The 57,671-nt window shown below is 41.3% G+C and carries 52 protein-coding genes, 1 tRNA gene and 1 pseudogene (2 of these 54 running past the window's edge); 29 read left to right on the forward strand and 25 right to left on the reverse strand.

What is annotated here, in order from left to right:
• The 12 genes and pseudogenes from GGR21_RS02465 to GGR21_RS02520 all read right to left on the reverse strand — a co-directional run.
• Nucleotides 1-1,581, reverse strand: the 5' portion of a protein-coding gene (locus GGR21_RS02465; RefSeq protein WP_183305592.1) for a RelA/SpoT family protein. Its footprint begins 660 nt before the window's first position; 1,581 of the gene's 2,241 nt are visible here — the first part of the coding sequence; the start codon lies at nt 1,579-1,581; its stop codon lies beyond the left edge, outside the window.
• Nucleotides 1,582-2,371: 790 nt separating this feature from the next.
• Nucleotides 2,372-3,625, reverse strand: a pseudogene (locus GGR21_RS21100) (transglycosylase SLT domain-containing protein); the annotation flags it as partial.
• A 71-nt stretch (nt 3,626-3,696) separates the two neighbouring features.
• Nucleotides 3,697-4,398: a DUF5683 domain-containing protein gene (locus tag GGR21_RS02475; RefSeq protein ID WP_183305594.1), complete on the reverse strand. Its 702-nt coding sequence runs from the start codon at nt 4,396-4,398 to the stop codon at nt 3,697-3,699.
• A gap of 28 nt (nt 4,399-4,426) precedes the next feature.
• Complete coding sequence (locus GGR21_RS02480) at nt 4,427-5,335, reverse strand: ParB/RepB/Spo0J family partition protein (protein ID WP_183305595.1); 909 nt, start codon at nt 5,333-5,335, stop codon at nt 4,427-4,429.
• A gap of 35 nt (nt 5,336-5,370) precedes the next feature.
• Complete coding sequence (locus GGR21_RS02485) at nt 5,371-6,135, reverse strand: ParA family protein (RefSeq protein ID WP_183305596.1); 765 nt, start codon at nt 6,133-6,135, stop codon at nt 5,371-5,373.
• Nucleotides 6,136-6,252: 117 nt separating this feature from the next.
• Nucleotides 6,253-7,413, reverse strand: a complete 1,161-nt coding sequence (locus GGR21_RS02490; protein ID WP_183305597.1) for a glycosyltransferase — start codon at nt 7,411-7,413, stop codon at nt 6,253-6,255.
• 21 nt (nt 7,414-7,434) lie between these two features.
• Nucleotides 7,435-8,394 carry a ferrochelatase gene (gene hemH / locus GGR21_RS02495; protein ID WP_183305598.1) on the reverse strand — a complete coding sequence of 320 codons (960 nt, stop codon included), beginning with the start codon at nt 8,392-8,394 and terminating at the stop codon, nt 7,435-7,437.
• A gap of 109 nt (nt 8,395-8,503) precedes the next feature.
• Nucleotides 8,504-9,478, reverse strand: coding sequence for a type I phosphomannose isomerase catalytic subunit (locus GGR21_RS02500; protein WP_183305599.1), 975 nt, complete (start codon nt 9,476-9,478; stop codon nt 8,504-8,506).
• A gap of 124 nt (nt 9,479-9,602) precedes the next feature.
• Complete coding sequence (locus GGR21_RS02505; protein WP_183305600.1) at nt 9,603-11,609, reverse strand: alpha amylase C-terminal domain-containing protein; 2,007 nt, start codon at nt 11,607-11,609, stop codon at nt 9,603-9,605.
• 52 nt (nt 11,610-11,661) lie between these two features.
• Nucleotides 11,662-12,123 (reverse strand): YhcH/YjgK/YiaL family protein, encoded by a 462-nt coding sequence (locus GGR21_RS02510; protein WP_183305601.1) that lies wholly within the window; start codon nt 12,121-12,123, stop codon nt 11,662-11,664.
• 14 nt (nt 12,124-12,137) lie between these two features.
• Nucleotides 12,138-12,542, reverse strand: a complete 405-nt coding sequence (locus GGR21_RS02515; RefSeq protein ID WP_183305602.1) for a hypothetical protein — start codon at nt 12,540-12,542, stop codon at nt 12,138-12,140.
• A gap of 61 nt (nt 12,543-12,603) precedes the next feature.
• Nucleotides 12,604-12,972 carry a DUF805 domain-containing protein gene (locus GGR21_RS02520; protein WP_183305603.1) on the reverse strand — a complete coding sequence of 123 codons (369 nt, stop codon included), beginning with the start codon at nt 12,970-12,972 and terminating at the stop codon, nt 12,604-12,606.
• A gap of 212 nt (nt 12,973-13,184) precedes the next feature.
• On the opposite strand from GGR21_RS02520, the gene GGR21_RS02525 reads away from it, so the two are divergent.
• From GGR21_RS02525 to GGR21_RS02545, 5 genes are all read left to right on the forward strand, one after another.
• Nucleotides 13,185-15,326, forward strand: a complete 2,142-nt coding sequence (locus tag GGR21_RS02525) for a M3 family metallopeptidase (protein ID WP_183305604.1) — start codon at nt 13,185-13,187, stop codon at nt 15,324-15,326.
• Between the two features lie 149 nt (nt 15,327-15,475).
• Nucleotides 15,476-16,042 carry an elongation factor P gene (gene efp / locus GGR21_RS02530; RefSeq protein WP_183305605.1) on the forward strand — a complete coding sequence of 189 codons (567 nt, stop codon included), beginning with the start codon at nt 15,476-15,478 and terminating at the stop codon, nt 16,040-16,042.
• A 57-nt stretch (nt 16,043-16,099) separates the two neighbouring features.
• On the forward strand, nt 16,100-16,798 hold the full coding sequence (gene radC / locus GGR21_RS02535; protein WP_183305606.1) for a RadC family protein: 699 nt from the start codon (nt 16,100-16,102) through the stop codon (nt 16,796-16,798).
• A 246-nt stretch (nt 16,799-17,044) separates the two neighbouring features.
• Nucleotides 17,045-17,359, forward strand: coding sequence for a metal-sulfur cluster assembly factor (locus tag GGR21_RS02540; protein ID WP_183305607.1), 315 nt, complete (start codon nt 17,045-17,047; stop codon nt 17,357-17,359).
• An 11-nt stretch (nt 17,360-17,370) separates the two neighbouring features.
• On the forward strand, nt 17,371-18,183 hold the full coding sequence (locus tag GGR21_RS02545; RefSeq protein WP_183305608.1) for a UDP-2,3-diacylglucosamine diphosphatase: 813 nt from the start codon (nt 17,371-17,373) through the stop codon (nt 18,181-18,183).
• A 178-nt stretch (nt 18,184-18,361) separates the two neighbouring features.
• Here GGR21_RS02545 and GGR21_RS02550 read toward each other — a convergent pair whose 3' ends face one another.
• The gene (locus tag GGR21_RS02550) at nt 18,362-18,835 is read right to left on the reverse strand and encodes a porin family protein (protein WP_183305609.1); all 474 of its coding nucleotides are present in this window, start codon (nt 18,833-18,835) and stop codon (nt 18,362-18,364) included.
• 418 nt (nt 18,836-19,253) lie between these two features.
• Between GGR21_RS02550 and GGR21_RS02555 the strand changes: the two genes are divergently transcribed.
• Nucleotides 19,254-19,604 carry a CidA/LrgA family protein gene (locus tag GGR21_RS02555; RefSeq protein ID WP_394353465.1) on the forward strand — a complete coding sequence of 117 codons (351 nt, stop codon included), beginning with the start codon at nt 19,254-19,256 and terminating at the stop codon, nt 19,602-19,604.
• Nucleotides 19,601-20,293: an LrgB family protein gene (locus GGR21_RS02560; RefSeq protein WP_183305610.1), complete on the forward strand. Its 693-nt coding sequence runs from the start codon at nt 19,601-19,603 to the stop codon at nt 20,291-20,293. The genes GGR21_RS02555 and GGR21_RS02560 overlap by 4 nt, the downstream gene beginning before the upstream one ends.
• Here GGR21_RS02560 and GGR21_RS02565 read toward each other — a convergent pair.
• From GGR21_RS02565 to GGR21_RS02580, 4 genes are all read right to left on the reverse strand, one after another.
• A complete protein-coding gene (locus tag GGR21_RS02565; protein WP_183305611.1) occupies nt 20,290-21,105 on the reverse strand; it encodes a hypothetical protein in 816 nt (271 codons plus the stop codon). The two genes, GGR21_RS02560 and GGR21_RS02565, sit on opposite strands and share 4 nt — an antisense overlap.
• 283 nt (nt 21,106-21,388) lie before the next feature.
• Nucleotides 21,389-23,830, reverse strand: a complete 2,442-nt coding sequence (gene priA / locus GGR21_RS02570) for a replication restart helicase PriA (protein ID WP_183305612.1) — start codon at nt 23,828-23,830, stop codon at nt 21,389-21,391.
• Between the two features lie 3 nt (nt 23,831-23,833).
• Nucleotides 23,834-24,445, reverse strand: a complete 612-nt coding sequence (locus GGR21_RS02575; protein WP_183305613.1) for a porin family protein — start codon at nt 24,443-24,445, stop codon at nt 23,834-23,836.
• Nucleotides 24,446-24,541: 96 nt separating this feature from the next.
• Nucleotides 24,542-24,613, reverse strand: a tRNA-Arg gene (locus tag GGR21_RS02580).
• 200 nt (nt 24,614-24,813) lie between these two features.
• On the opposite strand from GGR21_RS02580, the gene GGR21_RS02585 reads away from it, so the two are divergent.
• From GGR21_RS02585 to GGR21_RS02605, 5 genes are read left to right on the forward strand one after another with little or no spacing between them, the layout of a single operon-like run.
• Nucleotides 24,814-25,401 (forward strand): DUF3109 family protein, encoded by a 588-nt coding sequence (locus GGR21_RS02585; protein WP_183305614.1) that lies wholly within the window; start codon nt 24,814-24,816, stop codon nt 25,399-25,401.
• A gap of 16 nt (nt 25,402-25,417) precedes the next feature.
• Entirely contained in the window at nt 25,418-25,939 is a 522-nt protein-coding gene (locus tag GGR21_RS02590; protein ID WP_183305615.1) for an NUDIX hydrolase, read from the forward strand.
• Complete coding sequence (locus GGR21_RS02595; RefSeq protein ID WP_183305616.1) at nt 25,936-28,932, forward strand: tetratricopeptide repeat protein; 2,997 nt, start codon at nt 25,936-25,938, stop codon at nt 28,930-28,932. Before GGR21_RS02590 ends, GGR21_RS02595 begins: the two co-directional genes overlap by 4 nt.
• Before the next feature lie 37 nt (nt 28,933-28,969).
• Nucleotides 28,970-30,778 (forward strand): TonB-dependent receptor, encoded by a 1,809-nt coding sequence (locus tag GGR21_RS02600; protein ID WP_183305617.1) that lies wholly within the window; start codon nt 28,970-28,972, stop codon nt 30,776-30,778.
• A 3-nt stretch (nt 30,779-30,781) separates the two neighbouring features.
• The gene (locus GGR21_RS02605) at nt 30,782-31,762 is read left to right on the forward strand and encodes a Gfo/Idh/MocA family protein (RefSeq protein ID WP_183305618.1); all 981 of its coding nucleotides are present in this window, start codon (nt 30,782-30,784) and stop codon (nt 31,760-31,762) included.
• A 1-nt stretch (nt 31,763) separates the two neighbouring features.
• Here GGR21_RS02605 and GGR21_RS02610 read toward each other — a convergent pair whose 3' ends face one another.
• From GGR21_RS02610 to GGR21_RS02630, 5 genes are all read right to left on the reverse strand, one after another.
• Nucleotides 31,764-32,939: an MFS transporter gene (locus GGR21_RS02610; RefSeq protein WP_183305619.1), complete on the reverse strand. Its 1,176-nt coding sequence runs from the start codon at nt 32,937-32,939 to the stop codon at nt 31,764-31,766.
• A 102-nt stretch (nt 32,940-33,041) separates the two neighbouring features.
• Complete coding sequence (locus GGR21_RS02615; RefSeq protein ID WP_183305620.1) at nt 33,042-33,197, reverse strand: hypothetical protein; 156 nt, start codon at nt 33,195-33,197, stop codon at nt 33,042-33,044.
• A 292-nt stretch (nt 33,198-33,489) separates the two neighbouring features.
• Nucleotides 33,490-34,038, reverse strand: a complete 549-nt coding sequence (locus tag GGR21_RS02620; RefSeq protein ID WP_183305621.1) for a GYF domain-containing protein — start codon at nt 34,036-34,038, stop codon at nt 33,490-33,492.
• A gap of 21 nt (nt 34,039-34,059) precedes the next feature.
• Nucleotides 34,060-36,435, reverse strand: coding sequence for a transglycosylase domain-containing protein (locus GGR21_RS02625; RefSeq protein WP_183305622.1), 2,376 nt, complete (start codon nt 36,433-36,435; stop codon nt 34,060-34,062).
• A 119-nt stretch (nt 36,436-36,554) separates the two neighbouring features.
• Entirely contained in the window at nt 36,555-37,961 is a 1,407-nt protein-coding gene (locus GGR21_RS02630; protein ID WP_183305623.1) for a carboxypeptidase-like regulatory domain-containing protein, read from the reverse strand.
• Nucleotides 37,962-38,077: 116 nt separating this feature from the next.
• On the opposite strand from GGR21_RS02630, the gene GGR21_RS02635 reads away from it, so the two are divergent.
• The 5 genes from GGR21_RS02635 to GGR21_RS02655 all read left to right on the forward strand — a co-directional run bounded on the left by GGR21_RS02635 (nt 38,078) and on the right by GGR21_RS02655 (nt 42,463).
• The gene (locus GGR21_RS02635) at nt 38,078-38,632 is read left to right on the forward strand and encodes a bacteriophage terminase small subunit (protein WP_183305624.1); all 555 of its coding nucleotides are present in this window, start codon (nt 38,078-38,080) and stop codon (nt 38,630-38,632) included.
• Nucleotides 38,633-38,927: 295 nt separating this feature from the next.
• Entirely contained in the window at nt 38,928-40,805 is a 1,878-nt protein-coding gene (locus tag GGR21_RS02640; RefSeq protein WP_183305625.1) for an ABC-F family ATP-binding cassette domain-containing protein, read from the forward strand.
• A gap of 5 nt (nt 40,806-40,810) precedes the next feature.
• The gene (locus GGR21_RS02645) at nt 40,811-41,653 is read left to right on the forward strand and encodes a hypothetical protein (RefSeq protein WP_183305626.1); all 843 of its coding nucleotides are present in this window, start codon (nt 40,811-40,813) and stop codon (nt 41,651-41,653) included.
• Nucleotides 41,654-41,765: 112 nt separating this feature from the next.
• Nucleotides 41,766-41,975 (forward strand): hypothetical protein, encoded by a 210-nt coding sequence (locus GGR21_RS20775; RefSeq protein WP_221232885.1) that lies wholly within the window; start codon nt 41,766-41,768, stop codon nt 41,973-41,975.
• A 158-nt stretch (nt 41,976-42,133) separates the two neighbouring features.
• Nucleotides 42,134-42,463, forward strand: coding sequence for a DUF2752 domain-containing protein (locus GGR21_RS02655; protein ID WP_183305628.1), 330 nt, complete (start codon nt 42,134-42,136; stop codon nt 42,461-42,463).
• Between the two features lie 57 nt (nt 42,464-42,520).
• Here the strand turns inward: GGR21_RS02655 and GGR21_RS02660 are convergent, their stop codons facing one another.
• From GGR21_RS02660 to GGR21_RS02670, 3 genes are read right to left on the reverse strand one after another with little or no spacing between them, the layout of a single operon-like run.
• Complete coding sequence (locus GGR21_RS02660; RefSeq protein WP_246347974.1) at nt 42,521-43,444, reverse strand: TraB/GumN family protein; 924 nt, start codon at nt 43,442-43,444, stop codon at nt 42,521-42,523.
• Nucleotides 43,445-43,463: 19 nt separating this feature from the next.
• Nucleotides 43,464-44,027 carry a hypothetical protein gene (locus GGR21_RS02665; RefSeq protein ID WP_183305630.1) on the reverse strand — a complete coding sequence of 188 codons (564 nt, stop codon included), beginning with the start codon at nt 44,025-44,027 and terminating at the stop codon, nt 43,464-43,466.
• 10 nt (nt 44,028-44,037) lie between these two features.
• Entirely contained in the window at nt 44,038-44,520 is a 483-nt protein-coding gene (locus tag GGR21_RS02670; protein ID WP_183305631.1) for an RNA polymerase sigma factor, read from the reverse strand.
• 170 nt (nt 44,521-44,690) lie between these two features.
• On the opposite strand from GGR21_RS02670, the gene GGR21_RS02675 reads away from it, so the two are divergent.
• The 12 genes from GGR21_RS02675 to thrS all read left to right on the forward strand — a co-directional run.
• Entirely contained in the window at nt 44,691-45,167 is a 477-nt protein-coding gene (locus GGR21_RS02675; RefSeq protein WP_183305632.1) for a PaaI family thioesterase, read from the forward strand.
• Between the two features lie 56 nt (nt 45,168-45,223).
• On the forward strand, nt 45,224-45,949 hold the full coding sequence (locus GGR21_RS02680; protein WP_183305633.1) for a DUF1349 domain-containing protein: 726 nt from the start codon (nt 45,224-45,226) through the stop codon (nt 45,947-45,949).
• A gap of 189 nt (nt 45,950-46,138) precedes the next feature.
• Nucleotides 46,139-46,681: a peptide deformylase gene (locus GGR21_RS02685; protein WP_183305634.1), complete on the forward strand. Its 543-nt coding sequence runs from the start codon at nt 46,139-46,141 to the stop codon at nt 46,679-46,681.
• A gap of 173 nt (nt 46,682-46,854) precedes the next feature.
• Nucleotides 46,855-47,895: a branched-chain amino acid aminotransferase gene (locus tag GGR21_RS02690; RefSeq protein WP_317169858.1), complete on the forward strand. Its 1,041-nt coding sequence runs from the start codon at nt 46,855-46,857 to the stop codon at nt 47,893-47,895.
• A gap of 65 nt (nt 47,896-47,960) precedes the next feature.
• Nucleotides 47,961-48,797, forward strand: coding sequence for an LPS export ABC transporter ATP-binding protein (lptB, locus tag GGR21_RS02695; protein WP_183305636.1), 837 nt, complete (start codon nt 47,961-47,963; stop codon nt 48,795-48,797).
• A gap of 368 nt (nt 48,798-49,165) precedes the next feature.
• Complete coding sequence (ruvX, locus tag GGR21_RS02700; protein WP_183305637.1) at nt 49,166-49,591, forward strand: Holliday junction resolvase RuvX; 426 nt, start codon at nt 49,166-49,168, stop codon at nt 49,589-49,591.
• A gap of 4 nt (nt 49,592-49,595) precedes the next feature.
• Nucleotides 49,596-50,159, forward strand: a complete 564-nt coding sequence (gene def, locus GGR21_RS02705) for a peptide deformylase (protein WP_183305638.1) — start codon at nt 49,596-49,598, stop codon at nt 50,157-50,159.
• Nucleotides 50,160-50,183: 24 nt separating this feature from the next.
• Nucleotides 50,184-50,996, forward strand: a complete 813-nt coding sequence (locus GGR21_RS02710; protein ID WP_183305639.1) for a polysaccharide biosynthesis/export family protein — start codon at nt 50,184-50,186, stop codon at nt 50,994-50,996.
• Between the two features lies 1 nt (nt 50,997).
• The gene (locus GGR21_RS02715; protein WP_183305640.1) at nt 50,998-51,750 is read left to right on the forward strand and encodes a polysaccharide biosynthesis/export family protein; all 753 of its coding nucleotides are present in this window, start codon (nt 50,998-51,000) and stop codon (nt 51,748-51,750) included.
• Nucleotides 51,751-51,781: 31 nt separating this feature from the next.
• The gene (locus tag GGR21_RS02720) at nt 51,782-54,196 is read left to right on the forward strand and encodes an exopolysaccharide transport family protein (RefSeq protein ID WP_183305641.1); all 2,415 of its coding nucleotides are present in this window, start codon (nt 51,782-51,784) and stop codon (nt 54,194-54,196) included.
• 132 nt (nt 54,197-54,328) lie between these two features.
• On the forward strand, nt 54,329-56,377 hold the full coding sequence (locus GGR21_RS02725) for a tetratricopeptide repeat protein (RefSeq protein ID WP_183305642.1): 2,049 nt from the start codon (nt 54,329-54,331) through the stop codon (nt 56,375-56,377).
• Nucleotides 56,378-56,651: 274 nt separating this feature from the next.
• Nucleotides 56,652-57,671, forward strand: partial view of a threonine--tRNA ligase gene (gene thrS, locus GGR21_RS02730; protein ID WP_183305643.1) — the 5' portion only. Its footprint extends 933 nt past the window's final position; the window shows 1,020 of its 1,953 coding nt (coding positions 1-1,020); the start codon lies at nt 56,652-56,654; the stop codon falls past the right edge of the window.

Below are 57,671 nucleotides of genomic sequence, written 5' to 3' on the forward strand. Positions count from 1 at the left end.
CATCCGGTCAAGGATCGCCGGAGTAAGTTCCATTTCAGCTTCCTTAAAGCCTTTATTTAAAATCTCCTCGCCTTTTTTAGCCACATCGCGCCTGATCCGTCGCAGGGCATATTCTATTTTTGTCCGGGCTTTTGCCGTAGTAACCAGCCCGAGCCATTCGGCTTTAGGTTGTTGCGTTTTCGATGTAAGAATCTCAACCTGATCGCCACTGTTAAGCTTTTCACTGAAAGGCACTAACTTATGATTAACCTTTGCTCCTATACAATGGTCACCAATATCGGAATGAAGATCATATGCAAAATCAAGTGCTGTAGCACCTTGCGCCAGAGTGCGGATTTCCCCTTTAGGGGTGAAGACGAATATTTCCTGAGAAAAGAGATTGAGTTTTATGGTATCGAGAAAGTCCATGGCATTGGGACTAGGGCTTTCAAGGATTTCTTTGATAGTTTTGAGCCATTTGTCGAGCTCGGTATCCTCTTCTATTTTTCCTTCTTTGTATTTCCAATGAGCAGCGAAACCTTTTTCTGCGATGTCGTCCATTCGCCGGCTTCTGATTTGAATTTCTATCCATTGCCCGTCGGGCCCCATAACGGTGAGATGCAATGCCTGATATCCGTTCGACTTGGGTCTGCTTACCCAATCTCTGATTCTGTCGGGGCGCAGTTTGTATATGTCAGTAATAACGGAATAGATATCCCAACATCGCTTCTTTTCATCGATACCCGGTTCGTTCTCAAAAATAATGCGGACTGCGAAAATATCATATATTTCTTCGAAAGGGACTCCTTTTGCCTGCATCTTATTCCAGATGGAATAAATGGATTTCTCACGCGCCCTTATTTCGTATTTAAAACCCAGTTCGTTAAGTTTTTCTATAACAGGACCGGCAAAATGCTCATACACATTAGTCCTCAGCTTGTGTGTGGCTTGTAACTTATATTCTATTTCTTTATATACTTCCTGATTCTCCCACTTGAAACTGAGTTCTTCTAATTCTGTTTTAATAGCAAACAGACCAAGCCGGTGTGCCAGAGGGGCATAAATATACATAGTTTCGCCGGCTATTTTATATTGTTTGGCCGGGGTCATTGCGCCTAACGTACGCATATTGTGCAACCGGTCGGCTATCTTGACCAGAATAACACGAATGTCGTCAGACATGGTAAGTAACAGTTTGCGGAAATTCTCAGCCTGAGCCGAAACGTTTTCACCAAACATACCACTGGATATTTTTGTCAGGCCATCCACTATCTGAGCGATCTTCTCTCCGAAAAGGACTTTTACATCGTCTACGGTGTACTCCGTATCTTCCACCACATCATGAAGCAGGGCGGCGCAGATAGACGTGGAACCGAGGCCTATTTCGCCGCAGACAATACGGGCTACCGAAATAGGATGTAATATATAAGGTTCACCCGAACGCCGGCGCGCACCTTTATGAGCCTCTTTTGCAAAGAGGAAAGCTTTTGTGATGATATCAACTTTTCGTCTATGGTTAGTCTTCAGGTAATCATCAATAAGCGCATTGAACTCTTGCTCAACCAACAAATCATCTTGAGTATATGTGCTCTCTTTTGCCATAAGTTTTGAGTAAGGAAACAAAAATAATAAAATCAATCCTAATAGAGTGAAGTATCTCTATTAAAATTGATTTTAAATATTAAATTCTATTCTTTCTTTAATTACTGGAAGATAATATCGCCCTGTGTGCTGTAGCTTCCCTACTGCTTACAACATTACTTTCGTCAGACTGATCGGGTAATATAATAAGCAGCCGCTGACCTACTTTTGCCATACTGGAGGAAAGCTTGTTCCAGGTAACTATATCTTTTTTTGACACATTATACCGGGAAGCTATCTGAGTTATGGTCTCTCCTATTTTTACTTTATGATAAATAATTTTGGAGTCGTCACTTGATGAGCGCCGATCTTCATCATCCCCGTCTGTGGCTGCAATCCTTACTATAGGCAGGGTAGATTCGTCACGTACGATTTTTTTCATATATCCGTCAATCAGACTGGCTGTATATGTAGAATCAATCAATACAACAGGAAGCTCAGGTTCAGGCAGTTCCACCTTTTCTTCTATCTGAACATATTCTATTTTTTGAATTTTCAGGCTTTTACCTGCAATAAGGCTATTATTCTTTATTCCGTTCCATTTTTTTATATCATTTATGGAAGCTCCGTTTTTACGTGCAACCCCTGCCCATGTATCACCCTTACGTACTTTATAGTAGGAAGTTACAGTTTTGGGAACAGACACTGTTTTTGTCAATCCAGATACAGCTACAACAGTAGTTTCTTCGGTGGTACTAACATTATTCGAAGCCAGTTGTGTAGATGTATCTTCTTCTTTGGCCTGAACCGGACGATATATTTTCAATCTCCTCCCTACGGATAATTTATTTGAGGATAATCCGTTCCACTGTTTGATCTGAGCAGTGGTTACTCCATACGTGCCTGCGATTTTCGACATCGTATCTCCTCTTTTTACCCGATAAGTCACAGCATTTCCTGAAGAAGAACTTCCTCCGCCGACAACGTCTAATCCTGCCATCTTGCGGTGAGTCAGCAACTCATTCGATCGATAAGCATAAATAGCATCTTTGTTGTCGATAAACGCAGAAAGTTTATTCATAGGCAAACTCAGGGAATAAGCTTTATAATCCCCCGGAATAATATCATTCTTAAACTGAGGGTTATATGCACGAATATCGTCTATCGATACATTAATCACATCTGCAATTTGCTGAAAATGGATATTTTTATTAACCATCAGGGAATCGACTGATGCCGGAATCTTGCATTCGGCCGGACAAATATTATGTTCGTTATAATAATTCATGATATATGTGGCCGCTATGAATATGGGCACATATCCTCTCGTCTCTTTAGGCAGATAAGGATAAATAGCCCAGTAATCAGTTTGTCCACCACTGCGGCGTATCGCCTTATTCACATTGCCGGGCCCACAATTATATGCCGCTATCACCAGATTCCAGTCTCCATATATAGCGTACATATCTTTCAGGTATCTGACTGCCGCATTAGTTGATTTATGAGGATCTCTACGCTCATCAACCAAACTGTTTATTTCAAGATCATACATTTTTCCGGTAGTGGCCATAAACTGCCACAAACCTGTAGCACCTACACGGGAGCGGGCAATAGGATTCAACGCCGATTCTATCACCGGAAGATATTTGAGCTCTAACGGCAAGCCTTCTTTATCGAGTTCTTCTTCAAACATCGGAAAATAATATTTCCCCAGGCCCAACATATAGCTCACCTGATCTTTTCTACGACCGGCATACATCTCGATATAGCTCTTCACTAATGGATTAAAAACCAACTCCATCTGTGTAGGCAAAGCATATAACCGCTGCATGTAAACAGAGTCGTTGAATGTAATAGCCCCATCATCATTAGAACGGCAGTTATCGGAGAATTTGACATCTCTGCTCCAATCAGATAATAACTGATCGTAATTGCGCTCCATATCCACAGGATAAGTAATGTCCTTATCGGTAATGGTTTCTTTTAAGCTTTTGTGGTCGGACTGTCCCAGTGCGAAAAGCACATTACCGAACAAGAGTCCTGTAAAAAATATTTTTTTCAGCATAAGTGTCTTTTTATGGTATCACAGAAATTTCACGGAATATGAAAAGACTGCCTTGCTTATTTACTTTTAAATTAAAAAACTATACTACACTGCAACCCTACTGCCATTTTCGATGTAGGAGACGGGCCCCATACAACGGGGTAAATATTCATCGAAAGATCGGGCGACATATTAAAATCATACAATTGAGCATCGACATACGCATCAATCATGCATAAGGCATATACACCTACAGCTACGATTATCGCTAAGTCCCTGTTGCGGCGAAAACTATCTTTTCCCCGTTTCAGGAACTGCCTGAACCCTTCACGTCCACCACTCCAGTCTTCGGGAGAGGTCATTCCATAGCGCAGAAAATTCTGATACCGTCCATCCGGAACATCATTTACCAGATCGCTATATGCATTCTTATAATCACCATACGTCGTACCATTCCAGGTAATAGCGTATGTCAAACCGATGGCACCTCCGTATACAAGCGGAAGTTTCCAGTATTTACGGTTATATATTTGTCCCAACCCCGGAAGAATAGCCGAAAATATGACTGCTTTTTTTGAATCCGGTTTAAATTCTTCTTTAGGTAAAGTTATTTTCAAAGAATCGTTCAATACTATTTTTTTTTCTCCGATTATCGGCGAAATCGCATCAGGTGGAATACTATCCTGTTTTTCCTCGGCATTTACTATATCTTGGGTCTCAGAATTCTGCGCATGTAAAGGAATAGTTGCCATCCCCACTACACACAATAAATAAATAATCAACCCCTTTCTCATATATAATTACTACGGATAATTAACCTTTTTATTTTTTCAACTGGTCGAATATTGCCATAATTCTTTCCAGTTCTTCTTCCGATTTAAACGGAATACTGATTTTTCCTTTTCCCTGTTCGTTACAGGTAAGTTGCACTTTCGTAGAGAAAAATTTGGACAGATGAGTTTTCAACAACTCGAATTCTTCGGGAGTTGCTTTTTTCACCCCTGTTCTTTTTACTGCTTCAACGGCTTTCTCCTCTTTAAGAAGGTCTTCCAGCTTTTCGCCTTTGGCAATCGCCCTCACGTATTCCTCCACCTTACGAACCGACAAACCTTCTTCAAGGATCAGTTCATAAACCTCGAGTTGTGCTGCCGCGTCTTCCAGGGTAACCAGGGTACGGGCATGAGCCATATCCACTTTTTTATCGCGGATACCCATCTGAATTTCGGCAGGTAGTTTCAGCAAACGCAGGTAATTGGCTATTGTTGTCCTTTTCTTCCCTACACGATCACTGAGTTGCTCCTGCGTAAGGCTGTATGTTTCTATCAGTTTCTGATAGGCTAAAGCTATTTCTATGGAATTGAGGTCTTCACGCTGAATATTTTCGATCAGGGCCATTTCCATCACAGCCTCATCTTCGGCTGTTTTTATATATGCAGGTATAGTCGTCAATCCTGCGATCTGCGATGCCCTGTAACGGCGTTCACCCGCAATGATCTGGTATGAATCGTCGTCGGTCTTTCTTAACGTAATAGGCTGGATAACTCCTATCTGGCGTATAGAAGCGGCCAATTCCTGCAATGCCTCTTCATCGAAAATATGACGGGGCTGACCGGGATTAGCCTGTATTTTCGACAGTTCTATCTCGTTTATAGAGGATGAACCCTCGGTTTTTACTTCATCAATGGTGATAAGAGCATCGAGCCCCCTTCCTAATACCATCTTTTTAGCCATATCAATTCTTTATCGGTTTAGTATAGAATGCAAAGTTACGAATTTTTATCGATAAGTTCTTTAGCCAGTTGCATGTGATTGACCGCACCCTTGGATGCTGCATCGTAAACGAGCACCGGCTGGGCAAAACTCTGAGACTCGCTCAGCTTGACATTACGCTGGATAACAGTAGTGAATACCAGATCCTGAAAGTGGTTCTTCACTTCTTCATATATCTGATTAGCCAGACGCAAGCGCGCATCGTACATAGTCAGCAGGAATCCTTCTATTTCGAGTGAAGGGTTCAATTTATTCTTAATAATTTTTATTGTATTCAGTAGTTTACTGATTCCTTCCAATGCGAAATACTCACACTGGACCGGTATAATAATAGAATCGGCTGCCGTAAGGGCATTCACTGTTATCAGTCCCAATGAAGGGGAACAGTCTATCAGAATAAAATCGTAATCGGATTTCAAAGGAGTAAGTACCTCTGCCAGTTGTTTTTCCCGGTTATCGATATTCAGCATTTCCAACTCTGCTCCTACCAGATTTATGTGAGAGGGAATCACCTCCAAACGCTCTATTTCTGTTTTCACGATGGCGTCTTTGGGAGATGCGGCACCGATAAGACATTCATAAATAGTCTTATTTACCTTCTTTATGTCAATACCCAAGCCGGACGAAGCGTTTGCCTGAGGATCAGCATCTACCACCAAAACTGTTTTTTCCAATGCCGCCAGTGAAGCCGCCAGATTTATTGTAGTTGTTGTTTTTCCTACGCCACCCTTCTGATTGGCCAGTGCAATTATTTTACCCATACAAAAAATTCTAATTTTCTTTTAGATGACAAATTAAAGAATAAAAACTATGATTTTAGTGTTAAATTTGTGTAAGAATGTTTTTCTTGTTGAAAAATCGGCCTTATTGTTAATAAACTAACAAAGCTCCAGCAGGTCGTACACTTTATTCAACCACCCGTTGTAATTGAATCTGGAAACAGCTTCATCTAGATCAGAGCTGTATTTTACAGAAAGAACCGGATCATCCAGGACAGCTTTCATCCCCTGATAAACCCCTTCTGTACTATTGTCGACTAACAGTCCGTATTTTCCTCCATCGACAATATCGCGGGGTCCTCCGCAATCGGTAGTTATTACAGGTGTTTTAAGCGCCATGGATTCCAGCAGGACAAGCGAGAAGCTCTCTCTCTCGGACACACACAGGCTCCATTTACATTGCAATACATAAGGAAAAGGGTTATCTACGCGCCCCTTTAATGTTATATTTTCAAGCAAATCTCTTTTTGAAAGCATATCTTTCATTCCTGGGCTATCCATGCCATCTCCAAAGATATAGATATGAAAATTGTAGTTGTCATCCTTCAACCGGGCGGCAGCATTGATCAACCGGTCGACACGTTTTTCCGGTGAGGTGCGGGTTATCAGTATAAAATTTGTCCGGTCTTGCGGAATATCCAGGATCGGCTCTTTCGACTTTTCGACTACCTGCGTCAGATCAATCGCATTATACAATACCCCAATATCCTGTTTAGGCATCATTCCTTCATGCAGGACGTCTATATAAGCATTCTTTGCTGCATCGGACACACAGATTACTTTATCGAAAGAATCATATGATCTTTGAACTTTACTTAATTGTATTATATTCAGCCAGACCGACAGTCTTTCCCTGAACGAATTTATTTCATATTTTCTCCTATATATAATATTGTGAATCCACAATATTTTCCGGACTTTCATTTTTGAGAAAATGCGGGCGAAGAAAGTTTCTTTGAAACAAACTATCTCGTCATAATCAGCCTCGTCTATCCCTTTTATACGGGCATATAGCCGTGGTAAGAAGATCATCATGCTCTCGCTAAGCTTTCGCCTGAAATGGGATAATTTGTCGGGATATAGATATTTTACCGATATTTTAGGCGATACCTTATTCAGCAATACATCCTTATCCGAAATTTCGGGCAGCAGGAGTGTCAACTCGCATTCTTTTGCCGCCAGATGATTTAAAAGATCTACCAGAAGAACTTCCGTACCTCCCATAACAAGGCTATCGTTAAAAAAAAGTATCCGTTTCATTCTCTCTGCCTGTTTTTCCGGTTAAGTAATTATCTTAATCACACTCTCTACCCAATAATCTTCGTGATTGAGGCACGGAACAAAGGAAAAATCCGTCCCACCTTCTTTCTGAAACAGTTCACGGGCTTTTATATTTATATCGTACAGGGTTTCCAGGTTGTCGGCTGCAAAACCCGGTGCAACAACAATGACTTTATTTGTTCCTGCTCCGGCCAGTTCTTTTATTGTGTCATCCAGATCGGGCTTCAGCCATTTACTGCCCATTGCCGAATGATAAACCAGCCTTGTTTTGCGGGGATCGATGGCTAATGCTTTGATAAGTAACCTTATTGTTTCTTTTGTCTGGTACACATAATCAAAATCCTTGCCTTTATTCCACCCTTCTTCCACATGGCTGAGAGGGAGACTATGGAATGTAAACACCAGCTTATCAAAACCTTCTCCGATATATGGTTTTATTCTTTCTGCCAAAGATGAAATATATGCAGGATGATCAAAATAGGGTTCGACAAATTTAAGACGGAAAGGATACGGCCGTTTATAAAAAACCTGACCTACATGATCCACCACCGTTTTATACGAAGATTCGGCATATTGCGGAAATAACGGCAGGACAATAACTTCATGCAACCTGCTTTCTTTAGCCAGAAGGCGCTCAAAGGCAGCCTGAACCGAAGGTTCGCCATAACGCATGGCAACCTCGACGGGTATTTCGGTTTGCTGTTCCAGTTTTTCCGCTAATTTTTTCGCATGATGCAATAAAGGAGAGTCATCACAGCTCATATCCCAGATCATTTCATAATGCCTTGTTGAAGGAAACTGGCGAAAAGGAAGAATAATACCATTAACCAGAACAGGACGGAACCAATCGGCAACAGTCATTACATAAGGGTCGGAGAGCATGGCACGGATAAAGAATTTTACATCTTCCCGTTTACATGTCTTCGGACTTCCGGTATTGACTAATAATATTCCTATCATAAGATTGGGTTTCAAGATTTCAGGTTTCAAGATTTCATTATATAAACAGAATTACTGATTTATCCAATTTTGAAATCTTGAAACCTGAAATCTTGATATATTAAATTAATCACACATACGTTTCAAGAAGCAGAACACTTCCCTGCGGACTGATAAGCACACTCTTTGTATCGGCTGGAATAAGGATCGTCTCCCCTTGTTTTACATCCAATTCGTTTCCTTTATCGTCTTTTATCTGACAGGCGCCTCCCATACAAATATATGCAACGAACGAATCTGTCGCGCTATAATCACGGGTAACATCTTTTGTCAGCTCCAGCAGGTTTGTTGTAAAGTATTTACAAGATTCGAGCAGTACCGGCTGGTTTTCCTTTCTGGTATATGATGTTTTATAATCGTCATACAGCTTAAAGTCTATCGCATCTTTAGCCAGTTCGGTATGCAACTCACGTCCGTTACCGTTTGCGTCTTTGCGGTTATAATCGTAAATACGGTATGTAATATTGGATGTTTGCTGTATTTCAGCAATAAACGTCCCTGCGCCTATCGCATGCACGCGTCCGGCAGGGAGGAAAAACACATCACCTTTCTTCACATCGTGTTTTGCCAGAGAATCTACAAATGTATTGTCTTCGATACTCTTCACATACGAACCGGGAGTCATCTGTTTTTCAAATCCTGAATAAAGGAATGCACCCGGAGCAGCATTAATCACATACCACATTTCGGTTTTCCCAAATGAGTTGTGACGTTTCTTAGCCAGTTCATCATCGGGGTGAACCTGGATAGACAAATTGTCGCGGGCATCTATAAATTTGATCAGCAAAGGGAAAGTCGTTCCAAATGTTTCATAGTTCTTTTTTCCTACCAATTGCTCTTTGTATGTTGCTATTACTCCATCAAGGCTTTTGTTTTCCAGTTCTCCGTTGGCCACGACAGAAACATTGCCTTCAACACTGGAGATCTCCCAACTCTCGCCTATTCCTTCTTCCTCGGGAGTTACACCTTTAAATTTGCAGATTTCATTACCACCCCATATGATAGATTTGAGGATCGGTTTAAATTTTAGCGGATATAATTTCATCTTAAATATTTATATTTATTATAATTCATGATTCCTTTACACAAAGGTAGTCAAAGTTTTTGCTATTGTACAATACAGCTTTTCTATTATCGAAAAAGGCCTGACAACCAGACCTTTTTATATTTTAATCTATTTTCTTCAGAACAAATGCAGTGCGTGCTGGGATATACAGTTTCAGCCAGCCTTTACTGTCTTTTGCATACAATTCATCATGAACTGTAAAATGCTCCACCGATTCATCCATCAGGTCGTTTCCTCCATACAGATGTGAATCGCTGTTCAGTACAGCTTTGTACCTTCCTTCAGGCGCAAGGAATCCATAATCGAAGAATGATTTATTCGGATTGAAATTGAATACAAAAATGTAATCCTCTCTCATATATGCCAACACCTGGTCTTCGTCCTTATCCCAAAGCCGGATAACCGGAGTCTTTTCGAAATGTTTTACGGAAGAGATGAGTTCGAGCATCGCTTTATCAAAATCGCCCAGATAATGATATTTCAAATCTTTATTATCTGCCAGCCACCACTGACGACGGGCATATTTGTATGACCAGCCATTACCTTCACGGGGAAAATCCACCCATTCGGGATGACCGAATTCATTTCCCATAAAATTAAGGTAACCTCCGTTTATGGTAGATGCTGTAACAAGGCGTATCATTTTATGCAGGGCAATCCCCCGGTCAGTAGCATATGAACTACCATAATGCTTCGACATATACCAGTACATGTCTGAGTCTATCAGGCGGAATATGATCGTTTTGTCTCCCACCAACGCCTGATCATGGCTCTCGGCATACGATATTGTTTTTTCATCCTCACGTCTGTTAGTCAATTCCCAGAATATGCCGGTAGGATGCCATTCTTCGTCTTTTCTCTCTTTGATTATTTTGATCCAGTAGTCAGGGATATTCATAGCCATACGGTAATCGAAACCGTATCCGCCGTCTTTTATTTTGGTAGCCAATCCCGGCATCCCACTCACCTCTTCAGCTATTGTGATCGCTTTGGGGTTTACTTCATGTATCAACTTGTTGGCAAGGGTAAGGTAAGCGATCGCATCCTCATCTTCGTTGCCGTTATAATAATCCTGATAGCCACTGAAATTATCACCCAGTCCATGACTATAATAGAGCATCGATGTTACGCCGTCGAAACGGAAACCGTCGAATTTATATTCTTCGAGCCAGAATTTGCAATTGGACAAGAGAAAGTGAAGAACTTCATTCTTTCCATAGTCGAATACCAGTGAATCCCAGGCAGGATGCTCCCTGCGACTACCTTCATGGAAATATTGGCTGAAAGATCCATCGAAACGCCCCAAGCCTTCCACCTCATTCTTTACAGCATGAGAATGAACAATATCCATAATCACCGCCAGCCCCAATTGGTGGGCGTCGTCGATCAGATGCTTCAGCTCGTCGGGAGTACCAAAGCGGGAAGATGCAGCAAAGAAACTGGAAACATGATATCCGAACGAGCCATAATAAGGATGCTCCTGTATGGCCATTATCTGGATAGTATTATATCCGTCTTCTTTTATCCGCGGTAATATATTTGTCCTGAATTCTTCGTATGTCCCAACCTTTTCCTGCTCGGCAGCCATACCGATATGGCATTCATAGATCAGTAAAGGATCGGTTTTCGGCTTGAAAGCTTTCTTTTTGAACTCGTATGATTCTTTCGGAACCCAAACCTGCGCACTGAATATTTTTGTATTCTCATCCTGCACAACCCGTGTAGCCCAGGCAGGAATACGTTCTGCTTCGCCTCCATACCAGCATACGATAAGTTTGAACAGATCGCCGTGCTTTATCTTGTCCAGAGGAAGCTTCAACTCCCATTCACCATTATCTTTCCTGTTCAGTTTAAAATCGTCCTGTTTCTGCCAGCCGTTGAAATCGCCGACCATATAAATCGCCGTCGCATTGGGAGCCCATTCCCTGAAAATCCACATCCGGGCTTGTTTGTGCAGTCCGAAATACAGATGTCCCGAAGCAAAATCGGCCAATGATACTTTACCATTATTTGTTAAATCGGCTTCCCGCTTCAACACATAATTGTAACGTCCTTCTATGGCTTCTGCATATGGTTTTAACCATATATCGTTCTTTACTAGTTTCAACATGGGCTTATTATTTTAGGAATTATAGGTTATGAGTTTCAAGGCAATTCATAATTTATAACTCATAATTCATAACTATTTTAACTACTACTTTGCGAACTTTGCCTCCGCCACCGATACATGGCGCATGTCCATCCTGAGGAAAAAATATGGCAAAATCGCCGGGTACGGCTGTTACCAGCGTAGTACCTTTATCGTAAAAAAACTGAATATCTTTTTCTTCGTTAAATATATCCCTCTCATTTTCCAGTTCGCCGCGGGCTTTCCATCCATATGTTTCGGCAACGCTGACCGGAAGCTGTATATCAATATATTTATTGTGAACTTCCATTTTAGCTTCTTCTTCAGTCCTTAGGTCACTGTCGCTGACCACAACAAAAAGATCTTTTCCTTTCAGTTCGGTCTTACCTGTCTCAGCCTTCATGAAGTCAACAGACTTAAGATATTCAAAAGCTTCTTTAAACAGAGGATGTATCCCATAATACAACTCTGCGTTTTTCAAACTGTCTAAAATCATAGCGTATATTTTTATTAATTCTTATAATCTTCGGGAGTTATAACCAACGAAAATATGTATTTGCCCGACTGGTCGTTATACTGGTATTGCATGGTCACCCCGTTTTCTCTGAAAAATTTCATATCGGGGCTTGTCTTTATTACACTCACAACCTGAGGTTTCAGATTGGACTTGAAAAGAGTGGTATCGGATATTACAATATCGCTTACAGTATGAAAATGCCGTATATTTTTACCGGGCAATGCTTTGCAGCTATCGAGCCGCGTCCATTGATCCAAAAGCCTGGGAGTAGCTTTATTTGTATCTTCAACAATCTTTTTTAACTGATTATCAACGCTTCCCGAACAAAAAGGAAATATGATAATACCTATAGCAATAAATAAATAAAATAGTCCCTTTCTATTAATTATTCCTTTCATAACGATATTTCTAAACTTCTACAAGTTTAAGAAATTTAATCGGAATATCCACTAAATCTTTTTACATTTCCTCTTCTTCGGGTTCTCCTATACTATCTATCATATCCTCTACAGTAGTATTACCCAAACCCTTCGGATTAGGCCCGTAATCGTTTTCGCCATAATCTCCATCGGCAAACAACATCCAGAAACCATAAAAAGGAATTATCTGAAACCAGCCTGTATTATTCCGGTCATGGCACCTTTTAGCTCCCTGTGCCCAAATAAACCAATAAACAGGGATGAGAAAAATGTACAATACCTCTTCAGGCATACCAGAAAAGCCTATGATAAAACCTATCAGAGTAGCCGCAAGATACATAAAAATAATGCTTAGGCCGTACTCGAGCCTGCGAATACGACCTTTAAAAGAAAACGGGTTTTGAAACATAAAAGTCTTGTTGTATTAGATTATTAAAATGTGTGTTTTACAGAATTTCAGGTGTCTGTCTGTTAAACAAATGTATATATTATTTTATTGAATTACTCATACGAAAGATATTTTATCTTACAATTTGCTCAATATTTTATATTCGAAAGCAAATTTTACCTATTTTTGTTCTAATTTGTTCATTTAACATTAATTAAATCTATAGTCGTTGTATGAGAAAATTACTGTTTATTTTAAGTTTATCAATTATGATTTATTCTTGTAACTCTACAAGCAATAAGGGTACGGATAATCCGTTCTTTTCGGATTACAGCACACCTAACGGGGTTCCGCCTTTCGACCTGATAAAAGCAGAACATTTCATCCCTGCATTTGAAGAAGGAATGAAACGCCATAATGCTGAAATAGCCTCCATTGTGAATAACCCTGAACCTGCAACATTCGAAAACACAATAGTAGCCCTTGACGAGTCGGGCAGGATGCTTGATAAAGTAGGCGCTGCATTTTCGGTGATGACAGGTACAATGTCTGATTCTATATACCAAAGCCTGGAAAAGGAAATAACTCCGAAACGCACCGAGCATTATGATAATATCAATTTCAATACCGCATTATTCGATCGTATCAAGGCCGTACATGATGACACTACCAGTGTTGCAAAGCTGACTACAGAACAAAAAATGCTACTTGATAATACATACAAAAGCTTTGTACGTTCGGGGATTTTGTTAGACGGATCGAAACAAACCCGTCTGCGTGAGATCAATAAGGAACTAAGCTCGGCTTCCCTAGCCTTTAACCAAAACCTATTGAAAGAAACAGATAGTTATCAATTAGTTATTGAAAACAAAGAAGACCTTGCCGGACTACCGGAAGATGTGATCGCCGCTGCTGCAAAAACTGCAAAAGATAAGGGACTGGAAGGCAAATGGGTATTCGGACTGAGCAAACCCAGCTGGGAGCCATTCCTGCAATATGCTGAAAACCGTGACCTTCGTGAGAAATTATATAAAGCTATGTACATGCGTGCCGATAATGGCAACGAGTTCGACAATAAAGAGAATATCAAAAAAATTGTCAGTCTGAGACTGGAGAAAGCAAATATCCTCGGATATAATACCCATGCAGACTATGTACTGGAACGCACAATGGCAAAAACCCCGGATAATGTAATGGATTTGCTAAACAATATCTGGAAATACGCCCTCCCTCAGGCTAAAAAAGAATTAGCTGAATTGCAGGCAATTGCCGACAAAGAAGGGAAAAACATAAAAGTAGAATCATGGGATTGGTGGTATTATGCCGAAAAACTTCGTAAAGAAAAATACGCACTGGACGAAGAAGCGCTGAAACCATATTTCCAGGCTGATAATGTGCGTCAGGGAGTGTTTGCTGTGGCTAATAAACTATACGGGATCACTTTCAAACAACGAACAGATGTCCCTGTATACCAGCAAGACGTAAAAGCTTATGAAGTAAGTGACGTCGATGGTTCACTGATCGGACTGATCTATTTCGACGACTTTGCACGCCAGGGAAAACGTCCGGGAGCATGGATGAGCAGTTTCCGCAAACAGGAAGTATTCAAAGGAGACTTTGTTCATCCTTTGATTTACAATGTAGGTAATTACAATCCTCCGACAGAAGGAAAACCAGCTCTGCTTACTATAGACCAGGTAGAGACAATGTTCCACGAGTTCGGACACGGATTGCACGGATTATTATCGAAATGTACTTACAACGGAGTATCAGGTACTGCTGTTGCCCGTGATTTCGTAGAACTACCATCACAGATAATGGAGCATTGGGCATTCGAACCGGAAGTACTGAAAATGTATGCGAAACATTACGAAACAGGTGAAGTTATTCCTCAGGAATTGATTCAGAAAATACAGAACGCAGGATATTTTAATCAGGGATTCCGCACAACTGAGCTTGTTGCAGCTGCCATTCTCGACATGAACTGGTATACGATGACCAGCGACAGTAATGCTAAAGGCGGGGACGGATTGAAAAATCTGGATGTAAATAAATTCGAAGCCGATGCTATGAATAAAATAGGACTGATACCTGAAATTATCCCAAGATACAGAAGCACATACTTCCAGCATATTTTCAGTGGAGGTTATTCATCGGGATATTATAGTTATCTGTGGTCTGAAGTACTCGACTCTGATGCATTCAATGCGTTTGTAGAAAAAGGAAATATCTTCGATCAGGAAACAGCAAAATCGTTCCGAGAAAATGTATTGTCCAAGGGTGGCTCAGACGAACCGATGACCCTTTACAAGAAATTCAGGGGAGCAGAGCCAAACCCGGTATATTTATTGAAAAACAGAGGATTCGTTAAATAATTATGAGTTATGAATTATAAGTTATAAATGGAGAGTATAATAAGTTATTTGTTGAAAAACGTCAACTTATAATTCATAATTTATAACTCATAACTACATTTTATTATCTTTGCAACTCGAAAATTTTAATAATAACCAAATATAATTTAATGGCAACTACAGCAGATATAAGAAATGGTATGTGCATCGACATCGATGGACAATACTATGTTATTATCGAATTCTTACATGTTAAACCCGGAAAAGGCGCGGCTTTTGTACGCACTAAAATGAGAAGCGTAACCACAGGCCGTGTTTTGGAACGCACATTCAATGCGGGGGTAAAACTAGATGAAGTACGTATAGAAAGAAGACCTTATCAGTATCTCTATCAGGATGATATGGGTTACAACTTTATGAATACAGAGACTTTCGAGCAAGTATCTATCGCCGGAGATATGATCAGCGGCGTGGCTTTCCTCAAGGAAGGCGATATGGTAGAAGTACAGGTACATGCCGAAACTGAAACTATCCTGACAGCCGAAATGCCTCAGAATGTTATTCTTCAAGTAACATATACCGAACCCGGAATGAAAGGTGATACAGCAACCAACACATTGAAACCTGCCACTGTAGAAACAGGCGCAGAGGTACGTGTTCCATTGTTTATCAACGAAGGTGATAAGATAAAGATCAGTACTGCTGATGGTTCGTATGTAGAACGTGTAAAAGGTTAAAAACTTTTCGATATATCAGAAAAGAGGCATATCTTTGGGTATGTCTCTTTTTTATTTATGGAAAACAAAGTAAAACTTAACATCAAAGACTGGGCGGAAGAAGACCGCCCCCGCGAGAAGATGCTCCTGAAAGGAGTAGGCGCATTATCTGATGCAGAGTTACTCGGTATCCTTATTGGTTCGGGCAACAAAAATGAAACGGCGGTCGAACTGGCTCAACGCATTTTGCGCAGCGCAGAGAATAACCTTAACCTGTTGGGTAAACTGGAAATAAAAGACCTGATAAAGAACTTCAACGGGATAGGCGAAGCCAAAGCGATAACAATAGTCGCCGCCCTTGAACTGGGAAAACGGCGCAAGTTATCGGAAGTAATCACCCAGCCACAAATAACATCGAGTGAGGATGTCTATAATATATTCCACCCTGTGCTGGCAGACCTGAAACACGAGGAAGTATGGGTACTTTTATTGAACAGAGCAAATAAAGTGCTGAAAAAAATACAGGTAAGCAAAGGTGGTGTAACGGGTACTGTAGTCGATGTCAGAATGATAATGAAAGAAGCGATAGACAGCCTGGCTTCGGCGATGATACTATGCCACAATCATCCTTCAGGCAATTCCAATCCCAGTGGAGATGACGACAATATCACCCGGAAACTGAAAGAAGCCGGAAAAATTATGGAGATACAATTACTTGATCACATAATAGTTTGCGACCATTCATATTACAGTTATCTGGATAGAGGAAGGATATAACAGGAGTTAAAGGAATCAAGTAGTTACCAGTTGCTTAGCAACTTAGTAGTTAAGAAGAAAATAATGTTAACATTACTTATTCTTAACTCCCTGACTACTAATGACTGAAACAAGTGATTACTCCTTTGACCACCAATTCGCATATATCATCTTTTTTCACTATTTTTGCAGCACAAAATAGAATCGTTATAAACTATCGGCTTGTACTGGCTGTTTATAACTGATACATAATTAAAAGATATCATTATGAGCGATTTATTAGAAATGGAAGGAAAAATCGTAAACATGCTGAAAACAGTTTATGATCCCGAAATACCTGTCAACATATACGACCTCGGACTAATCTACGAAGTAGAAGTAGACGATGAAAAGAATGTTACTATCACAATGACATTAACAGCCCCGAACTGCCCGGCAGCAGATTTCATTCTGGAAGATGTACGTTACAAGGTAGAAACAATTCCCGGAGTGAATAATGTGATTGTCAACCTCACATTCGAGCCCCAATGGACAAAAGAAATGCTGAGTGAGGAAGCAAAGCTTGAATTAGGATTCCTTTAAATAAAGTGGCGGTGGCGAAAAAAGTTTACTTTTTATCGGATGTACATTTAGGATCGTTCCTTCATAACAAGAATAAAGATGAAGGTAAATTTCAGCAAATGACTTTGCCTGCGGTAAAGGCATATAATAGCAAAACTCCCCAACATGATATAGAACGGAAATTGTGCCGCTGGCTCGATATGGCAAAGCAAGACGCCGAAGCCATTTACCTGCTCGGAGATATTTTCGATTACTGGTTCGAATATAAGAATGTAGTTCCCCGTGGCTTTGTCCGGGTATTGGGCAAAATTGCCGAATTGACCGATGCAGGAATCGAAGTTCACTTCTTTATAGGAAACCATGATATCTGGGTAACCGATTACCTGCAAAAAGAATGTGGAATGATCGTACACCTCAATCCATTGGTACGTGATATACACGGAAAGAAATTCTTTCTCGCACACGGTGACGGACTGGGAGATAATTCTTTAACATTCAAAGTTTTGCGGGGAATATTCCACAGCAAGATTTGCCGTAAATTGTATGCATCTATCCACCCGCGATGGACAATGGGATTTGCCCAGTGGTGGTCGAACCATAACCGTACGGTACATGTTACGCCCGAATATTTCGGGGAAGACGAGGAACATCTTGTCCTTTTTGCGAAGAAACAATTACGACTAGCGCCTAATATCAACTTCTTTATTTTTGGGCACCGGCATATCATGCTCGACCTGATGTTATCGGCCAGTAGCAGGATCTCTATTTTGGGTGACTGGATCGAATACTTCTCATACGGAGTTTTTGATGGTGAAAGATTTTCACTGGAAATATTCGAAGAATAAAAAAGAGGCTGTCCCAAAAGTAAGATTACACTATCAAAGTGTTACTTTCTTTTGTCATTCTGAGTGTAACGAAGAATCTCAACTCTCAAAAGAAGATCCTTCACTCCGTTCAGGATGACAGAAAGAAATCAAAAATTACTTTTGGGACAGCCCCTTTTCTTTATCTGTTTATTTTTTCTTAGAACCTGACTCCGTAACCCAGAGTAAAATAGGCCGGATCTTTTCCTTCTCTGAACGTATATTTAAATTCAAAATTCAAATATCCGTTGCTTGTAAGTTCATATTGGGCTCCAGCACCAATATTAAATCCGAAATCTGTCCAGCTATCACTGTTTCCGTTATCAGACCAACGGTTATTCAACATCGCTCCTCCAACAAATGGGTAAAGAGAGAATCCACCCTCTATAGGAAACACATAATGAACGTTTACATCTACATCCAAGCCCGTTGTATTATTGTTAGGAAACAAGACCGATACGCCTGGTGCCAAACGGATATTTTCAGTTAATGAATAACGGCCTTCCACTCCTATCAGAAAACGTTCACCTTCTGTTTGATAACCCATTTTAGGCATAATAACTTTTTCTCCGGTTTGTGCATGTAACCCTAAAGACAGTGTAGCTAATACGATAGCTATAAATACTTTTTTCATCTTAAAATGTTTTTATGTAAATATTATTGTGGTTTCTGTTAGCGTCTTTTTATTCTAGAACAACAAAGATACTATAAAGTTCAATAAAAGTTAAAACCATCTTGAGATTCCATCAGTATATTTATGTCTATACAGGCCTATATCCGGGGTTTAAAGTTGCATTTTTTTCAGAGTTCTTTATCTATATGGAAAATTTAAAAATCGATGTTCAGAAATTTAAAAATTACACTTTGCGGCTTAGCGATTTTGTTGATTGAAAGTTGTAACCTTTGTCAGGTTTTAGTTAAAAAGCTAATAGCCATTGGCTAATAGCTAATAGCTAAAAATGCGTCAACTTTGTCAACTTTTGATCTTTTTGGCCTCGTTTGAAATTACTTATATCTATCTTTGCACCAGGTTAATTAGTAAGGTTATCGTTATGAAAATGGTAAAAGGTATCTTTATCATTCTTCTGTTTTATTTCTTAGGTGAAGCCATCAGCTACTTTATCAATGGGTTTGTGCCCGGAAATATCCTCGGAATGATATTATTGTTCCTCAGTCTTTATTTTAAAATTTTCGATGCTGACAGAGTAAAAGATGTTGCCAATGCATTCACCCGCAATATGGCTATATTTTTCATCCCTGCGGGAGCAGGCCTGTTGGGCTCATACGGAATCATCAGCAAATTCTGGATGTCGATACTTATCATCTGTTCGGTCAGCACGGTTCTTGTTATTGCGGTAGTGGCTATTATTCAACAGAAAATGGAGGGGAGGCAACACAAATGAAAGCTCTTTTCGAATCTACTGAATTTACACTTCTCCTTGTTTTCGGAAGCTATCTGTTCGGACAATGGGTGTTTAAGAAAACCCGGATAGGGCTTCTTCATCCGTTGATCATTTCCATCGCCATCATAATAGCTTTTCTGAAAATATCAGGGATCAGTTACGAAACATTCGAATACGGCAGCCGGTTTGTAAGCTTTATGCTGGGCCCTTCGGTAGTCGCTCTCGGATATGTATTGTATGAGCAAATGGAATATCTGAAAGGAAATGTCATATCTATCCTCACTTCTATATTTATAGGTAGCGTGGTAGGGATAATCAGCGTGATCATATTAGCGAAGATCACAGGAGCCGATCAGATTATCATCCACAGTCTGGAACCTAAATCCGTCACAACACCTATAGCAATGAGTATTGCTCAGCAATCGGGAGGAAACGTTTCTCTGACGGCTGTCATTGTCCTGTTTTGCGGTATATTCGGCAGTATCGTAGGGCCACCGATCCTTCGCCTGCTCGGCATACAGAGCAGTGTGGCCAAAGGTCTGGCCATGGGAGCATCTGCCCACGGCGTAGGCACAGCAAAGGCTATGGAAATGGGTGTCATCGAGGGGGCGCTTAGCGGCCTGGCTATAGGATTAATGGGAGTGATGACGGCACTTTTGATACCAATTGTTCACCGGCTATTATCTTAAACAGAATCCTGCTCCGGTAACGGAAGTTGAAGCACATCTGATTCTTCCTTTAGTTGTTTCTTCTCCAGATAATGAGCGAGAATAATTTCGGCGACAGGGATCAGAAGGCCAATCAGGAAAATGAGGTAGATTTGCATTTTCAATCCGCCGAATATATTCCGGATATGTTTTTCGACCACGCTGTTCAATACTCCGTCATTTAGTATATTATTGATCTTCACATCCAGCATTTCCTGCGTCAGATCCTTGTCCATGAGCAGTTGTTCCCCTACTTTCTCGGCTAGTTGAGACACAACCTTTTCTTTTATAAAATCGGTCTGTATCAGCATTGCCGAAACTTTTGAGCCTATATCTGTTTCAGTTGATTTTATATAATCACTCAGTGTTTTTGCAGCGACATCGGCTGTTTTAGTTAGAGCTTCGCGTCCCGTTAAATCCAGATAACGTGCTTCTACAACGGCCTCTATTTCATCTTTAAGGTATTCGTTAAAAGCCGCATTAGCACTACCCAGATAAGCCGGTATATTATTAACCAACTGTGTCTGGCAATTATGTATTGCAAACCATTGAGTAAAGCAGAACGCCCCGAATAACAGGAAAAAGGCCATATAGATATATGAAAGATATTTAAGGCTCCAATGCCGGCGGTTGACCAGTATCTTCTTCCTTAAAACAAGTTCTAAAACAAGAAACAGGAAAAAACCTATGAGTCCGCCAATAATAGCCCATGCTATTATCCAAACAGGATTTATATAATCTGTAAGTGTGTTCCAATAGCGGAATATATCCCCGAATGAAAAGTTAAAGTCCATGGTATTATGTGTGTTTTATTAGTGTTGTTATCACAAAGATAAATCTTTATCTATACTATAAAATATAAATTATAACAAAAGTGATCTTTGATGTGGAAAACAAAAGTAGAAAGAACAGACAAGTTTTAATTTTCAACTTGTACCTCGTCAACTGAAAAATCTGTCAGAAGTGTTAGGTTTTAACAAAACAAGTTTCTCGCAAAGACGCAGAGACGCAAAGAATAAAATTGTTAACTGATCGCTGTTGACTGTTAACTGAATAATCTGTCAGGTTTGTCAGGTTTTACATCGGATCGACATCGTAGTGTAACAGAAGAGACTTATAATCAGGGTTTTTAAACACAGTTTGCTGATGCAGATAGATAGCCTCCCGTACTTTTTGTATCGAAGCATTATTCTCTATCTTGAGCAGAATATTGCGTATATACAAGGATTGCACGCGCGATACCGGCGGCTTGCCAGGGCCAAGTATGCGGCTTCCAAAAGACAGTTTGAGAGCCTGTGCCAGATCCTTTGCTGCATGATCTACTGTGTTTTCATCCCTACCCCTGAGGACAATAGAAATAAGCCTGTAAAAGGGTGGATAATGAAATACCTTGCGTTCCTCTGTCTGGACTTTGTAGAATGATTCGTAATCGTTTTGCTTAACGAAATTAATAATAGGATGCGCAGGATGTGCCGTTTGCAGCATAACCAGTCCTTGTTTATTTCTTCGTCCTGCACGGCCACTCACTTGTGTTATAAGCTGATAAGCTTTTTCATAAGCCCTGAAATCGGGATAATTTAACAGGTTATCAGCATTGAGGATGCCAACGACAGAGACATTTTCAAAGTCGAGCCCTTTGGATACCATCTGCGTGCCAACCAGTATATTGGTCTTGTTTTCCTCAAAATCGGTGATGATCTTTTCATACGACCGTTTACCACGGGTAGTATCGAGATCCATGCGAACAATGGATGCTTCGGGAAAAGCCTCTCTGACCTCTTCTTCTATGCGTTCGGTACCATACCCCAATATGTCGAGGGTAGGTGTTTTACATTCGGGACATTCCGCAGGGACAGGATAAACAGCCCCGCAATAGTGACAGACCATCATGCGCTGCCCTTTGTGATAAGTAAGACTTACGTCACAATTGTTACAATGAGGTGTCCACGAGCAGTTCTTACATTCAAGCATGGATGCGAATCCTCTCCTGTTCTGGAAAAGAATGATCTGCTCTTTTTCCTCAAGGGCAACTTTCATCCGATTGGCGAGCGGGGGAGAGATGATAGACTTCATCTGCTTTGTACGCCTGAGTTCTTTAGTATTAATGACAGCTATTTCGGGAAGTTCAATATCTTCGTGCCTCTTCGTCAGCCGGACAAGTCCGTACCGGCCTTCAAGAGCATTATAATATGTTTCTATGGCCGGAGTAGCCGTACCCAAAAGCACCTTAGCCGTATGCATATCCGCCAGCATAATAGAAGCGTTACGGGCATTGTAGCGGGGGGCGGGCTCCTGCTGCTTGTATGAACCTTCGTGCTCTTCGTCCACAATAACCAATCCCAGATTCCGGAATGGCAGGAATACAGCGGAACGCGCACCTAAAACGACCTGGATATTTTTATCTTTTAAGAGGTTAGTCCACGTTTCAGCCCGTTCGTTATCGTTGAACTTCGAATGATAGACTACCAGTTTGTTACCAAATACTGCTTTCAAACGATTGGTGATCTGTGTGGTCAGGGCTATCTCGGGTAGAAGATAAAGCACTTGCTTACCTCTGGCAATAGCATCTTTGATGAGTTGAATATATATCTCGGTCTTTCCGCTCGATGTTACTCCATGAAGTAAAGCGATATCCTTTTCCTTGAAGGATTCTATGATCTCTTTGTAGGCCTTTTGCTGATAGGGATTGAGTTCTTTGGCTGCATCGAAATCGGATTCTCCGTAGTTGAAACGACTTATTTCGAAGTCATACGCTTCGAGGATATCTTTCTCTATCAGCCCGCTCAGTACAGCTTGCGAAACGTTAGCTTCATCAAGCAGTTTCTTCTTTAAAACAGGGCTGGGTCCCGTTTGCAGACCGAGGAAGACCGTAAGCAAATGTTGTTGTTTCTTGGCTTTGGCAAGGCCATCCAATATTTCGCAGAGCCGTTCTTCCGTAAAATCCTGAGCCAGCCGAACCGCCTGCTGTGTTTTGGCAGAGTAAGCATTATATATATCTTCACTTATAAAGGCAGCCTGTTTATCAACCAGTGATTTTACAACAGGTATGGCATTCGGTATCTGTACCAGTTTCTCTATTTCGGATATTGACAATGCTTTGTCAGGGCTCAATTGGTAGAAGACCTTCCGCTCGTTGGGAGTAAATGGTTCTTTTCCTTCAAGATCAGGATTAAGCAGGACATGCGTTTCGCTTTCCAGCTTTAAAGCCGATGGTAAAGCTGCCCTGTACACGTCTCCCAATGAGCACATATAATAAAATGATATCCACTCCCAAAACCGGAGTTGATCAGCTGTTACAATAGGATAGTCTTCGAGGCTGGTTACAATTTCTTTTACGACCTGCAGCTTCTCTTCGGCTTCATACTTGCGGAATACAATAGCCGTATAGAATTTTTTCTTGCCGAATTGCACAATAACCCTACTTCCCTCATGCACAGATCTACTGATATCATAAGGGACGGAATAGGTATAAAGGCCTTGTAATGGTAGAGGTAAGACAACGTCGGCGTATAAAACCATTAATTAGAATAAATATGCAAGACTAACAGTCCATGTTTGTCTATCTACCTTACGGAAATCTTTAGCGGCTTCCTGATCATAAGTATCTGAGAATTTGTAGCGGTATTGCATACCTAATTCGAGATGATTCAGCAGACTTACACCTAATCCGGTATCCAGACCTGTCTGGAATCCTTTTTGGTCATATTTGGTTCCGTCAGTCAGTGTCAGTTCGCCACCTCCCACTTTTACATTACCGAAAACTCCGGCTTTAACATATATTCCGGCAACTCCGAATATGGAGAAACTCTTACGAAGCATAATAGGCACAGTCAGATAATTGAGGTTCGAGATATCTCCCTGTCCGTTATCGTTAGATATTTTGTAACTCTTATTTCCATATTGCAGACCCGATTCTACACCAAATCCGGTAAGTGGAACATTGATCTGGAGTACGCCTCCTATCTGAAAGCCTACACGGTTTTTAACGCTGAATATATCGGAATTTATTTTGTGGTCGGACACGTCGACTCCTGCTTTCAAACCATATCTTATCAGCTGGGCGTTCGAAACATTTATATTTGATATAAAAAGGAAAAATAGCAGGCTTAATGTTAAAGGAAGTTTTGTTTTCATAATGATTATTTTATTAAATTATCTATAGCAATATAACAATAAGGAAAGCTTTTGGTTTTGAAGTCTGAAGAAATCAAAGAAAATATTTCTTATTTGTAGCACAGCCGGGAATCGAACCCGAATCTAAAGTTTAGGAAACTTCTATTCTATCCATTGAACTACTGCGCCATGATTTGTGAACCACCAAGGTGTTCTCTAAATCCAATGCAAAAATAAAAGAAATTCTGACATATGGCAAATAGATTTCATATTTAATCAAATTGTGTTAAATGAAAGGGCACTTTTATCTAATTAGTGATATTACCAATTGCGCTGTGTATCAAAAACTACTATCTTTGCCTAAACTTAAAAAAACTGTCAGTAACAGTATGTTTCAGATCAAAGATACGATAATCGCATCAGATATAATAGAGGAAAATTTCCTGTGCGACTTATCGGCATGCAAGGGAGAATGTTGTGTAGAAGGAGATTCGGGAGCTCCCCTCGAAGATGAGGAAGTTGAAATAATAAAAAACCTGCTGCCTCAGGTTTGGAACGATCTGTCTCCCGCTGCTCAGGAAATAATCAAAGAACAAGGTGTGGCTTACGAGGATGGTGACGGCGATATGGTTACTTCCATTGTGAATGGAAAGGACTGTGTTTTTACGTATTACGATGAGAACGGGATATGCAAATGCGCCATTGAAAAGGCTTATCGTGAAGGGAAAGTAGATTTTTACAAACCGATCTCCTGTCATTTATACCCTATCCGCCTGCAAAAATATAAAGAATTTACAGCCGTTAATTATCATAGATGGCGGGTCTGCAAAGCAGCGGTCGAATTAGGAAACAAGAACGGATTGAAAATATACCAATTCCTGAAAGAACCATTAGTAAGGTGTTTTGGTGAAGATTGGTACAATGAACTCTCTCTCGTGGCTGAAGAATATACTAAAAGTAAGGAAGGCAAAAAATAATAAAACTGAAAACCGAATGCACCCACTCGCACAGTTTAAATACTGTCCAAAATGCGGTTCGAACCGCTTTGTTGAAAATAATTTCAAATCAAAAAGATGTGAGAATTGTGGTTTTGTCTACTACTTCAACTCATGTTCATCTACAATCGCCCTTATCATAAATGAGAAGAATGAGTTGCTTGTTGCCACACGGGCGCACGAGCCGGTAAAAGGTACACTTGACCTGCCCGGAGGATTTGTCGATATGAACGAAACAGGGGAAGAAGCTGTTATACGGGAGGTAAAAGAAGAAACAGGGCTGAATGTGGAAGATGTGAAATATCTGTTCTCTATACCAAATATCTATGTGTATTCAGGATTCGAAGTACAGACGCTCGACCTGGTTTATCTGTGTAAAGTATCCGACACTAAGGTATTGAAAGCAGAAGACGATGTGGCAAACCTCGAATTTATTAAGATAACGGAACTTAAATCCGAACTATTCGGTTTACTATCAGTAAAAGAAGTCGTAAAGAAAATACAAAAAATGAAAATATGAAAAAACTACTTGTAGCTGTAGGAATTATACTATGCTTGCCATCTGTACATGCTCAGAAATCGGCATACACAGAATCGCCGGGCAGACTTTTCTCGCAAGGGAAAGAAATGTACCTGAACGATAATTACACGGGAGCTATCCATAGTCTCGAAGAATTCAAAGCTAAGTCGAAAGATTCCAAATCCATTCAGGAAGCCGATTATATAATACTGAGTTCGATGTATTATATAGGAACGCCTGAAATAACAAACAACCTGAAGGATTACCTTGAAAAATATCCTGAAACATACCACCGTAACGAAATATGCTTCTATATAGGCTCATATCATTTCATTGAAAAAGACTGGAAAAAAGCATTATACTGGTTCAACCAGTCTGATATGGACTATCTTTCTGTGAAGGAACAAGAAGACTATGCGTACAGGACAGCCTATGCCAATCTGCAGGAAGGTAATAGGAACGATGCCAAGCGTCTGTTTGGTCTTTTGAGCCGTAACAGCAAAAAATATAACGAACCAGCATCTTATTATCTGGCGTATATCAGCTTTCAGGAAGGTGAATACTCCCAGGCAATCCCTATCTTCCGCAAGCTGAAAAGCAAAGGCGAATACAGGGAAACAGCCTCTTTCTTCCTGATGCAGAGTTCTTATCTCGATGGGGACCTGAATGGAACCATAAGCGAAGGACAGGATTACCTTTCTGCCTATCCAAACACAAAAAACGCAACGGAAGTCTACCGTTTGCTGGGGAACAGTTACTATCGTCTCGGCAATACATCTCAGGCCATCAGTAATTATGAGAGATATCTTGAAAACACAGAAACTCCGTTCCGTGACGATATGTATCAACTGGCAGAAGCTTATTACCGTACCAATGCTTATAGCAAAACAGTAAATGCATTGAAATATGTTGCCTCTACAGATGATTTGCTCGGACAGGCCGGATATATGTTGCTCGGACAATCTTACCTGAAAATAAACGACAGACCAAATGCCATAATGGCTTTTGATGCCGCCGCACGTTCATCTTTTGACAGAGGTATAAGCGAAGAAGCACTTTACAATTATGTAGTATTGATGAACAGCACAGGCGTATCTACTTTCGGAGAAGCCATCACAGCTGCGCAACGTTTCCTTACGGAATATCCGGATTCACAATACACAAACAATGTGAATGAAGCACTGGCAACGACATTGCTTTCAACAAAGAATTACAATACAGCCCTCTCGGCTATCAACAATATAAAGTCTCCGGGCAGACAAATACTGGATGCAAAACAGGTGATCCTGTTCCAGCTGGGAGTACAAGAGTATATCGATGGTAAATATGACGATGCTAACCGTGAACTGAATGCCGCCATCAATGTTGGCAATTATAATGCTGCCGCACGAAACGAAGCCTATCTGTGGCGTGGGGATATAGCCTACCGCAAAAGTGATTACCAGTCGGCATTACGCGATTTCACAACATATACATCACAGGTATCGCCTACACAGGAGAATTATCCTTTAGGGCTTTATAATCTTGCATACACCAACTATCAGTTAAAGAACTACAATAAAGCCCTGGCAGATTTCAAGAAATACGTCTCGGCAGAAAAGAACCGCCAGTCACAGAATTATCCGGATGCGCTGAACCGTATAGGAGATTGTTACCTGTATGAACGTAACTTTGCTCAGGCAGAAAGCTATTATTCACAGGCGATAAATGTAAATCCGGGGAATGCCGACTATTCGGAGTTCCAGAAAGCTTTTGTATTGGGGTTGCAACGTAACTACAACGGCAAGGTATCGGCCCTGAATGCCATGATGGTGAAATATCCGAATTCTCAATACTATGACGATGCATTGTATGAAAAGAGCCGTGCCCTGGTAATGATGGATAAAGAACAGGAAGCGATTCCGGTACTGGAAAAGTTGCTGAATGATCATCCTAAGTCTAACCTGGCTCAGAAAGCAGGCGTACAGCTTGGACAACTTTATTTCAATACGAATAACCCACAAAAATCGATAACCGCTTATAAACAGGTGGTAAATAACTACCCTAATTCGGAAGAAGCCCGCACAGCTATCCAAAGTCTCGAAGGTGTATACAAAGAGATCAACGATATAGGCTCTTATGCTTCTTATGTAAACTCGTTGGGTAAAGGAACCATCTTATCGGCCAGCCGCCAGGATTCCCTTACTTATCTGGCTGCCGAAAACGTATATATGAAAGGAAATAAAGCCGGATCGAAAACTGCATTCGACAAATATCTGCAAACATATCCTGCCGGAGTATTCGCCAGCGATGCACATTATTATCTGGGTAGTATGGCATATGATAACAAAGATATGTCAACAGCTCTGACTCATTTCAAAGAGGTCATTAACTCCAATAATCCTAAGTACATCGACAACGCCCTCATTCTGGCTTCGGGTATCGAGTTCGATAACAAGAACTACGAATCGGCTTATGCTGCTTACGAACACCTGAACCAGATAGCATCGAACAGCGAGAACCGCAATATAGCGCAACTGGGAATGTTACGTTGTGCATATCTGATGAAACAGGACAACAAAGTGGTAACTGCGGCGGGACTACTGCTGGAAGATACTAAGCTGACTGCCACGGTGGCTAACGAAGCCCGTTTCTACAGGGGACAATCCCTGAAGAATCTCGGACAATCCGATAAAGCGATCGCCGACCTGAAAGAAGTGGCAAAGAATACACGTACCGCATCGGGCGCCGAATCACAATACCTACTGGCTGACATCTACCTGAAAGCCAAAAACTATGACATGGCCGAAAAGCAGGTACAGTCGTTCATGAAAGAAGGCACTCCGCACGAATACTGGATGGCACGCGCAATCGTAGTGCTATCGGATGTATACGTCGCCAGAGGTGATAAGTTCCAGGCACGTCAATACCTTGAGAGCCTGCAGGCTAATTATAAAGGACAGGAAACTGATCTGGCTGAAATGATTTCAAGCCGTCTGGCTGCACTGAAATAACCAATAACTTATGTACAAACAGGAAAAAAGCAAGAGAATGAAAACATTATATAAGTCAATTTTTGTCATAGGACTGGGTATTATCAGCTTGACTGCCACAGCCCAAACTACTAGAAAAGATTCAACACTTACCCGTCAGGTCCTGTTGGAGCGCGATTACAATCCTACATTGCAGGAAGCCTCGAAGGTAAATACGATGCCGTCGATCTACACACCTACCGTTACAGCCAGGGATCTGGATTATGTAAGCTCTGCCCCACAACTTAGGTTGAGTAACAATCAGTTAGGCAGCGCCGAATCAGGAGATATAAAAACAAGCGTCGACTTCGACAAGAAGCGAGGCTACCTCAATCTCGGTGCCGGTTCTCACAAGAACATACAGGGAGCAGCCGGCTATCGCATCCTCAACTCGGCAACAGACCGGCTCGATATCTTTGCTACTCACAGTTCAACCAACGGAGAGGTAGACTATATCGACGGGGGTGAATATATTATGGACGATGTGAAGGCCAAGCATGCCGAGACCAATGTGAAACTGAAATATCAGCATATATTCGAACCTTCGATCCTTTCATTCGACGGATCGTTTTATAATACGTCATATAATTATTATGGCAATTCCTTTTTACCAGCAGCAACTTCAACCTTTCCATTCGATATAGACACCCGCCAGAATGTGAATGTAATCAACTTTGGCGCAGGATTAAGATCAAGTGATAATAATGATGGTGTATTGAAATACATGGCGAATATACGTTACCGCAACTTCAAAAGCAAACATGGAACATACAAAGACGACGATGGAGCAAAGGGTGGCCAGATAGATGCCGATGTGAATTTTTACACAGATTTCGGGTCGGATAAATCAATCGGTATTAAAGGGAACCTGATGAACCAGTCTTTCAGCGGTATCGATAAAGACAAACACATCGAAGATGCTTTCCACTCATTTACCAATATTACTGCTACTCCATATATAAAGTTTGAAGGAGGTAACTGGAACGCCGACCTGGGTGTAAATGTAAGCGGACTATTCGATGTAAAAACCAAGATGTTCGTTAGTCCGAACCTGAAAGCGGCGATCCACGTCAATGAAGTAAACACCTTCTACGGCGAAGTAACCGGAGGTGTGAACAATAATACTTTCCTCGACATCTTACAGGAAAACCGCTATGTGGCTCCATTGTCACGGGTGGAATATTCCAAAACGCTGTTTGACGCTAAGATCGGCTTCAAATCGGGAGTAGTGAGCGGTTTCGAATTCGACCTTTTTGCAGGATATAAGAAGACCGATAAAGATCATCTGTATATCGCCGATCCATCGGCTATGCCAGTTGTGGATATTTATACCTGGGCAAATGTGGGTACTCCTTTATATGCGAATATTGGTACAGGCCACATAGGAGGCTTACTCAAGACGAATCTTATTCCTTATACAGACCTGTCTCTTAAAGCCACTGCTTATTTCTACGATGTAAAATATACCGATGGATATGTATCTCTTATCGATAAAGACGACATATCGGAAAAGAAAGCCTGGGGACGTCCGTCTTTCACCGCCGAATTGAGAGCAGATGTAAAACCGGTAGACGAACTGACATTCACCATCAGCTATTTATATGGCGGTGGCCGTAAAGCATACAGGACTGATTATACATCGGGCAACTACGCTACTTTCAAAATGAAAGATATCAATGAACTGAATGTCAGAGCAGAATATCAGATCCTTGACTGGGTATCGGTTCATGCCAGCGCAAACAACCTGCTGTTCCAGAAGTATGAACTGCAATACGGTTACCCGCTACAGGGATTCAATTTCTTAGGTGGACTTAATTTCAGATTCTAACCGATGGACACCATTAAATGGGGAATAATAGGAGCCGGAGACGTTACTGAAAAGAAGAGCGGTCCGGCCCTTTACAAGATAGAACACTCGGAACTTATGGCTATAATGCGCCGTGATGAAGCCAAGGCAAAAGATTATGCCCAACGTCATAATGTTCCAAAGTATTATACCGACGCTGACGACCTGATCAATGATCCGGAGATCAACATGATCTATGTGGCTACCCCACCCTCTTCCCATAAAGAATATACTATCAAAGCGCTTCTGGCAGGTAAACCTGTCTATGTGGAAAAGCCGATGGCAATGGATTATGCCGAATGCCTCGAAATGGTTTCTGCTGCCGATAATGCTAAACAAAAGCTATTCGTCGCCTATTACCGCAGAGGATTACCCTATTTTCGGAAAGTCAAAGAACTCTTGGACAGTAACATCATTGGTAAAGTTCTATCCGTAGATGTAAAATATATCCGTCCCGCAAGTGAGGCCGACAAGGATGTTAATATTCAACCATGGCGGGTGAAAAAAGATATCGCGGGCGACGGCTACTTCTTCGATATGGCTCCGCACACACTCGACATTCTCGATTTCCTGTTAGGCGAAATAGAAGATGCCAAAGGTTACGCCTGTAATCTGGCAGGTTATTACCAGGTATCTGATACTGTATCCGCCATTATGAAATTCAAGTCGGGAGCAACAGGCACAGGTCTATGGTGTTTCGTTAGCCCCGAAGAAGCCAGACAAGATACTGTCACCATCATGGGAATGAATGGCAGTATTAAGTTCAACACCTTCTCGTTCCAGCCTATTGCAGTAGTATCAGGCCATCAGGTTTCTTATTACGAAACCGACCAACCCGAACATATCCAGCAACCATTGATACAAACAATTGTCGATGAACTAAGAGGCATCGACACCTGTCCCTCGACCGGAGTTTCAGGAGCAAGGACTTCCCGCATCATGGATATGATCACAGGAAGCCTATAATCTAGCGCAATCGCTTTCTTTCAAAGACCACTCTGGAACAGGCCCAGTATAGAACAATACTTATCAGGCATAAACCGGCGGCTATCAGATATAAGTCCTCGAAAGACATATAGCCTGTTATATATCCGCCGATCAGCATACCTAGTGCCAGTCCCAGATCGAAACCAATGAGGTATGTAGAATTGGCCGTTCCCCGCTGGCTGTTTTCGGCAAGGTTGATATAAAGCGTTTGAAGCGCCGGAAACATCATCCCGAAGCCAACACCGATAAACAGACCCGAAGCGCAGAAAGCATATATATTATGTACTAAAGCAAATATACCGAAAGCAATAGCGACAATAGCCATAGCCGCCACATTTACCTGATGGATCATTCCCCTGTCTACCAGTTTCCCGGCAAACACACGGGAAGCCATAATTCCCCCTGCCCAGAAAAGAAAGAAAATACCCGCATTGGGAATTCCTATCTCTTTACCATATTGGGCCACAAAAGGGCCTATTGTCCCCCATGCAAAACACGGAAGAAGCTGATTCAGAAATATCGGCCATCCTTTAAGTAAGAAAAAACGGTCTAATGATATTTTTTGCGATTGTTCTACTTTCGGGCGTTCGGGCGCTTTAATAAGAGCCACCGTAATTATACCCAATGTTCCCATACCGATAGCACACCAAAGCAGTGGATCGAATCCCCACGTATTATATATATGAATAGCCACAAAAGGCCCTATGGCCATAGCCACATTCATAAATGTGCCGTAATATCCGATTCCTTCGGCACGGCGCTCAGATGGAACAACATCGATAGCCAATGTACTGGAAGAAACAGTCGACAATCCCCAGGTTATGCCATGCAGAAAACGAACAATTACAAAGATCAAAATCGTACTTGCCCAGAAATAGCCAAAAAAGATGAGCACATAGCATGAAAACGCAATAAGTAATATTTTTTTTCGTGAATATAAATCCACCATATAGCCGGAAAACGGGCGGACAAACATCAATGCAATAGCATAAGACGCCAGAACAATACCTGTTTTGGATTGCGCCACCCCCATTTGCTCCGTTATATATAGCGGTATCGACGGCATAAGCAGATTGAATGAGCATGCCATCAGAAAGTTTGCAATACAAACATTCAGATAACTCAACGACCATAATTTCGGCTTTACTGTTTCCATTATTTTAAATATTCACTAATTATTTATACAAATCAGTAGATGGATTTAATCGTTCGTTTTTTTGTGCTACGCGCAATCGAAGATTGCTTGTGTTCCTTTTGGCTAAATCCCCAAAAGGAACCAAAAACGCTTTGGTGGCTCATCCTTCGTGCGACCCGTTACAGGCTCACGGGCTAAATGGAAAGATTGTCCTGCGGACGCTTTCCATTTCACGCCCCTTTCGCCTGACGGGTGCCCCCCACTACGGCTTAATGCCACCGGGCGAAGCCACCAAGGCAGGGTAATCTTTGTCGTCGCATTGCGACTCCGGCATCATGTCCGCAACAGGGGTACCCACCCTGCGAAAGTGGCGTGAAACCAAATTCTGTTTGAGCCGAAGGCGAGTTTATTTGGTTTAGCCGCTGAGCAGATGGTGGGTCTGTGAGGACTGCAGCCTTGATTTTTTGTAACTTTTTTATCAAGAAAAAAGTTGAAGAAAAACGAACGATTATTTATTACAATCATAATAACTTCAACTACTGATTGGCATGAATTATTAAAAAGAACGTTGTTAAAAAGCCAGCACCCTGACAACTGCGGCAAATATAATAAACAGCATGTAGCACACCGGGATGAACAATATCCCAGCCAGTGACCAGTTGCGCGCATTGTTGGAGGCACGGGTAGCTCCGGCAAAATCTTTTGAATAGTAGAGAGACTCGACTTTCGATGCGAAGAAGATACCTACAACACTCACCGGTGAACAGCAAAATATGGATAGCAGGATAGATTCCAGCAACCAGTTCTTGGGCATGGGTACAACATTGTTCCACTTACTATCTTCGTTTCTGTAGGCAGAGCCGGGTGTGTATGACGACGGCTGTGTGTTATGCCTGATATCTAAAGGCTGCCTGACCGGCTCTGTCTTCTCCTGGGGTAGAGGGATCCTGCTGTTGAACAGAAAAGCCAGTTCTTCAACACTGTCGGCTCTTTTCCAGTCGGGCATTCCCGACCGCCAGACCATTGTTTCGGGGCGTATGTTTTTACCTTGCAACTCATCCAGAGGAAAGGGCCCCTGTTGTTGCCTGGTCACATCATCTATATAGTAGTATTTAATCATCCGTGTTTCGGGCAGTTCGTGTTATTTAAACATCTTGTCGATGCCGACAGGTGGCGTGTCATTTGTGTCGTCCGCGTCGTCCGCCTTATCGCAGACTCCATATCCTTTTACGACAGGGAAATGTTCAGTCTGGCTGTATCCGAGGGTCTTGTCTGCGAATACTTTTTTATAGAATAGTCCTACGATAGGGAGAGCCGAACTGGCACCTTGTCCGTTGGCCATGCTGTCGAAGTGTATGGTGCCTTCATCGCCGCCTACCCAGCATCCGGCCGAAAGGCTCGGAGTGAATCCCATAAACCATCCGTCGGTATTGTCGTTGGTCGTTCCTGTCTTGCCACCCATCGGTGCGGTTATGCCATAGCGCCTGATGCGGCTACCTGTTCCTCCGTTAACCACGCCTTGCAGCATATCTATCATTTTTACATACGATGCTTCACTGAATACTTCCCGTAACTGAGGAGTAAAGTTGGCGATGATATTTCCATATTGGTCTTCTATATGTGTTACATATATAGGACTTACACGTACACCTTTGTTGGCGAAAGAAGTATAGGCTGAAGCCATCTCCGCTACTGTGACTTCGGGAGTTCCCAGTGACATGGAAACTACCGGGTCTATGCGTCCTGTAAGACCGAACGAGTACAGCATCCGTACAAACGTGTAAGGCGAAGTCCTGCTCATCAGGTAAGCAGTGACCATATTATCAGAGTTTTGTAATCCCCATCTTATAGTGACCGTTTCCCCGACTTTAGATGCTTTCAGTCCCCGTGGGGTCCATTCTTTGCCGTTTTCGGTAATCAGTGTTTGTTGTGCATAGACCATTTCGTCGCAAGGAGTCATGCCTTCCTCCATAGCCAGTGTATAGAGGTATGGTTTAATGGTGGAACCTACCTGACGACGCCCCATATTCACCATGTCGTATTGGAAAAATCCGTAATCGATACCGCCTACATAGGCTTTCACATAGCCATTGTGGGTGTCCATAGCCATGAAACCCGAGCGGAGGAATGATTTGTGATAGCGGATAGAATCGAGCGGTGTCATTATCGTATCGGTTTCTCCCCGCCACGAAAAGACTTTCATTTCTATCGGTTTCTTAAATGCCTTTTCTATCTCGTTTTCCGATATTCCGGCCTTTTTCATTGCCTTGTACCTGTCGGAGTTTTTCATGGCACGGGCGAGTCTTTCATCTACTTTATTTCGTTCCGAGTAAGCATAAGGGGCATAGGCACGTCCTTTCTTCTCTTTATCGAATTTAGGTTGCAGGTCTTTGCTCAGATGTTCGGTCATCGCTTCTTCGGCATATTGTTGCATACGGGAATCTACTGTCGCGTATATTTTAAGGCCGTCGGTAGACAGATTGTAATTCGAACCATCAGACTTTTGGTTTTTGTTACACCATCCATACAACGGATTTGTCTCCCAGTTGAGCGAATCCAGTGAGAATTGTTGCATCTGCCAGTCTGCATAATTAGATCTGTCCGGTTTTTTTGCGCTCATTGTGATACGCAGGTATTCGCGGAAATAAGGAGCAAGGCCATCTTTATGGTCAACTCTTTTGAAATCTAATTTCAGAGGGATAGCTTTTAATGAGTCGTATTTTTGTTGAGTAATGTAGCCGTGGTTTTGCATCTGCTTCATCACCACATTACGTCTTTCTTCTGTTCTTTTGGCGTATCTCTTAGGATTGTAATATGAAGGGTTCATACACATTCCGATAAGTGTAGCGGATTCCTCTATAGTTAATTCTTTAGGCGTTTTATTGAAATAGACCTGTGCCGCCGATTGTATTCCCACGGCATTGTACAGGAAGTCGAACTGGTTGAGATAGAGGTTTATAATCTCTTCTTTTGTATAATACCGCTCTAGTTTTACGGCGATAACCCACTCGATGGGCTTTTGTAAAGCACGCTCTATAAAACTGTTAGAACGTGGCGAGTAGAGCTGTTTAGCTAATTGTTGCGATATAGTACTTCCTCCCCCCGCACTTCTGTCGAAAAGTAGTATCCTTTTGAATACAGCGCGTCCCAATGCGTATGCGTCTATTCCCGAATGGGAATAATAACGCGCATCTTCGTTGGCCACAAGCGCTTGTGTAAGGTAAGGCGACAAATCATCGTAGTCGGAATAGATGCGGTTGTTTTTTGCCTGGGAATATGTGCCAAGCATAGTTCCGTCGGAAGAATATACCTGCGAAGCATATTTATCGATCGGATTCTCAAGGTCTTCGATCGGAGGCATATAACCAATCAACCCTAAACTGATAAGGGTAAAAATAAGGATAACCAGTGCTATTAGCGAACCGAAAGCAATCCATAATCCTTTGACCGCTTTTTTCGGATTTATTTTGCTGAAAAAACCTTTCTTCTTTGACTTCTTTTTCGTTTCCTTTTCCATATGGTGTAAAAAGTGTGCGCTGCAAATTTAAGCAAAACGTTTCAATAATGTAGATAAAAAAACTTAAATGCTGATAGTAGCTTCGGTTAAGGCTGTGAATGATTGTAAAATAGCTAATATCAGTTTCTTATATTTGTATTGAATTTCTCTGTTTTCTTAAATTCGCTAAATTCGACGGAATATAAACTTGCTGATGGTGTTTTTGAAAATTCGTTGTATTCATATCCTCCTAATATATAGAGTTTTTCGTTGTGAAAATATATTTCCGCGTATTTAAGGTTCAGGTTTATAAGGTATGCGTTTATTTCCCCGTTCCTGGTGTTGTAAGTTTGTATTTTTCCATCATCGAAAATGTAAATAATATTGTCATTGTAAGTGATGGCTGGTCTTTCGCATGGATATAAGAGTAATGTCCCGGTATCCCATTTTCCTGATGACAAGTCGTACAATTCGATTGTCTCCAACGCTTTTGTGTTGTATCCACCGATAAGGTATGCCTTGTTTCCAATAACGATTCCTTTGGCTTCTTTACCTTGCGGCATGTCTCCCAATTGGTACCAGTAACCTGTTTTGAGGTTTAACAGGTGGATCTTATCCGAATAGCTTTTTGTTTCTTTTACGCTTGTTTCCCGGAATTTAACGGAGCCTCCCATCACAATGATATTGTCTTCGCAGATATCCGACATGAAATTTATTGCCTGATGTGGATTTGTTTTATCGGTATGTATTTTGTCTTTTCTTATATCATATATTTCCAGAGTTTCGTCGAGATATTCGAATTTGCGATTTGTTGATAATCGTTTACCACCAAGGATATATAACTTTCCGTTGAAATAATTCATATTAAGGTATGCCCGGTCTTTAAATTCATGTTTGGATGTTTCCCATTTGCCCGATGTTATGTCATATATATACATCTTGTTATTGTAAGCGACCCATTTCGTGGAACTTTCCAGCCTTTTTGCAAATTCCTCAAACATAGCTTCATTTCCTCGTTCCTGAGCATGGGGATTCGCTTCCGACATGGCTTTTAAACCATCATCCTGTTCAACTGATTCATTACCTCCCACTACATATATTTTGTCGCCAACCAGTTGTGCGCCAAAAGAAAATAACCCTTTTGGCATCGATGCCAGTTTTTTATAACTGAGGAATGGTTTCAGTTCTATTTTTTTGCCTTCTACGGTCACTCCTTGCAGAGAGCGGGTGTTTTCCGTAAGGAATACCGTGTAGTTATTGTCTATTGTCTCTCTCAGTGAAATACTTTTGCCTGTGTAACTCACATGGGAGAAATGCAGTATATCGGTTTCTTTGATTTTAGGTAAATCTTTCAGGAAGAATTCACCATCCTTGTTTGTGACTGTTCCTTTTGTAAGATCGTCGGATTGTACCGATACTCCTTGTATGGGGGTGTTTGTAGCCTGATCCAGAACCTTTATTTTGTTTTGGGCAGATAATGGAAGCAATACTGAAAACAGGATGATGATTACTGTCGTAAAAAATCTGTATCTAAGTGTGGATCTCATATTATCAAATAAAAAGTTATTTATCTATACTATAAACTCAGTAGTCAGAGGAGTTAAGGCATAGTAATAATCAACTTGACTACTCTGACTACTTTAACTACTAAAAAACAAAAACTATGGCTAAGTACACAGAAGAACTAGTATCGGAAATCATATCATTGATCGAATCCGACATTTACACAGTAAAAGAACTATGCATGGTAGCGCGTATCTCCCGCGAAACCTATTACCAGTGGCTCGACACCAAACCCGAATTTAAGAAAGCGGTGGATGAAGCCATGAAGCAACGGGACGAGATGCTGGTGTCCATTGCCCGTGCTTCGCTTCGCAAGAAACTGGAAGGTTATACACTCGAAGAAGAGAAAGTGGTGTACGAACCTGCCAAAAGCAATCCGCATGTGCAGATAGAAAAATCACGGGTAGTAAAGAAGAAACAATATCCGCCGAACTTAGCGGCAATCAAATATGTGCTGGAACAGGAAGAAAAACGTAAGGAGAAAGAAGCGGCAGAAAAGCCGAAACTACGGCAGCAAATTATCTATGTAAATAACCAACATGAGGCAGACTTATTTATTCAGCTGGATAAACATCTGAACGGAGCGGATAGTGAAGTCATCAGGATGGCAACAGAAGAAGAAAGAGAAAAAATTAAGAATGAAATGCCTTGTTAACTGATAACTGTTGACTGATATGTCAGGTTTTGTTTAGTGTACTAGAAAAAAGTATACTAGTTTACTAGAAGGAATATTAATAAAACTAGCAAGCTAGTAAACTTGGAACTAGCAAACTAAAAATTATGTCAGGTTTGTCAGGTTTTTATTTAAAACCGCAGAATAAAAGGAACCGCACAGAGTTTTATTGAGTCTCATAAACTAAAGGATTATAATAATTGCGACTTTGCGTCTTTGCGAGAAGACAAATTGACTGTTGACTGTAAAAAATGTTACCTTTGCAAAAACATTTTTTATGGCACCTATTTTACAGGTAGAGGGACTTGCCAAAAGCTTTGGCGACTTAGTATTATTCACCGATATATCCTTTGGTATTTCCGAGGGAGAGCGTATCGGGCTGATCGCGAAAAACGGTTCGGGAAAGACTACTTTACTCAATATATTGACCGATAAAGAACCTTATGATAAAGGCTCGGTAGTATTCCGTCGTGATCTGCGTATAGCTTATCTTGAACAAGACCCTGTATATCCCGAACACCTGACGGTTTTGCAGGCCTGCTTTCAGTCGGGAAATGAGGTCACAGACCTGATAGCCGAATATGAAAGGGTTATCAATTCAAAGGATCATAGTAATCTTGATGCTATCCTGCAAAAGATGGATATGCTTCAGGCATGGGATTACGAACACAGAGCCAAGCAGATTCTGGGACAGTTGAAGATCACAGACTTCGAGCAGAGAATATCGGAGTTGTCGGGAGGACAACTGAAACGGGTAGCACTGGCTAATGTGCTGATAACAGAACCCGATCTTATTATTCTGGACGAGCCTACCAATCACCTCGACCTCGATATGGTGGAATGGCTCGAGGAATACTTACAGCGTTCGCGCCTTAGTCTGCTGATGGTAACGCATGACCGCTATTTTCTCGACCGTGTATGTAATGAGATCATCGAGATAGACCAACAACAGCTATACCGTTACAAAGGCAATTATTCCTATTATCTGGAAAAACGGGACGAGCGTGTCAGCGCTCAGAATGCAGAGATAGACCGTGCGAACAACCTGTTGCGAAAGGAACTGGAATGGATGCGCCGGCAGCCACAGGCACGGGGAACGAAAGCAAAATCACGCATCGACGCTTTTTACGATCTGGAAAAGAAAGCCGAACAGATACGGGATGCCGGAAATGTGAAACTGCAAATGAAAGGCTCGTATATCGGCAACAAGATATTTGAAGCGCAGCATGTGTATAAGTCTTTCGGGGATATCCGGATTCTGGAAGACTTCAACTATGTTTTCGCCCGCTACGAGAAGCTGGGAGTAGTTGGTAATAACGGTACGGGTAAATCCACTTTCATCAAAATGCTGATGGGTGAAGTACAGCCCGATAAGGGGGGATTCGATATCGGGGAAACGGTGAAATTCGGTTATTATAGTCAGGACGGCCTGCAGTTTGACGAACAGATGAAAGTGCTGGATGTGATACAGAATATAGCGGAGGTCATCGATTTAGGAAATGGTAATAAACTGACGGCTTCGCAGTTTCTGCAACATTTTCTTTTCCCGCCCGAAAAGCAGCATAACTTTGTCTACAAGCTGTCGGGAGGAGAAAAACGCCGACTTTACCTGTGTACAGTTCTTATCACCAATCCAAACTTCCTTGTACTGGACGAGCCGACGAATGACCTCGACATCGTTACGCTGAATATATTGGAAGAATACCTGCAACAGTTCAAAGGTTGCGTGATAGTGGTATCGCACGACCGCTATTTTATGGATAAGGTGGTCGACCATCTGCTGGCATTCCAGGGACAGGCAAAGATCAAGGACTTTCCGGGCAATTACACCCAATACAGGGAATGGAAAGAGATTCAGGAAGCGTTGGAAAAAGAAAAAGAGCAACAGACTAAACCAAAAGAAGAGAAGCCTCAATCGGCAGTTCCCAAGCAAGATGAAAAGAAAAAACTCTCTTTCAAGGAGAGGAGGGAGTTTGAGGAACTCGACACCCTGATACCGAAACTGGAAGAAGAGAAAGCAAATATAGAAGCGGAACTTTCGAGTGGAATACTTTCGAGCGACGACCTCATAACTAAATCGAACCGTATAGGTGAACTGATAGATGAGATAGATGAGAAGACCATGCGTTGGATGGAATTGAGTGAATGGATATGAAAAGAATGAGGCTACTCTTATTGATGTTTTGCACAGTGTATACTTCCTTACAGGCTACCGAGTGCGCAGACAGATTCTTTATAGAAAAGCATGTGAATCTGGCTATCTGTAAAAACCATGCACGTGGATTGGAAGAAGCCGCATTATATTATAGTGGAGTAGCCAAAGCATTAGATGACTATATTGCCCTCCGTATCGAGCGAGGGGAATTGCAGGATAAGAAATTTGAAATCTATATGCTCGATCCTATCCTTACCCGTCCGCATATCTTCCTTACACAAAGTAAGAAAGGATATCACATAATGACAGGGAGGGCGCATACCTTAGATGAGCTATTGTGTATGGTGGATGAATTCTCCAAACTGGATTTCACGGCAATAGACGTAATTGTCGATAGTTACGATGAAAAAGAATATGACAGGCAGGAACAACAACTAGATAAGTTGGAGAAAAGATTATTCGGCAAACAGCTTCCACAAACGGATATAGAGCTTATAAAAAATAAAGAATATATAACCCACCAGCAGAATAAGCTGAAGCTGGTATATAAGAACGATAAGGTAAAATGCCTTATAGACGAAGTCGAAATACAAACCGAGCTAAAAGGTTTACCATGGAATATTCAGGATCGGTATATTTTTCAGGAATGCGGGGTGTTTAAAGTCTATCAGGATTCTGCGCTTATCAAAACATTCCGGTATCAGGGAAATGATGAGTGGGAATGTGAGTATATGGACTATGCAGAAGTATTTAATAAATGGGTAAACTTCAGATTGTATGGCTATAACCAATATAGCTACTCTTATGATAAAAACAGATTTTATTATACCGGAGATAAAAAGGATTGAAGTTGTATCAAAATCAGAAAACTTTATCTATACATAAAAGGTTAACATAAGACATTGTGTTGACAGAATAATTATCTTTTATAATTAACGCCAATCAGTAGTTGAAGTTATTATGTTTGTAATAAATAATCGTTCGTTTTTTTGTGCTACGCGCAATCGGAGATTGCTTGTGTTCCTTTTGGCCAAATCCCCAAAAGGAACCAAAAACGCTTTGGTGGCTCATCCTTCGTGCGACCCGTTACAGGCTCACGGGCTAAATGGAAAGATTGTCCTGCGGACGCTTTCCATTTCACGCCCCGCTGAGCAGATGGTGGGTCTGTGAGGACTGCAGCCTTGATTTTTTGTAACTTTTTTATCAAGAAAAAAGTTGAAGAAAAACGAACGATTAAATCTATCTACTGATTCACATAATTCTGTAATATATTGGCTACTGACAGAAAATATATACAACGGTTCCTCTCCATTATAATTATTATTATCATGGGAGGAATCTTATTCTACTTGTTCAGCCCCGAAGAATCAGGTTTTTTCCCAGTGTGCCCATTCCACTACCTTACAGGATATGACTGTCCGGGCTGCGGTTCACAACGGGCTTTACACCACCTGTCACATCTCCATCTCAGAGAAGCATTCCTAAGTAACCCTCTGCTGATTATCGCTATTCCGTTTCTTATATCCGGCATTTATCTGGAATACTTCGGGGGAAAAGAACGACACCCAGAAATAAGAAAAGCCCTTTATAGTAAAAGGGCTGTCTATATTATTCTTGCAATAATTATTTTGTTCTGGATCGGGCGAAATGTCGGTTAAGGAGTTATGAATTATGAGTTATAAATTATGAATTTTTCTCCATTTATAATTCACAATTCACTTTTTCACCGGTTCTACCTTATATCCCAGCTTCGCCAACTGGTACAATATTCCTTCTTCCCCTGCCAGATGAAGAGCACCCACAGCGATCAGATTTGATTTATCTTTCAGTATGGCAGGAAGTTTTTCCATCCACTTGTTATTACGATCTTTAAGCAATGCATCCTGTTGCTCCTGCGAAGCCTGACATTCATCATCGGGATTATTAAAAGAGAAATTGTACATTCCCATCAGATCTCCTTTATGATACAGGCGGTTCAGCTCATCCAGTTGTTCTTTTGCATCATCTTGTTGCCCTACCGCACATACCAAAGCTTCGGCCTGCTCTTTTAACGGCGTGGCATCGAATAAGGCATATATCTGGTCTTCCACACTTTCCAATCCCAAAACCGGTTTTTCTTTTTCCTTTGCTATGCGCTGCACATAAGCATCGATAGCCTCATGGCTCATCGGATTGAATCCCGGATATATTTTCGTATAAAGAGTAATCGTGTAAAGCATTGAGATCATACCCGGCTTAAGGCTTCCCAATTGCGCCAGTCCTGCACCCACCACATTACTGACTCCTGCATCAAGCTTTGTATAATCTTCCGGAGATAATAGGGTATGATACGTCTCTCCGGCAGGCATCATGGCCGATTGTTGTATCTTAGTTTGCATAGCTGCCTGGTCTGACATGACCAGTTCTCCCACTGTCTGCTCTGCATTCTCCATCACATCTTTCAGGCCTGCTATGCTATCCACAAAATTCACATGAACAAGATGATGGGTTCCTAGTATATAAGACGGCTTATCCAGCCCATTCCCCGATACTTTCCAAAGCAACGAGCCTGTATAACTTTCCGCATTCTGCGCAGATGCATTCAAGTTCAGCAACAAAGCTAAAATGATAACCGACAAAAAAGATGTAATAACTTTCATATTCTTCATTTATAATTTTTCATTCTTCATTTTCTTCGAACTCTTCCACTTCTTTTATTGCGGCTTCAAGTTTCTTTATATTGTTCCAGTAAAGTTTTTTATATGTAAAGATAACAGCAACAAAGGCAATTGCCATTGCTATTATATATATAAAAGAGGGGATGCCTTCATCCGAAAATTCCCAGTATCCAAGAAACAGTACAAAAGCAATGAACCAGACAAGACCGACAATGAATTCTTTGTATATTATTTTCCGGTAACGATAAACCTGATTGGATATTTCGGTAATACTATGCTGTGCCATATCTACTTCTTTCAACTTCCGGTATTTATATAATTGCCAAAGTATACCCAACAAAACTGAAATAATGTAGCTAACAGCCACCGGCATGTATTTTCCAAAGACAAGATAACCTATCGGTAAGCATATTATCAACATGATAATTCCAAATCTCTCATATTTCAGCAAACTATTAAAGGCACTATGTCCTTCATTCGACAGCATCTTCCGGATTTTATCATCATCGATATCCGGCCTGATATCTGTTTGCTGCCATGTTTTTTTTATATTATCCAGATCCATAATAATTCCTTTATTCGTTCGACATCTGCTTTAGCTTATCCTTTATCCGGCTCAGTTTTGTAGCCACATTGGTTACCGAAAGACCAGTGATCTCGGCTATTTCCTTGTACGACTTGTCATCGAGATAAAGTAATACTAAAGCGCGTTCTATTTTCCCCAGACGATTTATCAGCTTATATAATTCCTGTATTTGCTCATTATTCTCCACCTCTTCGGGCACATCTACCGCAATATCCACATACGCCATGTTTTTTTTATTCCTGCGATAAAACGACACACAGGTATTCAGCGCAATACGGTATATCCATGTCGAGTATTTACTCTCGCCCCTGAATGATGGAAAAGCCTTCCACAGGTTGAGCACAACTTCCTGGTATAGATCTCCTATGGGATGATCGGCGTCGGTATAGAATGAAGTTACTTTGTATATAACACCTTCATTCTGCCGTATCATCTCCATAAACTGAGTATCGTTTTCAGTTGTTCGCACCATCTGCGGAATTCCTTTTTATTATTATATGTCGCAAAAACTTCTGCTTTGTCACAACATACAAGTTATTTTCTATTTAATTACGGGCTAAAATTAGAAATATGACCCTAATATTCGATATAAATCAGCGGCAAATTTTGCTCTACCTGCGAATAATTATTTCCTTTGTAAATATGAAAAAGATAATAAACCCATGGGAGGGAGTGGAAGGATATATGTGCTTTGCCTGTTCGCCCCAGAATCCGAACGGACTACATATGGAGTTCTTTGAGGACGAGGATGATGTTGTAGCACTTTGGAAACCTACAAAATATGAACAGGGATGGCTCGACACACTCCATGGCGGCATCCAAAGCACCCTGATGGATGAAGTGGCGGGATGGGTGATTGTGCGCAAGCTGCAAACCACCGGAGTTACATCCAGGCTGGAGGCAAAATTTATGAAAAGCATCTCCACTAAAGAACCTCAGATATCTGTCCGGGGCCGGATAAAAGAGCAAAAACGAAATGCAGTCTTTCTGGAAACGGAAATATTCGATTCGCAGGGAGAATTATGCGCACGGGCCGACCTCGTATATTTTATCGTTAGTCCTGAAAAAGCATCGGAAGAATTTTACTTCAAAGGATGTAAGATAGAGGGAGAAAAGTAGATTTATATAAACCTCATTTTGTATTCTTTAAATCCTAATTATAAACACATAACGCCATGAAAAAAACAGTAGTTCTTGTTATAGCATTTTCAGCATTACTATCGGCATGTACCAGTAATAATGAAAAAAAAACGGACAGTAACATAGGTAACAGTAACGACATTGCTGTTATGGAAGACATCGATCTCACATTCTCGAATATCAAATTCTCGAAAGCAATAAACGGGGCAGAAAAGCATTACAATGTAAGTGATAACGAATTGGATATCGATGGCATCACGGGCACAAACTACTTTATATCGCCCGACGGAGGCCGCAACGAGGCTACCGCCCCTATCCTATTGTCAGAAATAGACAATACCAAACCATTCACCTTCACTACCCGCCTCGAAAGCAAAATAGAAAAAATCTACGACGCTGGTACAGTATATATCTATGTCGACAATAATAACTGGCTGAAATTTGCTTTCGAATGTGACGAGAAGTTTCGCCATCGCGTGGTCACAGTCAGGACTGAAGGCTCTTCGGACGATAACAACCACGATATTATCGGCCAGGATTATGTATACCTGCGTATTTCGTCAAGCACCAAACAGATTGGCTTCTATTATTCACCTGACGGAGAAGATTGGAATATGGCCCGTATATACAGAAATGAATACCCCGCAAAAATATGGCTGGGAATCAGTTCCCAGTCTCCTAAGGAAGGCAATAACCTTGCGTGCTTCAGGGATATGGGCCTGACAGAAAGTTACATCTCGAACCACAGAGCAGGAAATTAATAGAATAAATTCTATTATTCTTTGCTTCAGGCTCTTATAAAACAGGCTATTCTTTTTTACAGGATGGCCTGTAATTCGTGTGTTTTTTCGTATTTTTGTATAAAATCAAAATCAGACACAACAGTGAAAAAAATAATCTGCCTGCTAATGATATTCATTAGTATATATGCTTGCAACATTAATAAAAATATGACAAAAGAAGAAGTAGCACTGATAAACAACGGGCCCGTAAATACGCCCTACAGGGTATTATTAACCACAGACAAAAAGGATTCCCTCTTTCTGAGGCAAAAATCAACTGATCTTGATATAAATAACATAGCGGAAAACAAAGACCTGCAATTTTTTATCGAAAGGCTGAAAATGACCCTGGCTGTAGAATCGGGTGTGGGTATAGCCGCTCCGCAAGTCGGACTGGGAAGAAATCTGTTTCTTTTTATGCGTATCGACAAACCGGGAATACCGGTGCAGGTGGCAATCAATCCTCGCATCGTAGCGCACTCCGGCGAAACCATATGCTTTGAGAATGACGGATGCCTGTCAGTTCCTGAATTATCAGGAAATACCAACCGTTATCCATGGATAGAAGTAGAATACTACAACGAAAAAGGAGAACTGATCAAAGAACGGTTGTCGGGTCATTCCCGTGAGGGCGATTTCACCGGAGTTATCTTCCAGCACGAGTTTGATCACCTGCAGGGAACTCTTTTCATAGACAGGCTGTGCGAATAATGTTATAAATGCGAAAATTTATCTGATATAATGAGCGAAAAAACATCCTTATATCAGTGAAAATTGTACATTTGTGCTGATAAACGAATAGGAGTTAGTTAGGAGTTATAAATTAAGAGTCATGAAATTAACTACCTACTACTGTCTACAGTCTGCTAACTACTAACATAAATATTGATAAAACTTTTACGAATATGAATGCAATCGACTGGTCAAATCTGTCATTCGGATATATGAAGACAGACTACAATGTGAGAAGCTATTACAAAGATGGCAAGTGGAGTACCCCGACAGAAACCGGCTCGGAGTATATCGACATTCATATGGCAGCCACATGCCTGCATTATGGACAAGAAGCTTTCGAAGGCCTGAAAGCTTTCAAAGGAAAAGACGGGAAAATCCGGATTTTCCGTATGCGCGATAATGCCCTGCGTATGATATCCTCCAGTCAGGGCACCTTGATGGCCGAACTCCCGGTAGAAATTTTTGAAGAAGCCGTAGTAAAAGCCGTTAAACTCAACGAACGCTTCGTTCCCCCTTACGGCAGTGGAGCTTCACTATATATCCGCCCGCTACTTATAGGAATGGGTGCACAGGTAGGAGTAAAACCTGCCAACGAATACCTGTTTGTTGTTTTTGTAACACCGGTAGGCCCTTATTTTAAAGAAGGATTTAAACCGACACCTGTAGCCATCCTAAGAGGCTACGACCGTGCCGCGCCACTAGGCACAGGTACAATAAAAATAGGCGGGAACTACGCCGCCAGCCTTGTTGCCGGCGATAAAGCGCACAAAATGGGATATTCTGCCGTACTATACCTGGATGCAAGAGAAAAGAAATATCTGGACGAATGCGGCCCTGCCAATTTCTTCGGAATTAAGGATAATACATATATCACACCTCAGTCTTCATCCATCCTGCCATCTATAACAAACAAGAGCCTGATGCAACTGGCCGAAGACATGGGATTAAAAGTAGAACGCCGTCCTGTACCCGAAGAAGAATTGGCGACATTCGAAGAAGCCGGACAAGTAGGAACTGCTGCCGTTATCAGCCCGATATTAAGAGTCGACGATATAGATGAAAATAAATCTTACGTTATATCCAAAGATGGGAATGCAGGCCCGGTCAGCACCAAATTATATAACAAACTGAGAGGAATACAACTTGGCGATGAGCCTGATACTCATGGCTGGGTAACAGTCCTCGACTAACAACCTCGAATGGCAAAGAGCGGAGGCTTTTGTTAACTGCTGACTGCTAACTGATTATTTTATTTATGGAGCAAGTACAGACACAGGAAAGAATGGTGCTGCGCACCGAAAATCTTGTAAAGAGATACAAATCGAGAACAGTTGTAAACCACGTTTCGATAGACGTAAAACAAGGAGAAATTGTAGGTTTGCTGGGTCCTAACGGAGCCGGCAAAACTACAACCTTTTACATGACAGTGGGACTGGTTATTCCCAACGAAGGAAAAATATTCCTGAATAACCAGGAGATAACCAAGTTTCCGGTTTACAAACGGGCACAGAACGGCATCGGCTATCTGGCACAGGAAGCCTCTATTTTCCGGAAAATGACTGTTGAAGATAATATCCGTTCTGTACTGGAAATGACAAAGACTTCACCCGAATATCAAAAAGAAAAGCTGGAAAGCCTTATAGATGAATTTGGACTTCACAAAGTGCGTAAAAATCTGGGAGACAGATTGTCGGGAGGAGAGCGCCGCCGTTCGGAAATCGCCCGTTGCCTGGCCATCGACCCCAAATTCATCATGCTCGACGAGCCTTTCGCCGGAGTAGACCCTATTGCCGTCCAGGACATTCAGGAAATCGTTGCGAAACTTAAATACAAAAACATCGGTATCCTCATCACCGACCACAATGTAGACGAAACACTCAGTATCACCGACCGCGCCTACCTCCTTTTCGAAGGGAAAGTACTCTTTCAGGGAACAGCTGAGGAATTAGCTAACAATGAAATAGTTAGGGAGAAATACCTCGGGCGGGACTTTGAACTGAAACGCAGGAATTTTGAATACCTGAATGAAACTGAAAACAGAGAAACCGGCATATCAGATATAATAGATGCCGGCACCGATCTATTTTTATAAATATCTATCTCATTTTCAAGTCAATTTACTACAGACTAAGCAAATAGGGAACACCTAAAAGCACTGTTCCGTTAAGTTTTGTCTTTGCACCACCTCTGTTGAACGAAAGTGAATTGAATTATCAATCGCCAAAGCGCAGGCGAGGCAAAATCGGCAGAGTGAAGCGGATCTAAACATCACTTAATATAGGAGAAATATCCTTCCCTGTGGTCAGGATGACAAAAGAGTATATCAGTTATTATCCGGTTTATGCCAGATCTCTTTTTGATTCGTTTTGGGCAATGCCAAAATGAACAATGAAACAGAACCTTAAAATTCAGCTACTAATACATATAAATAAATATTTTTATCTATCTTTGCCAGATAATATGGGAAGATTTCTGGCAATAGATTATGGAACCAAAAGAACAGGACTGGCCGCTTCGGACACACTGAAAATAATAGCAAACGGCCTGACGACTGTACCAACCCATACATTGCTCGATTATCTGAAAAAATATCTTGAAAACGAAGATGTAGAGCGGATTATTGTTGGACTACCGAAACAGATGAACAACGAATATTCTGACAATATGAAGCATATACGTCCTTTTGTTAAGAAATTACAATCGTTATATCCTGATATTCCCGTAGAGTTATATGATGAACGCTTTACATCAGCCTTAGCCCAAAAAACGATAATTGAAGCCGGACTAAAAAAGAAAGACCGGCAAAATAAGGCCCTTGTGGACGAAATAAGTGCAGTTATTATTTTACAAAGCTATATGGAAAGCCTTCGATTACAGAACAAATAACAATATGATACTACCAATATATTTATACGGACACCCTATTTTAAGGAAAGAGACCAAAGATATCACACCCGATTATCCAAACCTGAAGGAGTTGATCGGCAATATGTTCGATACCATGTATAATGCCGATGGCGTTGGACTGGCAGCACCACAGGTAGGGCTGGATATCCGTCTTTTTGTTATCGATCTGGAACCGCTTGCCGAAGACAATCCGACATACAAAGGGTTCAAAAAAGTCTTTATAAACCCCAAAATAGTAGAATATACAGGCGAAATCGTAAAAATGGAAGAAGGATGCCTCAGCATCCCCGGAATACATGAAGGTGTGGAAAGAGAGGAAACAATCAGGATACAATATCTGGACGAAAACTTCGTTGCTCATGATGAAGTATATGGTGAGTTCTTTGCCCGGTGTATCCAGCACGAATATGACCATATAGAAGGCAAACTGTTTACCGACAAGATATCGCCTATACGCAAACAATTGATAAAAAACAAACTGAACAATTTAATAAAGGGTAGAGTAAATTGCCATTATAGAGTGAAAGCTGTAGAAGGTAAAAGGTGAAACCTGAAAGAGACAGATAGATTTATGAGAAGCATAACAAAAATATTCTTGATACTGATCTGCGCTGTTTTTAGCCTTAGTTCGTGCGTAACAAGTAAAAACACAGACTTGTTGCAGGATATCAAAATGAATCATCCCCAGGTATTAGTAAAGGCTGAAGAATACCGCATCATACCCGGCGACCAGTTGAGCATAGTTGTATATGCGTGGGATAATGAGACCGCCCGCATGTTTTCGGGATATACTCCACGACTGACATACAGAGGATTTGACCAGGGTACCGGAGTAAACACCGGATCTCAGATACAAAGTTTACAGAATACCGATTACATTGCGCCGGTCTCAGTATATGCTGACGGCACAATCACATTTCCCTACATAGGGAAAATATATGTACAGGGACTTACCATGCTACAAGCCAAAAATGTAATCAGTGAAAAATTAAGTACCTTTTCGGATGGCACAACAGCCGATGTTACGCTGGCAAACAGATATTTCAGTATACTAGGCGAAGGCGGGGCAAACCGTATTACAATGACCAGCACTTCAATGACCATACTCCAGGCGTTGGCCATAGCAACTAATATAGGCCCGTACGGAGACCGTTCGCAGGTAACTATCATAAGGCAGAATATAGAAGGAGCAACAACAAAAACGTTCGACCTGAGAAGTAAGGAGATTGTCGATTCTGAATTTTATTACATACAACCTAACGATGTGATATACATACCTCAATCTTCCAAGAAATTCCTCGGTTCAACCAACAATTTCCCTGCTTTAGTAGCAATGCTGCTATCAGTAGCCAGTGCAGTGGTTGTTATACTTAGAATATTCTGATATGAAAAAAAGACATATACACACATATATAATTTTTGTCGGTTTGCTATTCACAGGATGGTTTTCTTCATGTATTTCCAGCGATGAAATAAACTATATGCAGCCAATAGACAAAAAATATCCCCTACAACCCTATGAAGAATACCGTCTGGTAGTAGGAGATATGATAAGTTGCGCCATCTCGTCGAGCGATCAGGAACTGGTCTCTACATTCAACACAGTACTCACCAGCAACCAGAATGCATTGAAAACTTACACCATATACGAAGACAGCACAGTTATACTACCTTTCTTTGGTGTAGCCAAAGTAGCCGGATATACGATACAGGAAGCCGAAAGCATCATTCAGAAGGTGATGCAGGAATCGGTCAGGGACGTACAGGTAAAAGTCTCCCTTGCAAACAATTTCTTTTATATCTATGCAAACGACAAAAGAGGATCTTACAGGGTTTACAAAGACAACCTGACCCTATATCAGGCTTTGGCGATATCGCAACAAACAACAGGGACTATGGATCTTACAAAGGTGACTATCGTACGGAAGAATGCCGATGGATTTACCGATCAGAAAACATTCGACTTGAGATCGCAGGATGTAATAGAATCAGAATTTTATTACATCCAGCCCAACGATGTGATCTATTTCCCGACCAATAAGAATGCATTCTTCAACATCGACTCCCTGGCCTCTTTTACATCCATTATAACCGGACCTTTGACATTCTTCCTCTACTCTATTTTCTATTATTTCTAAACAAAAAACTTTACCGCAACAGATTCGAATTATGGATATTAACAAAAATAACATAAAAAAGGCCGAGAATACCGACCCTTATTTCGAAGAAGTGAAATCGAAAACGAACATTTCTTTCGACTTTATATTGTGGTTCTACAGAATACTCAAGTACTGGTATCTTTTTGTTATCTCCATAGCTTTATGCCTGACTTATGCATTCATAAAAAATAAAACATGGGTGCCCCAATTCATGATACAAGCTGTGATGATACTGGAAGATAAGAACTCGGCCAGTGTTGTTGCCGGAGCAGTACCCACAGCCAGCCTGTTGCGCAACACTGAGAACCAGCAAATCGTATTGAAATCGTACGGGCTGACAGAACGTACCGTCAACCGCTTACCCGACAGAATGCGTGTCGATTATTTCAAACAGACCCGCTTCAAATCAATCAACCTCTATACCGACACCCCTGTGCGTGTCGACATCATTGAATTACAGCCGGCTGCATATAATTACATTTACGATATTACATATATAGACAAGGATAAATGCGAAATCAGTTATAAAGAAAACTCCGAATCAGACGAACGGATCAGGATAACAGCTCCTTACGATCAGGAAATAACCCATTCTCTGTTTAAGATAAAACTGACTAAAACCGACGCTTTTCGTAAAGACCTGAACGAGTTTAAACCCGACATTAGCTCTTTTAGCTTTACTTTCCTTAGTAAAAATACACTGATCGGAATGTTTAGCGGGCGCATAGATTCACGTCTTCAGGCATCGAATTCCACGATACTTAATATTTCAATGGCAGGGCCAAACCCTGACAGAGACATTGATTATCTGAATATTCTTCTCGATGAATTCCTTGACTATAACCTTGCCCTGAAAAATGAACAGGCCGAAAGAACGATCACCTTTCTCGATAATCAGTTAAAACTGATAAACGACTCATTAGATATTTCTCGCCTTAAACTCGAGCAATTTCAGAGAGAAACAGGTGTTTACAATATAACATCCCAATCGCTGAAAATAGATCTGGATAGTGCCAACAGAGAGAAAGACGCCTTAGCGATAAAGGAACGTTCGATACTGGCTTTAACTGAAGCCGTAAAAGAAGGTATCATGGGAAGTGAAGAACTAATTGAGCCGACAAACCTGAATATCACTAACCGGAAACTGAGTGAACTGATTATCAAATACAATGAAATAATTAACAGAGCTAAAAACCTGGGACCAAAAAACCCTCTGTACAACAGGATCATAGACCAATTGAACGACTACAGGAAACAGATACTTACAGAAGTACAGTCGCAACAGGTATACCTACAAGATCAGAAAGACGCCCTGGTAAGGAAATACATCGTACTGGATGCAAAGATGGACAATTTGCCTCCTCAGGAAAGGGATCTGATCAAGTTTCAGAATGAGAACAGGATGAATGAAATATATCAGCAATACCTTACGCAACGAAAGAGGGAGGCTGAGATACAGAAAGCATCGAATATGCCCGATAATACAGTATGGGAAGTACCCCGCCGGATGGGAGGAGCATATAACGGCGATGTACTTAACAAAAACTATATGTACTTCTTTATCATAGGATTGATAATACCTCTATGTTTTGTTATCCTGAAAGAAGAAGTGCTGAACTTCTCCATAACGACTAAAGAAGAGTGTGAAAAAATATCGGGGCTACCAGTTATTGGCACCATCGAAAATGTATCTAAAAAGCTCAGCAACGGTGTTGTTCTGGTAAAAAACTATCCTAAATCGAGTTTTGCCGAGTCGTTCCGGAATATGCGTGTACGTATAGAATACATGGCTCAGCGCGAAAATAAAATAACCATCCTTGTCACCTCGACCGAACCAGCCGACGGCAAAACATTTATTGCGACAAACATAGCTTCGGTATATCAGCTGATGGGCAAAAAAGTCATTATTGTCGACCTCGATTTACGCCGTCCATCCGTTGCAAAAACCCTGCAGGTGGAAGCACAGAAAGGAATATCCAACTATCTGATCGGACAGGTGGATCTCAACGACATTATCACATCGCACCCTGATTATGGCTTCGATATCATACCGGCAGGAACCCTGCCTCCAAATCCGAGTGAGCTGATAAAGACGGCAAAAACAAAAGAATTGATAGATCACCTGAAAGAGATATATGACTATGTAGTAATAGATTGCAGCCCTGTAGGACTGGTTTCCGATGCCTATATACTATCGGAATACGTAGACACTACACTCTTTGTGATACGCCGAGCCAAAACCAACAAATCGTTCTTCAAGAGCGTTATCACCCAGTTGAAGCAAGACGGCGTAGGAAACATCGCGCTTATATTTAATGATGTGAAGGGACGTGAAGGGTATTATGGCACATCCCGCTACTACGGAGACAAGACTTACTACCTCAAAAAGAATTCTTATTATCACGATGATTATTTCGAAAACTAAAAAATATATTAAAAAGAGAGGCCACAACGGTCTCTCTTCTTTTTTGTTAATCTATTATTCATATATTTGCCTGTCTGATAAATAAATTAATATTAACAGCGTTAATATCACAATATAATATATAGTCAAAACGTGAAAAGATTTATATTCTCCATATTTATCCTGCTCAGCACTACATTTGCTACAGCACAAATCAACACAGACAGAGTTATAATGATCGGACGTAATGCTTTGTATTATGAAGATTATGTACTGGCCATACAATATTTCAACCAGGCGATAAAAGCAAAGCCCTATCTGGCAGAACCATACTATTACAGAGCCATTGCTAAATATTACCTTGAGGACTACAAAGGCACCGAGGACGACTGTACGCTTGCACTCGAGCGAAACCCCTTTATGACAAGGGTGTACCACCTCAGAGCCGATGCCCGTCAGAACCAGAATAATTATGACGGAGCACTCGAAGACTATAAAACGACGCTGGAAGCCTATCCAAATGATAAATTCGCCCTGATCAATTCGGGGATAGTGAACATTCAGAAAAAAGACTATGACGAGGCCGAAAAATATCTGAACTCGCTGTTGAAGACAAATCCAAAATATACACAGGGATATCTTTCCCGCGGTGCATTGTATCAGGAAAAAGGAGATACACTGAAGGCTTTTGAAAACTATGACGAAGCCATCAAGATAGATAAATACCTCCCCCAGACCTACTCTATGAGAGGATTGCTACACTATTACAAAAAAGACTTTGACAAAGCCATTGCCGATTTTGATGAAGCCATACGCCTCGATCCTCTGCAAACAGGCAATTATATAAACAGGGGATTGGTTCGCTACTCTAAAAATGACCTGAGGGGAGCCATGTCTGACTACGACAAAGTGATAGAGCTCGAGTCAAATAATATTATAGCCCGTTTCAACAGGGGATTACTCCGCTCACAAGTGGGTGACGACAACCGTGCCATCGCAGACTTCGATGTTGTACTCAAATTTGAACCCAACAACTATATCGCTTACTTCAACCGGGCGATCATAAAAAATAACATCGGTGACTATAGCGGGGCACTCGAGGATATGAATACCGTACTGGCCGAATATCCGGAATTCTATCAGGGATTCTTTGCCCGGGCCGAAATAAAAAGAAAACAAAACGATCTGAAAGGTGCCGAACGTGACTACAATTATGCACGCAACGAAGAAACCAGAAAGAACAACGAACTGGCAGCCGGCATAGGCACAGACGAAAAACCTAAAACCAGGGAAGAATCAGATAAGAGCATCGATAAATTCAATTTGCTGGTCGTAGCTGACAAGACAGACGAAGAAAAAAGTAAATACAACAGCAACACAAGAGGGCGCATACAGGACAAACAGGTCCGGCTCGACCTGGAACCCCGTTTCGTTGTTTCATATTATGAAAAACCAAACGAAATACGCCGCTTTGTCTATTACAGCCAGTTGGTCGACGAGTTAAACAAAAAAGGCTCCCTGCCAAAGAAATTGAGAATAACAAACAGCGAGGCTTCGCTCAACGAATTGCAGATACAGGAACATTTTGCATCGATAGACGAATTGTCAAAAAAGATAGCTAATGATGAAAAAAACGCCGAATTATACTTTGCCCGGGCTATGGAATATATGCTGGTACAGGATTTTGCCAATTCTATCGACGACTTTAACAAGGCAATCAGCCTCAATCCGGCATTCACATTGGCCTACTTTAACCTGGCTGTAGTATATACCAAGCAATTGGAACTGAAAGAGAATATGCCGGAATACGATAAGAAGCCGGAAAACGACATATCTTCACTAGGCGGAAATACAAAAAAAGATGCGAACCTATCTACAAGCAGCACGATGCTCGACGCCTCAAAATATGAATACGACCTGATCGTAAAAAATTATAGTAAAGTAATAGAACTCAGTCCTGAATTCATCTACGCCTACTATAACAGAGCAGCTGTACGCTACAAGCAAAACGATTTCCGCACTGCTATACTTGATTACAATGAAGCTCTGCGTCGCGACAAAGAATTTGCCGAAGCATATTACAACCGGGGCTTAGCACGCTTCCAGGTGAAAGACAAGAACCGTGCTCTAGACGACATGCGTAAAGCCGGAGAAATGGGTATAGTAGAAGCATATAGTATTATTAAGAGGATGACGGAGTAATCTTGAATAAGCACATTATACAATAAAGCCTGTAGAGACGTATTGCATACACCCTTACAGGCTTTCAAATTAAAGTTCGACAATTTTCAAATCCTTGTCCATTCCGATTTTCAATCCGAATGTCGAATACTATAAGTATCTTCGATCCGAAATTATATATCAGGAGGCTTGAATAAACTCTTGTCAAAACATTTACTATCACAAAAATTCATTATTTTTGCAAGTTGAAAAAATAGCTTGTTTGTAGGAGCTATTATAATTAAAATAGAAAGAGATGATAAAAATTACATTTCCTGATGGTTCTGTCCGCGAATTCGCAAAAGGAACTACATCCATTCAAATCGCAGAAAGCATCAGCCAGCGCCTTGCGCAGGAAGTATTGGCGGCAAGGGTAAACGGTGAGATCCGGGATCTTACACGCCCTATCGAACAGGATGCTGCCGTTGAGCTTCTCAAATGGGAAGACGATGACGCCAAGCATGCTTACTGGCACTCGTCGGCTCACCTGATGGCCGAAGCTGTGCAAATACTTTACCCACATGCAAAATTTGGTATAGGTCCGGCCATTGAGAACGGATTCTACTACGATATAGATTTCGGTGATACGCCTGTCAAAGATTCTGATTTTCCGAAAATAGAAGCTAAAATGATGGAGCTGATCGCCAATAAAGAAGAGATACAACGCCAAAGCATTACCAAGCAGGATGCCTTAAAAATGTTTGGCGACCGTGGTGAAGGCTACAAAGTGGAACTGATCAACGATCTTGAGGACGGAACTATTACTACTTATACACAAGGAGTATTTACCGACCTGTGCCGCGGTCCGCACTTACCCAACACGTCCTACATTAAGGCTGTGAAAATCCTTAGTGCGGCAGGAGCATACTGGCGTGGCGATGAGAAACGCAAACAGCTTACCCGCCTTTACGGAATCACATTCCCTAAAAAGAAAATGCTGGATGACTATCTTCTCTTGCTGGAAGAAGCCAAGAAACGTGATCACCGCAAAATAGGCAAAGAACTGGAGCTGTTCGCTTTCTCCGAAAATGTAGGTAAAGGACTTCCATTGTGGTTACCCCGTGGGACACAATTGCGACTGAAGCTGGAAGATTTCCTGAAGAAAATCCAGAAAAAATACGATTATGAGCAAGTAATGACCCCGCATATCGGTAGCAAAATATTGTATGTTACATCAGGTCACTATGCCAAATACGGAAAAGACTCATTCCAGCCGATACATACTCCGGAAGAAGGAGAGGAATTCCTGCTGAAACCGATGAACTGCCCGCACCAC

It is taken from the genome of Dysgonomonas hofstadii (assembly GCF_014196915.1).
GTDB lineage: Bacteria > Bacteroidota > Bacteroidia > Bacteroidales > Dysgonomonadaceae > Dysgonomonas > Dysgonomonas hofstadii.

Excerpts from the sequence above, each read along its gene's own strand:
- GGR21_RS02710 (WP_183305639.1), top strand. The coding sequence starts at position 50,184 with ATGAGAAGCATAACAAAAATATTCTTGATACTGATCTGCGCTGTTTTT.
- GGR21_RS02595 (WP_183305616.1), top strand. The coding sequence starts at position 25,936 with ATGAAAAAACTACTTGTAGCTGTAGGAATTATACTATGCTTGCCATCT.
- GGR21_RS02515 (WP_183305602.1), bottom strand. The coding sequence starts at position 12,542 with ATGAAAGGAATAATTAATAGAAAGGGACTATTTTATTTATTTATTGCT.
- lptB (WP_183305636.1), top strand. The coding sequence starts at position 47,961 with ATGGAGCAAGTACAGACACAGGAAAGAATGGTGCTGCGCACCGAAAAT.
- GGR21_RS02525 (WP_183305604.1), top strand. The coding sequence starts at position 13,185 with ATGAGAAAATTACTGTTTATTTTAAGTTTATCAATTATGATTTATTCT.
- GGR21_RS02720 (WP_183305641.1), top strand. The coding sequence starts at position 51,782 with ATGGATATTAACAAAAATAACATAAAAAAGGCCGAGAATACCGACCCT.
- GGR21_RS20775 (WP_221232885.1), top strand. The coding sequence starts at position 41,766 with ATGTTTGTAATAAATAATCGTTCGTTTTTTTGTGCTACGCGCAATCGG.
- def (WP_183305638.1), top strand. The coding sequence starts at position 49,596 with ATGATACTACCAATATATTTATACGGACACCCTATTTTAAGGAAAGAG.
- GGR21_RS02670 (WP_183305631.1), bottom strand. The coding sequence starts at position 44,520 with ATGGTGCGAACAACTGAAAACGATACTCAGTTTATGGAGATGATACGG.
- GGR21_RS02500 (WP_183305599.1), bottom strand. The coding sequence starts at position 9,478 with ATGAAATTATATCCGCTAAAATTTAAACCGATCCTCAAATCTATCATA.
- GGR21_RS02520 (WP_183305603.1), bottom strand. The coding sequence starts at position 12,972 with ATGTTTCAAAACCCGTTTTCTTTTAAAGGTCGTATTCGCAGGCTCGAG.
- GGR21_RS02480 (WP_183305595.1), bottom strand. The coding sequence starts at position 5,335 with ATGGCTAAAAAGATGGTATTAGGAAGGGGGCTCGATGCTCTTATCACC.
- GGR21_RS02475 (WP_183305594.1), bottom strand. The coding sequence starts at position 4,398 with ATGAGAAAGGGGTTGATTATTTATTTATTGTGTGTAGTGGGGATGGCA.
- ruvX (WP_183305637.1), top strand. The coding sequence starts at position 49,166 with ATGGGAAGATTTCTGGCAATAGATTATGGAACCAAAAGAACAGGACTG.
- GGR21_RS02565 (WP_183305611.1), bottom strand. The coding sequence starts at position 21,105 with ATGGACTTTAACTTTTCATTCGGGGATATATTCCGCTATTGGAACACA.
- GGR21_RS02560 (WP_183305610.1), top strand. The coding sequence starts at position 19,601 with ATGAAAGCTCTTTTCGAATCTACTGAATTTACACTTCTCCTTGTTTTC.
- GGR21_RS02680 (WP_183305633.1), top strand. The coding sequence starts at position 45,224 with ATGAAAAAAACAGTAGTTCTTGTTATAGCATTTTCAGCATTACTATCG.
- GGR21_RS02605 (WP_183305618.1), top strand. The coding sequence starts at position 30,782 with ATGGACACCATTAAATGGGGAATAATAGGAGCCGGAGACGTTACTGAA.
- GGR21_RS02610 (WP_183305619.1), bottom strand. The coding sequence starts at position 32,939 with ATGGAAACAGTAAAGCCGAAATTATGGTCGTTGAGTTATCTGAATGTT.
- efp (WP_183305605.1), top strand. The coding sequence starts at position 15,476 with ATGGCAACTACAGCAGATATAAGAAATGGTATGTGCATCGACATCGAT.
- GGR21_RS02665 (WP_183305630.1), bottom strand. The coding sequence starts at position 44,027 with ATGGATCTGGATAATATAAAAAAAACATGGCAGCAAACAGATATCAGG.
- GGR21_RS02490 (WP_183305597.1), bottom strand. The coding sequence starts at position 7,413 with ATGAAACGGATACTTTTTTTTAACGATAGCCTTGTTATGGGAGGTACG.
- hemH (WP_183305598.1), bottom strand. The coding sequence starts at position 8,394 with ATGATAGGAATATTATTAGTCAATACCGGAAGTCCGAAGACATGTAAA.
- GGR21_RS02655 (WP_183305628.1), top strand. The coding sequence starts at position 42,134 with ATGGGAGGAATCTTATTCTACTTGTTCAGCCCCGAAGAATCAGGTTTT.
- GGR21_RS02635 (WP_183305624.1), top strand. The coding sequence starts at position 38,078 with ATGGCTAAGTACACAGAAGAACTAGTATCGGAAATCATATCATTGATC.
- GGR21_RS02550 (WP_183305609.1), bottom strand. The coding sequence starts at position 18,835 with ATGAAAAAAGTATTTATAGCTATCGTATTAGCTACACTGTCTTTAGGG.
- GGR21_RS02540 (WP_183305607.1), top strand. The coding sequence starts at position 17,045 with ATGAGCGATTTATTAGAAATGGAAGGAAAAATCGTAAACATGCTGAAA.
- GGR21_RS02715 (WP_183305640.1), top strand. The coding sequence starts at position 50,998 with ATGAAAAAAAGACATATACACACATATATAATTTTTGTCGGTTTGCTA.
- GGR21_RS02625 (WP_183305622.1), bottom strand. The coding sequence starts at position 36,435 with ATGGAAAAGGAAACGAAAAAGAAGTCAAAGAAGAAAGGTTTTTTCAGC.
- GGR21_RS02510 (WP_183305601.1), bottom strand. The coding sequence starts at position 12,123 with ATGATTTTAGACAGTTTGAAAAACGCAGAGTTGTATTATGGGATACAT.
- GGR21_RS02640 (WP_183305625.1), top strand. The coding sequence starts at position 38,928 with ATGGCACCTATTTTACAGGTAGAGGGACTTGCCAAAAGCTTTGGCGAC.
- GGR21_RS02620 (WP_183305621.1), bottom strand. The coding sequence starts at position 34,038 with ATGATTAAATACTACTATATAGATGATGTGACCAGGCAACAACAGGGG.
- GGR21_RS02575 (WP_183305613.1), bottom strand. The coding sequence starts at position 24,445 with ATGAAAACAAAACTTCCTTTAACATTAAGCCTGCTATTTTTCCTTTTT.
- GGR21_RS02485 (WP_183305596.1), bottom strand. The coding sequence starts at position 6,135 with ATGGGTAAAATAATTGCACTGGCCAATCAGAAGGGTGGCGTAGGAAAA.
- GGR21_RS02645 (WP_183305626.1), top strand. The coding sequence starts at position 40,811 with ATGAGGCTACTCTTATTGATGTTTTGCACAGTGTATACTTCCTTACAG.
- GGR21_RS02590 (WP_183305615.1), top strand. The coding sequence starts at position 25,418 with ATGCACCCACTCGCACAGTTTAAATACTGTCCAAAATGCGGTTCGAAC.
- GGR21_RS02505 (WP_183305600.1), bottom strand. The coding sequence starts at position 11,609 with ATGTTGAAACTAGTAAAGAACGATATATGGTTAAAACCATATGCAGAA.
- GGR21_RS02630 (WP_183305623.1), bottom strand. The coding sequence starts at position 37,961 with ATGAGATCCACACTTAGATACAGATTTTTTACGACAGTAATCATCATC.
- GGR21_RS02585 (WP_183305614.1), top strand. The coding sequence starts at position 24,814 with ATGTTTCAGATCAAAGATACGATAATCGCATCAGATATAATAGAGGAA.
- priA (WP_183305612.1), bottom strand. The coding sequence starts at position 23,830 with ATGGTTTTATACGCCGACGTTGTCTTACCTCTACCATTACAAGGCCTT.
- GGR21_RS02555 (WP_394353465.1), top strand. The coding sequence starts at position 19,254 with ATGAAAATGGTAAAAGGTATCTTTATCATTCTTCTGTTTTATTTCTTA.
- GGR21_RS02660 (WP_246347974.1), bottom strand. The coding sequence starts at position 43,444 with ATGAAAGTTATTACATCTTTTTTGTCGGTTATCATTTTAGCTTTGTTG.
- GGR21_RS02675 (WP_183305632.1), top strand. The coding sequence starts at position 44,691 with ATGAAAAAGATAATAAACCCATGGGAGGGAGTGGAAGGATATATGTGC.
- GGR21_RS02685 (WP_183305634.1), top strand. The coding sequence starts at position 46,139 with ATGACAAAAGAAGAAGTAGCACTGATAAACAACGGGCCCGTAAATACG.
- GGR21_RS02600 (WP_183305617.1), top strand. The coding sequence starts at position 28,970 with ATGAAAACATTATATAAGTCAATTTTTGTCATAGGACTGGGTATTATC.
- radC (WP_183305606.1), top strand. The coding sequence starts at position 16,100 with ATGGAAAACAAAGTAAAACTTAACATCAAAGACTGGGCGGAAGAAGAC.